57 protein-coding genes (2 of these 57 running past the window's edge) are annotated in these 54,849 nt (G+C 64.5%); 19 read left to right on the forward strand and 38 right to left on the reverse strand.

What is annotated here, in order from left to right; translation table 11 throughout:
- Both DPM33_RS09170 and DPM33_RS09175 read left to right on the forward strand, forming a co-directional pair.
- Positions 1-367 carry the end of a hydantoinase B/oxoprolinase family protein gene (locus DPM33_RS09170; RefSeq protein ID WP_112097076.1) on the forward strand. Its footprint begins 1,331 nt before the window's first position, so 367 of the gene's 1,698 nt are visible here — the last part of the coding sequence; its start codon lies off the left edge, out of view; it ends in the stop codon at positions 365-367.
- A 139-nt stretch (positions 368-506) separates the two neighbouring features.
- Positions 507-1,610 (forward strand): phosphatase PAP2 family protein, encoded by a 1,104-nt coding sequence (locus DPM33_RS09175; protein WP_146770221.1) that lies wholly within the window; start codon positions 507-509, stop codon positions 1,608-1,610.
- A 70-nt stretch (positions 1,611-1,680) separates the two neighbouring features.
- On the opposite strand, the gene DPM33_RS09180 is transcribed toward DPM33_RS09175, so the two are convergent.
- Genes DPM33_RS09180 through DPM33_RS09205 form a run of 6 tightly spaced genes read right to left on the reverse strand, consistent with a single transcriptional unit; the run spans position 1,681 to position 8,745 of the window.
- Positions 1,681-2,142: a MarR family winged helix-turn-helix transcriptional regulator gene (locus DPM33_RS09180; protein WP_112097078.1), complete on the reverse strand. Its 462-nt coding sequence runs from the start codon at positions 2,140-2,142 to the stop codon at positions 1,681-1,683.
- The gene (locus DPM33_RS09185) at positions 2,139-2,723 is read right to left on the reverse strand and encodes an amino acid synthesis family protein (RefSeq protein ID WP_112097079.1); all 585 of its coding nucleotides are present in this window, start codon (positions 2,721-2,723) and stop codon (positions 2,139-2,141) included. Before DPM33_RS09185 ends, DPM33_RS09180 begins: the two co-directional genes overlap by 4 nt.
- Positions 2,716-3,600 (reverse strand): UPF0280 family protein, encoded by an 885-nt coding sequence (locus DPM33_RS09190; protein WP_112097295.1) that lies wholly within the window; start codon positions 3,598-3,600, stop codon positions 2,716-2,718. Before DPM33_RS09190 ends, DPM33_RS09185 begins: the two co-directional genes overlap by 8 nt.
- Positions 3,600-5,141, reverse strand: a complete 1,542-nt coding sequence (locus DPM33_RS09195; RefSeq protein ID WP_112097080.1) for a 6-hydroxynicotinate reductase — start codon at positions 5,139-5,141, stop codon at positions 3,600-3,602. The genes DPM33_RS09190 and DPM33_RS09195 overlap by 1 nt, the downstream gene beginning before the upstream one ends.
- A complete protein-coding gene (locus tag DPM33_RS09200) occupies positions 5,138-7,891 on the reverse strand; it encodes a molybdopterin-dependent oxidoreductase (protein WP_112097081.1) in 2,754 nt (917 codons plus the stop codon). The genes DPM33_RS09195 and DPM33_RS09200 overlap by 4 nt, the downstream gene beginning before the upstream one ends.
- Positions 7,888-8,745 (reverse strand): FAD binding domain-containing protein, encoded by an 858-nt coding sequence (locus tag DPM33_RS09205; RefSeq protein WP_112097082.1) that lies wholly within the window; start codon positions 8,743-8,745, stop codon positions 7,888-7,890. The genes DPM33_RS09200 and DPM33_RS09205 overlap by 4 nt, the downstream gene beginning before the upstream one ends.
- 296 nt (positions 8,746-9,041) lie before the next feature.
- Here DPM33_RS09205 and pncA point away from each other — a divergent pair, with 296 nt between their 5' ends.
- Together pncA and DPM33_RS09215 are read left to right on the forward strand one after the other, a co-directional pair.
- A complete protein-coding gene (gene pncA, locus DPM33_RS09210) occupies positions 9,042-9,656 on the forward strand; it encodes a bifunctional nicotinamidase/pyrazinamidase (RefSeq protein ID WP_112097083.1) in 615 nt (204 codons plus the stop codon).
- A gap of 133 nt (positions 9,657-9,789) precedes the next feature.
- Positions 9,790-11,115, forward strand: a complete 1,326-nt coding sequence (locus tag DPM33_RS09215; protein WP_245442057.1) for a sodium:proton antiporter — start codon at positions 9,790-9,792, stop codon at positions 11,113-11,115.
- 219 nt (positions 11,116-11,334) lie between these two features.
- On the opposite strand, the gene DPM33_RS09220 is transcribed toward DPM33_RS09215, so the two are convergent.
- From DPM33_RS09220 to gcvA, 8 genes are all read right to left on the reverse strand, one after another.
- Positions 11,335-12,048: an ABC transporter ATP-binding protein gene (locus DPM33_RS09220; RefSeq protein WP_112097084.1), complete on the reverse strand. Its 714-nt coding sequence runs from the start codon at positions 12,046-12,048 to the stop codon at positions 11,335-11,337.
- Positions 12,041-12,769: an ABC transporter ATP-binding protein gene (locus DPM33_RS09225; RefSeq protein WP_112097085.1), complete on the reverse strand. Its 729-nt coding sequence runs from the start codon at positions 12,767-12,769 to the stop codon at positions 12,041-12,043. Before DPM33_RS09225 ends, DPM33_RS09220 begins: the two co-directional genes overlap by 8 nt.
- On the reverse strand, positions 12,766-13,728 hold the full coding sequence (locus DPM33_RS09230) for a branched-chain amino acid ABC transporter permease (RefSeq protein ID WP_112097086.1): 963 nt from the start codon (positions 13,726-13,728) through the stop codon (positions 12,766-12,768). Before DPM33_RS09230 ends, DPM33_RS09225 begins: the two co-directional genes overlap by 4 nt.
- Entirely contained in the window at positions 13,725-14,606 is an 882-nt protein-coding gene (locus tag DPM33_RS09235) for a branched-chain amino acid ABC transporter permease (protein ID WP_112097087.1), read from the reverse strand. Before DPM33_RS09235 ends, DPM33_RS09230 begins: the two co-directional genes overlap by 4 nt.
- Positions 14,607-14,825: 219 nt before the next feature.
- Positions 14,826-16,130 (reverse strand): ABC transporter substrate-binding protein, encoded by a 1,305-nt coding sequence (locus DPM33_RS09245; protein ID WP_112097088.1) that lies wholly within the window; start codon positions 16,128-16,130, stop codon positions 14,826-14,828.
- Positions 16,131-16,283: 153 nt separating this feature from the next.
- The gene (locus DPM33_RS09250) at positions 16,284-17,720 is read right to left on the reverse strand and encodes a hypothetical protein (RefSeq protein ID WP_112097089.1); all 1,437 of its coding nucleotides are present in this window, start codon (positions 17,718-17,720) and stop codon (positions 16,284-16,286) included.
- Between the two features lie 198 nt (positions 17,721-17,918).
- Positions 17,919-19,223 (reverse strand): nicotinate phosphoribosyltransferase, encoded by a 1,305-nt coding sequence (pncB, locus tag DPM33_RS09260; protein ID WP_112097090.1) that lies wholly within the window; start codon positions 19,221-19,223, stop codon positions 17,919-17,921.
- A 249-nt stretch (positions 19,224-19,472) separates the two neighbouring features.
- Positions 19,473-20,456: a transcriptional regulator GcvA gene (gene gcvA / locus DPM33_RS09265; protein WP_112097091.1), complete on the reverse strand. Its 984-nt coding sequence runs from the start codon at positions 20,454-20,456 to the stop codon at positions 19,473-19,475.
- 195 nt (positions 20,457-20,651) lie between these two features.
- Between gcvA and speB the strand changes: the two genes are divergently transcribed.
- From speB to DPM33_RS09290, 5 genes are all read left to right on the forward strand, one after another.
- The gene (gene speB / locus DPM33_RS09270) at positions 20,652-21,707 is read left to right on the forward strand and encodes an agmatinase (protein ID WP_112097092.1); all 1,056 of its coding nucleotides are present in this window, start codon (positions 20,652-20,654) and stop codon (positions 21,705-21,707) included.
- 119 nt (positions 21,708-21,826) lie between these two features.
- Positions 21,827-22,636 carry a transporter substrate-binding domain-containing protein gene (locus tag DPM33_RS09275; RefSeq protein ID WP_112097093.1) on the forward strand — a complete coding sequence of 270 codons (810 nt, stop codon included), beginning with the start codon at positions 21,827-21,829 and terminating at the stop codon, positions 22,634-22,636.
- Between the two features lie 74 nt (positions 22,637-22,710).
- A complete protein-coding gene (locus tag DPM33_RS09280; protein WP_112097094.1) occupies positions 22,711-23,379 on the forward strand; it encodes an amino acid ABC transporter permease in 669 nt (222 codons plus the stop codon).
- Complete coding sequence (locus tag DPM33_RS09285; RefSeq protein ID WP_112097095.1) at positions 23,376-24,020, forward strand: amino acid ABC transporter permease; 645 nt, start codon at positions 23,376-23,378, stop codon at positions 24,018-24,020. Before DPM33_RS09280 ends, DPM33_RS09285 begins: the two co-directional genes overlap by 4 nt.
- A gap of 90 nt (positions 24,021-24,110) precedes the next feature.
- A complete protein-coding gene (locus DPM33_RS09290; RefSeq protein WP_112097096.1) occupies positions 24,111-24,971 on the forward strand; it encodes a dienelactone hydrolase family protein in 861 nt (286 codons plus the stop codon).
- Positions 24,972-24,977: 6 nt separating this feature from the next.
- Here DPM33_RS09290 and DPM33_RS09295 read toward each other — a convergent pair whose 3' ends face one another.
- Positions 24,978-26,381, reverse strand: coding sequence for an MATE family efflux transporter (locus tag DPM33_RS09295; protein WP_112097097.1), 1,404 nt, complete (start codon positions 26,379-26,381; stop codon positions 24,978-24,980).
- Between the two features lie 243 nt (positions 26,382-26,624).
- Between DPM33_RS09295 and DPM33_RS09300 the strand changes: the two genes are divergently transcribed.
- From DPM33_RS09300 to DPM33_RS09325, 6 genes are all read left to right on the forward strand, one after another.
- The gene (locus DPM33_RS09300) at positions 26,625-27,542 is read left to right on the forward strand and encodes an AraC family transcriptional regulator (RefSeq protein WP_112097098.1); all 918 of its coding nucleotides are present in this window, start codon (positions 26,625-26,627) and stop codon (positions 27,540-27,542) included.
- A gap of 241 nt (positions 27,543-27,783) precedes the next feature.
- The gene (locus tag DPM33_RS09305) at positions 27,784-29,058 is read left to right on the forward strand and encodes an ABC transporter substrate-binding protein (protein ID WP_112097099.1); all 1,275 of its coding nucleotides are present in this window, start codon (positions 27,784-27,786) and stop codon (positions 29,056-29,058) included.
- A 101-nt stretch (positions 29,059-29,159) separates the two neighbouring features.
- A complete protein-coding gene (locus tag DPM33_RS09310; protein WP_112097100.1) occupies positions 29,160-30,026 on the forward strand; it encodes a carbohydrate ABC transporter permease in 867 nt (288 codons plus the stop codon).
- 11 nt (positions 30,027-30,037) lie between these two features.
- Positions 30,038-30,850 (forward strand): carbohydrate ABC transporter permease, encoded by an 813-nt coding sequence (locus DPM33_RS09315; RefSeq protein ID WP_112097297.1) that lies wholly within the window; start codon positions 30,038-30,040, stop codon positions 30,848-30,850.
- A 16-nt stretch (positions 30,851-30,866) separates the two neighbouring features.
- Positions 30,867-31,913, forward strand: coding sequence for an NAD(P)-dependent alcohol dehydrogenase (locus tag DPM33_RS09320; protein WP_112097101.1), 1,047 nt, complete (start codon positions 30,867-30,869; stop codon positions 31,911-31,913).
- 3 nt (positions 31,914-31,916) lie between these two features.
- Positions 31,917-33,002 carry an ABC transporter ATP-binding protein gene (locus DPM33_RS09325; RefSeq protein WP_112097102.1) on the forward strand — a complete coding sequence of 362 codons (1,086 nt, stop codon included), beginning with the start codon at positions 31,917-31,919 and terminating at the stop codon, positions 33,000-33,002.
- Positions 33,003-33,009: 7 nt separating this feature from the next.
- Here the strand turns inward: DPM33_RS09325 and DPM33_RS09330 are convergent, their stop codons facing one another.
- The 9 genes from DPM33_RS09330 to DPM33_RS09370 form a co-directional block, all read right to left on the reverse strand.
- The gene (locus DPM33_RS09330; protein WP_112097103.1) at positions 33,010-34,596 is read right to left on the reverse strand and encodes an FGGY-family carbohydrate kinase; all 1,587 of its coding nucleotides are present in this window, start codon (positions 34,594-34,596) and stop codon (positions 33,010-33,012) included.
- Positions 34,593-35,276, reverse strand: coding sequence for an HAD family hydrolase (locus DPM33_RS09335; RefSeq protein WP_112097104.1), 684 nt, complete (start codon positions 35,274-35,276; stop codon positions 34,593-34,595). Before DPM33_RS09335 ends, DPM33_RS09330 begins: the two co-directional genes overlap by 4 nt.
- A gap of 23 nt (positions 35,277-35,299) precedes the next feature.
- Entirely contained in the window at positions 35,300-36,778 is a 1,479-nt protein-coding gene (locus tag DPM33_RS09340; protein WP_112097105.1) for a mannitol dehydrogenase family protein, read from the reverse strand.
- 158 nt (positions 36,779-36,936) lie between these two features.
- Entirely contained in the window at positions 36,937-37,707 is a 771-nt protein-coding gene (locus DPM33_RS09345) for an L-iditol 2-dehydrogenase (protein WP_112097106.1), read from the reverse strand.
- A 10-nt stretch (positions 37,708-37,717) separates the two neighbouring features.
- On the reverse strand, positions 37,718-38,722 hold the full coding sequence (locus tag DPM33_RS09350) for an ABC transporter ATP-binding protein (protein ID WP_112097107.1): 1,005 nt from the start codon (positions 38,720-38,722) through the stop codon (positions 37,718-37,720).
- Between the two features lie 45 nt (positions 38,723-38,767).
- The gene (locus DPM33_RS09355) at positions 38,768-39,592 is read right to left on the reverse strand and encodes a carbohydrate ABC transporter permease (RefSeq protein WP_112097108.1); all 825 of its coding nucleotides are present in this window, start codon (positions 39,590-39,592) and stop codon (positions 38,768-38,770) included.
- A 10-nt stretch (positions 39,593-39,602) separates the two neighbouring features.
- Positions 39,603-40,475, reverse strand: coding sequence for a carbohydrate ABC transporter permease (locus DPM33_RS09360; protein WP_112097109.1), 873 nt, complete (start codon positions 40,473-40,475; stop codon positions 39,603-39,605).
- 143 nt (positions 40,476-40,618) lie between these two features.
- A complete protein-coding gene (locus DPM33_RS09365; protein ID WP_112097110.1) occupies positions 40,619-41,929 on the reverse strand; it encodes an ABC transporter substrate-binding protein in 1,311 nt (436 codons plus the stop codon).
- Between the two features lie 174 nt (positions 41,930-42,103).
- Entirely contained in the window at positions 42,104-43,012 is a 909-nt protein-coding gene (locus DPM33_RS09370; protein WP_112097111.1) for a LysR substrate-binding domain-containing protein, read from the reverse strand.
- Positions 43,013-43,223: 211 nt separating this feature from the next.
- Here DPM33_RS09370 and DPM33_RS09375 point away from each other — a divergent pair, with 211 nt between their 5' ends.
- Positions 43,224-43,409 carry a hypothetical protein gene (locus DPM33_RS09375; RefSeq protein ID WP_112097112.1) on the forward strand — a complete coding sequence of 62 codons (186 nt, stop codon included), beginning with the start codon at positions 43,224-43,226 and terminating at the stop codon, positions 43,407-43,409.
- 21 nt (positions 43,410-43,430) lie between these two features.
- Here DPM33_RS09375 and DPM33_RS09380 read toward each other — a convergent pair whose 3' ends face one another.
- Positions 43,431-44,387 carry a sugar-binding transcriptional regulator gene (locus tag DPM33_RS09380; RefSeq protein WP_112097113.1) on the reverse strand — a complete coding sequence of 319 codons (957 nt, stop codon included), beginning with the start codon at positions 44,385-44,387 and terminating at the stop codon, positions 43,431-43,433.
- A 208-nt stretch (positions 44,388-44,595) separates the two neighbouring features.
- On the opposite strand from DPM33_RS09380, the gene DPM33_RS09385 reads away from it, so the two are divergent.
- Positions 44,596-45,228, forward strand: a complete 633-nt coding sequence (locus tag DPM33_RS09385; protein ID WP_112097114.1) for an HAD family hydrolase — start codon at positions 44,596-44,598, stop codon at positions 45,226-45,228.
- A 394-nt stretch (positions 45,229-45,622) separates the two neighbouring features.
- On the opposite strand, the gene DPM33_RS09390 is transcribed toward DPM33_RS09385, so the two are convergent.
- The 9 genes from DPM33_RS09390 to ureC all read right to left on the reverse strand — a co-directional run bounded on the left by DPM33_RS09390 (position 45,623) and on the right by ureC (position 52,228).
- Complete coding sequence (locus DPM33_RS09390) at positions 45,623-46,390, reverse strand: class II aldolase and adducin N-terminal domain-containing protein (protein ID WP_112097115.1); 768 nt, start codon at positions 46,388-46,390, stop codon at positions 45,623-45,625.
- 75 nt (positions 46,391-46,465) lie between these two features.
- Positions 46,466-47,098: an urease accessory protein UreG gene (gene ureG, locus DPM33_RS09395; RefSeq protein WP_112097116.1), complete on the reverse strand. Its 633-nt coding sequence runs from the start codon at positions 47,096-47,098 to the stop codon at positions 46,466-46,468.
- The gene (locus DPM33_RS09400; RefSeq protein WP_112097117.1) at positions 47,095-47,535 is read right to left on the reverse strand and encodes a DUF3995 domain-containing protein; all 441 of its coding nucleotides are present in this window, start codon (positions 47,533-47,535) and stop codon (positions 47,095-47,097) included. Before DPM33_RS09400 ends, ureG begins: the two co-directional genes overlap by 4 nt.
- A complete protein-coding gene (locus DPM33_RS09405) occupies positions 47,532-48,248 on the reverse strand; it encodes an urease accessory protein UreF (protein ID WP_208648380.1) in 717 nt (238 codons plus the stop codon). The genes DPM33_RS09400 and DPM33_RS09405 overlap by 4 nt, the downstream gene beginning before the upstream one ends.
- Entirely contained in the window at positions 48,196-48,783 is a 588-nt protein-coding gene (locus DPM33_RS09410) for an urease accessory protein UreE (protein ID WP_112097118.1), read from the reverse strand. Before DPM33_RS09410 ends, DPM33_RS09405 begins: the two co-directional genes overlap by 53 nt.
- Positions 48,780-49,385, reverse strand: a complete 606-nt coding sequence (locus DPM33_RS09415) for a glutathione S-transferase family protein (protein ID WP_112097119.1) — start codon at positions 49,383-49,385, stop codon at positions 48,780-48,782. The genes DPM33_RS09410 and DPM33_RS09415 overlap by 4 nt, the downstream gene beginning before the upstream one ends.
- 43 nt (positions 49,386-49,428) lie before the next feature.
- The gene (locus tag DPM33_RS09420) at positions 49,429-50,022 is read right to left on the reverse strand and encodes a hypothetical protein (RefSeq protein ID WP_112097120.1); all 594 of its coding nucleotides are present in this window, start codon (positions 50,020-50,022) and stop codon (positions 49,429-49,431) included.
- Between the two features lie 25 nt (positions 50,023-50,047).
- The gene (locus tag DPM33_RS09425) at positions 50,048-50,482 is read right to left on the reverse strand and encodes a hypothetical protein (protein ID WP_112097121.1); all 435 of its coding nucleotides are present in this window, start codon (positions 50,480-50,482) and stop codon (positions 50,048-50,050) included.
- 33 nt (positions 50,483-50,515) lie between these two features.
- Positions 50,516-52,228 (reverse strand): urease subunit alpha, encoded by a 1,713-nt coding sequence (gene ureC / locus DPM33_RS09430; RefSeq protein WP_112097122.1) that lies wholly within the window; start codon positions 52,226-52,228, stop codon positions 50,516-50,518.
- 182 nt (positions 52,229-52,410) lie between these two features.
- Between ureC and DPM33_RS09435 the strand changes: the two genes are divergently transcribed.
- Together DPM33_RS09435 and DPM33_RS09440 are read left to right on the forward strand one after the other, a co-directional pair.
- Positions 52,411-52,788, forward strand: a complete 378-nt coding sequence (locus tag DPM33_RS09435; protein ID WP_112097123.1) for a hypothetical protein — start codon at positions 52,411-52,413, stop codon at positions 52,786-52,788.
- A gap of 117 nt (positions 52,789-52,905) precedes the next feature.
- Positions 52,906-53,391: a hypothetical protein gene (locus DPM33_RS09440; protein WP_112097124.1), complete on the forward strand. Its 486-nt coding sequence runs from the start codon at positions 52,906-52,908 to the stop codon at positions 53,389-53,391.
- A gap of 20 nt (positions 53,392-53,411) precedes the next feature.
- Here the strand turns inward: DPM33_RS09440 and DPM33_RS09445 are convergent, their stop codons facing one another.
- The 4 genes in view from DPM33_RS09445 to DPM33_RS09460 are tightly spaced (at most 26 nt apart) and all read right to left on the reverse strand, a layout consistent with a single transcriptional unit that may run on beyond the window.
- Entirely contained in the window at positions 53,412-53,717 is a 306-nt protein-coding gene (locus DPM33_RS09445; RefSeq protein WP_112097125.1) for an urease subunit beta, read from the reverse strand.
- A gap of 7 nt (positions 53,718-53,724) precedes the next feature.
- On the reverse strand, positions 53,725-54,318 hold the full coding sequence (locus DPM33_RS09450; protein ID WP_112097126.1) for a HupE/UreJ family protein: 594 nt from the start codon (positions 54,316-54,318) through the stop codon (positions 53,725-53,727).
- Positions 54,319-54,344: 26 nt separating this feature from the next.
- The gene (locus DPM33_RS09455) at positions 54,345-54,599 is read right to left on the reverse strand and encodes a DUF1272 domain-containing protein (RefSeq protein ID WP_112097127.1); all 255 of its coding nucleotides are present in this window, start codon (positions 54,597-54,599) and stop codon (positions 54,345-54,347) included.
- Positions 54,600-54,604: 5 nt separating this feature from the next.
- A protein-coding gene (locus DPM33_RS09460; RefSeq protein WP_112097128.1) for an urease subunit gamma crosses the window boundary here: on the reverse strand, positions 54,605-54,849 show its 3' portion. The gene runs 58 nt beyond the window's last position; only the last 245 of its 303 coding nucleotides appear in the window; its start codon lies off the right edge, out of view — the gene reads right to left on this strand; it ends in the stop codon at positions 54,605-54,607.

The raw sequence follows: 54,849 nt of genomic DNA on the forward strand, positions 1-54,849 counted from the left end.
GGGAAAACATCGCGGCGGTTTCGGGCTTGCCTATGAGGTCGAGATCCTGCGCGGCGACGCCCGCGCCTCCTTCGTCATGGATCACGGCCGCTTCGGACCGCAGGGCGCGCTCGGCGGCAAGGACGGCGCGCCGAACAGTGTCACCGTGTTCCGGGGCGGCGAAGCGCATGTGCCGCCGCATCTTTCCAAGGAGCAGGACATCGCGCTCAAGGCCGGCGATCGCGTGCGAGTGGGCACGCCAGGCGGCGGCGGTTATGGCGACCCGCGCGAACGTGACCCGAAGCGGGTCGCCGAAGATATTAGACTTGGCTACTATACACTTGAAGAGGCGAAGGAAATGTTCGGGGTTTCTCTTCCAACGGAATGACCGACCCATCGCTTAAAAATATCCACCTGCAATAGGATTTCACTGATACTTCGATCCGCCTAAAACACCACCGGTCCTTATAATTATATATTAATACCACAACTATAGAGAAATCCCGGCGGCGTGAGGGGTGACGTTGGTGGGACTGCAGGACGGTGTAGCTGCGGATGCTGGTTTTTCGCGCCAGCCTCAGGGCGATCTCAGCCAAACGACGGACGACAGAAAAGTCGCCTATGTCTCGCGCAAGCTGCTGCTGCTCTGTCTGATCTATATCGCCTTAGCGGCCCTGTTCTGGCCGTCGGTATACTGGCGGGTGACGCTGCTGTATGTGTTCCAGCTCATCATGTGGGGGCCGTTCTCCTGCCTCGCCGTGATCGTACCCGCGGCTGTGATCGTTTCACCAAGAGCGCCCATAGGCTTCATCAAGACTTCGCTTCGATCGAACGGATTGCGAGCGGCGCTCGTCGTGACGGTTTTCGTCCTGTCGCTGAGCGCCTTCACGACCTACAAGGTCAACATACCGGGCATAATGCCCTTTTATAGCGACAAGGCTTTGGCGGACATCGGCGAATTCCTGCATGGGCAGGCGCCATGGCGAATCGCGCATGCCTTCGATTCCGACACATTGGCAATGCTGGTAGCACTGACCTACTCCAAGGTCTGGTTCGTCGAATGGTTTGGCATGGTGTTTTTCGCGGCGCTCTTCGCCAACCAGCTCGTGCATCTACGTTATCTTACGGCTCTCGCATTCGTGACGATGGCGGTCGGGACATTCCTGGCGACACTATTCTCCTCCGTTGGCCCGATTTTTTACGATCAGTTTTTAGGCGGTCACCGCTATGTCGAACTTCTGGAAATACTGAAACGGCGGCCATCCAACGAGCATGTGCTGCTTTATTCCGACTATCTCCTCGGCAGCTACCAGGCCAACAGGCCGGATCTCGGCACCGGGATATCCGCGATGCCCAGCATGCATGTGGCGGTCGCGACATTGAACGCCTTCTACCTGGCGCGGCTCAGCCGTTGGCTCGGCGCAGCCGGCTGGATGTTCGCGATCTTCATTCTGTTCGGTTCGATCTATACCGGCTGGCACTATGCCGTTGACAGTTACATAGCGATGTTGGTTGTGACCGTGATCTGGCGGCGTACCGCAGCCATCTTCGATGGACTACCCAGAGTTCCCAACCCGACGGCGGGTGCGCTGCACCCCTCGCCGGCGGCGCTGGCAGCCAACCCTGCCTAAAAGGGCTCAGGACGACCAAACTTGGCCGTCTTACTGCCCGAAAACCATCCGGCATTCTTTCCTGGTTCGCTCAGGCAAGCTTCGCCAGCAGCCGCAAAAAGGTCGCGGCTTCCTTGGCCGTCAGTGGTGCCAGCGTTTCCTCGGTGATGGTGCGGGCGAGCGGGATCAGCCGCTCGATTGCCTCGCGGCCTTCCGGCGTCAGATTGACGAGCAGGCGCCTTTTGTCGACCTCGTGCTTAGAGACCTCGACCAGGCCCCGCGCCTTCAGCCGGTCGATGACGCCCTTCACGGTGGCGGCATCCATGGCGATCAGCGTGCCGAGTTGGTTCTGCGAGGTTTCGCCGATATCGTAGAGCTTGGCGAGAGCCGCGAATTGCGGCGGCGTCAGGTCGGCGATATGCGAGGCAAAGAGCGAGACATGGCGCTGATGCGCCTTGCGCAGGATGAAGCCGACCTGATCCTGCAAATGGTAGTTGTTCTCGTCGCCGTCCTCGGCCTCGACCAGCCGCAGCAGATTGTCCTCGCCGCTCATCTCAGGCCGTCCCACGCCTTGATGTCCGCGGCCGCCAGGCCGCCCATGCGGTTGTGGACGCGCGGGCCGCAGGTCATGGCGAGGCAGAACAGGATTTCGTCGGGACGCGGGCCGTCGCTGATGCCGACCTCCATGGCGTCGAAATGGCTGCGCACATAGGCGGCGTTGATGTGGCCGAGCGGCACATCGAGCCGCGAGCCGAAAGCGCCGACCTTCTTGGCCGACGGCACGATGGCCTTGGCGTCGCCGAGCCGCTCGCGCATGGCGTAGCCGCCGGGCACATGCCACAGCGCGCCATGCTCAAGCTCACCCGCGGAACCGACGATGGCGCCCTTGCCGTAGCCGTCGATCTTCTTGACGTCGCCGCCGAGCGCCGCGATCAGCCTGTCGGAAAGCAGAAGCCCGAGCGGCTTCAAATCTTCCATCGCGCTCTGCAGATCCTCGAAATAGCGGCCGGCGAAGGGGTTCTTGACCACGGCGAGCGCGGCGGCGCGCAGGCGTGGCTTTTTCGCCACGGGGCCGCCGTCATGGAAAATCTCCTCGGTCAGGACCGCGACCTTGCGGATCGGAAAGTCAGGCATGGGCAGTTTCCTTCGCTTGATGCTTGTTGGGCGCGGCGAGCGCCACGGAACCACTGATGCGGGTTTCACCCGCCAGAAACAGCGCCGAGGCGGCGATCAGGCCGCGCCGGCGAAAATCTTCGGCGACCGCGAGGCCCTTGTCCAGCGCCCGGGCAACCTCGACCGGCGAAAGCGCGCCGACGCTTTGCGTCACCATCTGCTCGCCGAGATCGCTATCGGGCGCCAGGTCGCGCGCCGCAACGCGCGTGATGGCAGGGTGACCGGGCAGGTCGACCGCGTTGGCAATGAGCGTTGCCGCCGCGTCGGCCTCGGCGCCGGTCGGCGCCAGAACGGTGACGGCGTCGGCGACGCCTAAGGAAAACGACCGGCCCCGCCAGCCGCTGGTGGCAATGCCACGCACGCCATCCTCGGCGCGTATGGTGACACGGTCGGCCATGCCGTGGCCGGTGCCGGCAATGGCCGATGTCATCGACTGGCCCTTGCCGAGATGAAGCGCGCAGTCGCCGCCATTGTTGACATAGGCGCGATCGAGCCGGCGGCCGGCGAGCAGGGCGTCGAGAATCTCGTCGGCTACCGAGCCGGCAACGGCGGCCATCGGGGTGATGAAACATTCCGCCAACCGCATGACGGCCGCCTCCATGCGGCGCGCCGTCGGGCCCGCGAAATCGCGCGGCGCCAGGAAGAAGGCCGGGAGGCGCAATTCCGGAAGCTCTTCGACCAGTTCGATCAGGATCGTCTGGAAACGCGTGACAGCCTGCTCGTAGGCGGGGCGGCATTCATCCGCGGAGCCAAACGCCTCGACGATAAGGTCGATCGGCCCATGGTTGAGATGGAGCCGCCTGCCGTCGGGCAGCCAATGCGCCTGCGGGCCGTTCATCATCCGGCCCCGTTCGCCGCCGCCCGCCGCAGTTGCGCCAATGGCGGCCAGGGGTTGTCGACCGGCGCGCCGGTGCTGCTGCGCGGGTTGAGATACTCGCCGCCCCTGGCGAGGATGTCCTCGACGCCGCGGATCTCGTTTTCATAGCCGCCCAGCCGGACATAGTCGTCGCGGCGCATGGTGAATTCGATCGGCGCGACCAGCGCCGGCGTCGGCACATAGCCGAAGGCGCCTTCAGGCACGCGGGTGACGTCGACCATCAGCGTGATGCCGCCGCCCGGCCAGACATAGACCGGCGCGCCGCCGACCGTCACATAGGTCTTCAGGCCCTGAACCGAGCGGGTGAGGTTGACCGGGTTTTCGGTGACGCCGGCGCGCAGCGAGCCGCCGGCGCCGCCTATGAACAGCACCGTGCACAGCGCCGGCTCACAATTGTCCTCGATCAGGCCGACGGACTTTTGCAACCGCTCGGGGAACGGCCTTTGGACCGGCTTCAGCTCGTCGTCGAGCTCGTAGTAGGCGAACTGCTCGCCGGTGGTCGAAACCATCAGCAGCGACAGGCCCGGACGGGCGCCCTTCTTGGCGTTCCAGTCGCCCAGGATCGACAGCGGATCGTCGATCCTGGTGCCGCCCCAACCGAGGCCGGGCTCGGACACCTTGAAGTAGCGGCCGGGCGTCGAACGGCGGCCGATGATCTTTATCCCCGTGTCCTCCCAGCCCAGGACCTTGCCGGCCTGGTGCTCGGAGACGACGCCGGTGATGTGGTCGTCGACCACCACCACCTCGTCGACGAGGCCGCGCCATTGCGTGGCGAACATGCCGATGGTGGCCGAGCCGCAGCCGACGCGCATGCGGTGCTCGACCTTGCCGTCGATGACCGGCGCCTTGCCGGCCTCGACGACGACCGTCGCGCCGCCGTCGATGGTGAGTTCGACCGGCTTGCGGTTGCACAGATTGAGCAGCGCATCGCAGGTGGCGCGGCCTTCCTGCTTGGAGCCGCCTGTCAGATGGTGGACACCGCCGAGCGACAGCATCTGCGAACCGTATTCGCCGGTCGTGACATGGCCAATCGCCTCGCCTTCGGCGCGCACTGTCGCCGTCTCGTCGCCGATATGGCGGTCGGTATCGATCTTCACCTTCACGCCGCAATAGGAGAAGATCCCCTCGGTGACGACGGTAACGAGGTCGACGCCATCGACTTCCTGGCTGACGATAAAGGGCGCCGGCTTGTAATCCGGATAGGTGGTGCCGGCGCCGATCGCGGTGACGAAACGCCGGCCGGTGTTGACCAGTTCGCCATTCCAGGCCTCGCCCTCGGCGACGAAGGGCACCACCGTGCCGCCGGTCTCGGCCGCGTGGTCGAGGATGGTCAGCGGGTCCATGCGCACGATGCGGCCGCCAATATTGCCGTAGCGGTCACAGGCGCCGGTGCGGCCGTCGGCGATGTAGCACATGACCGGACAGGCATCGCAGCGGATCTTTTCGGCCACCTGCTTCTCGCCGGGATCGTGGGTTTCGAAACGTTCGGCAAGCTCGCTCATCGGCGCGCCTCCTTCTCGCGGATCGCCGCCAGGATGCGGCTAGGCGTCGCCGGCACCTTGGTGACCAGCACGCCTGTTGCATGGCGGATGGCGTTGAGGATCGCCGGCGCCGTCGGGATCAGCACATGCTCGCCCAGGCCCTTGGCGCCGAACGGCCCCTCGGGGTCGGGAACTTCGACCAGAATATGCTCGACCGGGGGCACGTCGCCGATGGTGGGGATGAGGTAGTCGTGCAGGTTCTCGGTACGGCCGGGAATGTATTCCTCCATCAGCGCCATGCCGATGCCCTGCGCGATGCCACCCTCGATCTGGCCTTCGACCAGCACAGGATTGATCGCCTTGCCGACATCATGCGCGGCGGTGATCTTGAGCAGCTTGACGGTGCCGAGCTTCAAGTCGACCTCGAGCTCGGCGATCTGCGCGCCATAGCCATAGACGGCGTAAGGCTTGCCCTGGCCCTTGGCGTCGAGCGGCAGCGTCGGCGGGTCGTAGGTTTCTTTCGCGACAAACACTAGGCCGTCGGCATCGGGCTTCAACGCCGCGAGGTCGATGCGCCGCGCCGCGTCGCCTTCGCGGATCGAAAGGCTCGATCCTTCGAGTGCAATGGTCGCCTCGCCGGAGACATTGGCAAAACGCAGGATTTTCTCGCGCAGCGCTCGGCCAGCCTTCTCCGCCGCCTTGCCGGTGACAAAAGTCTGGCGCGAGGCGGATGTTTTGCCGGCGTCGGGTGTGATGGCGGTGTCGGCGCTCTTCAGCCGAAATTTGTCCAGCGGCAGGCCGAGCGCGTCGGCGCAGATCTGGGCGATGACGGTGTTGGAGCCTTGGCCGATATCGACCGCGCCCTGGTGCAGGACCACCTCGCCGGAAGGAGAGATGCCTACCTTGATGGTCGAGGGATTGGGCAGCGATGTGTTGCCGCAGCCATACCAGCAGGAGGCAATGCCGACGCCGCGCCTGCTTGCCGTGTTGGTGGCGTTGAAGGCTTCCGCCTCTGCCAGCGCCCGCGCCCAATGCGGCTGGAGCTGTTCCAGGCATTCGCCAATGCCGACGCCCGTTTCCAGCTGCTGGCCGGTGACCGTCTCGCAGCCGTCGCGCAGGCAGTTCTTAAGACGGAAGTCGAGCCGATCCATGCCGAGCTTGTCGGCGAGCTCGTCATAAAGCGTCTCCTGCATGATGGTGGCCTGCGGCACGCCGAAGCCGCGGAAGGCGCCGGCGATCGGGCCGTTGGTGTGGATGGCATAGCCGGTGGCGCGATAGTTCGGCGTGGCGTAAGGGCCGGAGGCGTGCACCGGGACACGATTGGCGACCGTCGGGCCCCAACTGGCATAGGCGCCGGTGTTGAAGTCGCCCGCGAAGATCATGCCGCTGACGCGGCCCTCGGCATCGGCGCCGATGGTCGCCTTCATCTCGGCGGGGTGGCGTTTGGTGGTCGACATCATCGATTCATTGCGGGTGTAGGCGAGCGCTGCCGGCCGCCCCGTCTTCATTGCCACCAGACCGATCAGGGGCTGCAGCGAGACGTCGAGTTTCGAGCCAAAGCCGCCGCCGGTGGCGGTCGGCACGATGCGCACCTTTTCGACGGCAAGCCCGAGCACCTTGGCCGTGTCGTCGCGGTCCATATAGGGCGCCTGGGTGCAGGCGACGACGACGAGGGTGTCGCCATCCATATATGCGTAGCCGGCTTCCGGCTCGATATAGGCATGCTCGACAAAGGAGGTCTCGATGATACCTGTCGCTGTGACGGCTGCGCCGGCAAGCGCGCCCTCGGGATCGCCGCGTTCGACATAGCCTGAGGTCAGCAGGTTCGCCGGGCGTTGACTGTGGATCAGCGCCGCGCCGTCAGCCTTCGCCTCACGCGGCTGCAGCAGATGAGGCAGTTCCTCCCAGGTAACCGGGAAATCCGTCAGGTCGAGATCGAGGATCGCCTCGCGCTCACCCGCCACCAGCGCCACCGCCTCGCCGCGCAGGCGGACAAAACCTTCGGCCAGAGCCGGCTGGTCGGCAAAGGGACCGATGACGCCAAAACAGTTCTTGCCGGCGATGTCGGCGGCGGTGAAGACGTCGGCGATGCCGGGATGCGCTTTCGTCCAGGCGTCGAGATCGCCGAAGCTGAAACCAGCATGATAATGCGGCGAGCGGACCACGAGCACCGACAGCGCATCGGCCGGAAAAGAGTCGCCACCGAATTTCTCGCCGCCGGTGACCTTCGGCACGCCGTCGAGGCGAATCGGCGAGGCGCCGACGGCGTGGCCGGCTTCCGGCAGGCGGAGGTCGACGCCGTTCACGTGCCTCGACGCATGCATGACCGCCGCGACGATCTTGCGATAGCCGGTGCAGCGGCAGAGCACGCCGCCCAGCGCATCCTGCGTTTCCGCCTCGCTGGGCGTCGGGCTGCGCTCCAGAAGCGCGGTGGCCGCGACCAGCAGGCCGGGCGTGCAGATGCCGCATTGCGCGGCGCCATGTTCGAGGAAGGAGGCCTGCAAGGCCGAAAGCCGGCCATTGGCGAGGCCTTCGACGGTGGTGACGGAAGCGCCAGTCACGGAAGCCGCCGGCACAAGGCAGGCGCAGACCGGACTACCATCGACCAGCACGGTGCAGGCGCCGCAATCGCCGGCGTCGCAGCCGACCTTGGTGCCGGTCAGCCGCAACTCGTCGCGCAACACCTGCGACAGACGCCGAACCGGCGGCACCGAAACGCTGACGGCGGCGCCGTTGACCTCGAAGGCGATTGCGGAGCGCTCCATGGTCATGCGGCCACCTTGCCTTCGTCCAATCCGGCTGCAGCGCGAACCGCGCGGACGACGATCTCGCGCGCCGCCTGCTCTCGGTATTCGGCGCTGCCGCGTACATCGGCGATCGGCGACAGTTCATCGATCGGCGTGGTGAGCACCGCATCGACAAGCGCAGGGGTGGCCGGCTGGCCACGCAGAGCCGCCTCGACGCCGGCGAGGCGACGCGCGACGGCGGAACACGCACCGACAGCAACAGCGGCATCGGCGACCATGCCGTCCTCGATCACGAGCCGCGCCGCCGCCATGGCGATCGAGATGACGAGGTAGCGCCGCGCGCCGAGCTTGACGAAGGCCGAGGTACCGACGGCGGAACGCTTCGGGACACGAATGGCGGTGACCATTTCGCCCGGGTCAAGCGCCGTGCGGCGATTGCCGAGGATGAATTCGCCGAGCGGCAGATGACGTGTGACCTTCGCCGACCGCAGTTCGACATCGGCATCGAGCGCCAGCAAGGCCGGCACGCCGTCGGCGGCGGGCGAGGCGTTGCAGAGATTGCCAGCAACCGAGGCGACGTTCTGGATCTGGATGGCGCCCACCTCGCGCGCGGCCGCTTTGAGCGCGTCGAACGCGGCCGGCAGAGGGTGATGAACCATGTCGGTCCACGTCGTGCGGGCGCCGATGCGCCAGTGCCCGTCCGTCTCTTCGATGCCGCGCAGCGTAGCCAGGCCGTTGATGTCGAGAATGTTGTCGCGGAACGGTTTCGCGCCCTGCGCCGGATAAAAATCCGTGCCGCCGGCGAGAATGCGCCAGCGGTCCTCGCCGAGCAGAGCGAGCGCCTCGTCGACCATGGTGGGTTTCGCGTAACGGATCACGCTCTGCCTTCCAGAACCTTCCCAGAAACGGACCATTCCCCACTTGGCCCCCCAAAGCACCTGGCTTCGGGCTTTCTGCCGGTTTCGCACCGGTCAAAATCATTCGTATGCAAATGATATCAGGCGAGCCGGAATTGTCAAAGCAAGAGTTCGTGCCGTCACTGCGCCGCGCCGGCCTGAACGTATTTGTTATAGCTTCGGAGGTTGACGCCGCGGGCCATCTGGTCAAGGTTCCGTGTCCGGTCGCGTCAGCGGCTTTTGGACGGCTGCCCCAAGCCGAAACGAGAGGGAACCGCATGGCCGAAGAAGCGCTCATCGTCATCGACCTGCAGAACGATTTTTGCCCCGGCGGCGCACTTGCCGTGGCCGGCGGCGACGAGATCGTGCCGTTGGTCAACGACCTGATCCGGCGCAGCGAGCATGTGATCCTGACGCAGGACTGGCACCCCGCCGGACATTCGAGCTTCGCCTCCAGCCATCCGGGCAAGCAGGCCTTCGAGACGATCGAGATGCCTTACGGGCCGCAGACGCTGTGGCCGGATCACTGCATCCAGGGGAGCCTCGGTTCCGATTTCCATTCCGGGCTTGCCTGGACCAAGGCCGAGTTGGTCATCCGCAAGGGATTCCGCAACGCGATCGATTCCTATTCGGCCTTCTTCGAGAACGATCATTCGACGCAAACCGGCCTTGCCGGGTACCTCAAGGAACGCGGCATCGACACCGTCACCCTGGTCGGTCTCGCCACCGATTTCTGCGTAGCCTTCTCGGCGCTCGACGCCGTGAAGCAGGGTTTCAGGACGACCGTGCGGCTCGATGCCTGCCGCGGCATCGACCTCAACGGCTCGGTCGAGGCGATGCTGAAGCGGATGCACGAAGCCGGCGTGACGCTCGAAGACCATTCGGCGGATTGACGCCACGGTGAGGCAGCGAGGGGGCTTCACGACATTTGCGAAAGTGTTTGCGGCGGGCATAACTGCCGCACTCATTCTTGCGCTTCCGCAACCTGCTTTCGCCGCCGAAATCCACGAATTACCCGGCGCCGCCATGTCGCTCTGGTGGGGGCTGCCCTTTGCCGGCCTGCTGTTGTCAATCGCGACCGGGCCGCTGCTCTTCCCGCATGTGTGGGAACATCACTACGGCAAAATCGCTGCTGCCTGGGCCGTGCTGGTGGTCGCCCCGCTGGCGATCGCCTTCGGGCTTCCGGCGGCAGGGGAAGCGGTACTGCACACGCTGCTCACCGAATATCTGTCCTTCATCATCCTGTTGTTCGCGCTCTACACGATCTCGGGCGGCATCCTGCTCGCCGGCAACATCCACGGCACGCCGCTCACCAATGCCGGGCTGCTGCTGATCGGCGCCCTGCTTGCCTCGGTCATCGGCACGACCGGCGCCTCGATGATCCTGATCCGGCCGATGCTGCGCGCCAACGACAACCGGCCGTTCAACGCGCATGTCGTGATCTTCTTCATCTTCCTGGTCTCCAACATCGGCGGCTCGCTGACGCCGCTCGGCGACCCGCCTTTGTTCGTCGGCTTCCTGCGCGGCGTGGACTTCTTCTGGACGACCGCGAACCTGTGGCGCGAGACGCTCTTCACCGGCGGGCTGGTGCTCGTCGTCTTCCTGACGCTCGATATCGTGCTGCACCGCCGCGAAGCCGGCATGCCGAAGATCAAGGACCCGACGCCCGATTCCAAAGTGCGCCTGCGCGGCCTCGCCAACCTGCCGCTGCTCGCCGGCGTGATCGGCGCGATCCTGCTTTCGGCGAGCTGGAAACCAGGCATCAGCCTTTCCGTGCCGGGCGTCAGCCTGGAGCTGCAGAACCTGGTGCGCGATGCGATCATCCTGGCGCTGGCCTTCCTGTCGCTCCGCGTCTCCTACAAAAGCCATCGCGAGGCGAACGGCTTCACCTGGGGACCCATCGCCGAGGTGGCGAAATTGTTTGCCGGCATCTTCATCTGCATCGTGCCGGTCATCGCCATCCTGCGAGCCGGCCATGACGGCGCGCTGGCGCCGCTCGTGGCATTGGTCACCTCCGCCGACGGCCGACCTAACGAGCTTGCCTATTTCTGGCTGACCGGAGCGCTCTCGTCCTTCCTCGACAACGCGCCGACCTATCTGGTGTTCTTCGAGCTGGCCGGCGGCGATGCCAGGCACCTGATGACCGAGGCCGCCTCGACGCTCGCCGCGATCTCGGCCGGCGCGGTGTTCATGGGCGCCAACACCTATATCGGCAACGCGCCCAACTTCATGGTCTACGCCATCGCCCGGCATCGCGGCGTGAAGATGCCCGGCTTCTTCGGCTATATGGCGTGGTCGGGCGTTGTGCTGATTCCGACGTTTTTGATCGCCGGGTTTTTGTTTTTCGGGTGAGCCGAAAGACATTGGCGCTGTTCCTATTGTCCTGGGTTCCTCGCCCCCGCAAAGCGGGGGAGAGGTGGCCGCGAAGCGGCCGGAGCGGGGGCTTTCGTAGGGCGCTCCCCTCTCCGTCTCGGCTTCGCCGAGCCACCTCTCCCCACTTACGTGGGGCGAGGAACAACCTGACGCGGCGCCACGCCCGCCAATTTCGAGGCTGCGGCAATTTCAGGGGCCTCAGCCCACACCAACATACCTTCGCACCGCCGACGGGTCCGCCCGCAGTGCTTCGACATCGACCGTCTCGCGGTTGCGGCCGTTCTCGATGAAGCAAACCCTATCCGCGACCGAGAGCACGGCGTCGACACGCTGCTCGACCAGGATGGTCGAGACGCCGAGCTCGCGCAGCTTCGTCACCGTCTCGCGGATTTTCGCGATCATCGAGGGCATCAGCCCTTCGGTCGGTTCGTCGAGCAACAGCACTTGCGGTTCCAGACAGAGCGCACGCGCCATGGCCAGCATCTGCTGCTCGCCGCCGGACAGCGTGCCCGAACGCTGCTTCAATCGCTGACGCAGCAGCGGGAAGAGGTCCAGCACGTTTTCCCGCACGGCTTTGCCCTTGCCGCGGGCCATCAGGCCGATCTCGATGTTTTCCGCCACGCTCATTTCGGCGAACAGCCGCCGGCCCTGCGGTACGTATGCGACGCCGGCCTTCGGCACGTCATGCGCGGCGAGCCCGGTCAGTTCCTTGCCATCCAATTTGATCGAGCCGGCTGCTGCCGGGACCAGGCCCATGATCGCCATCAGCGTCGTCGTCTTGCCGGCGCCGTTGCGGCCAAACAGGCACAGCACCTCCCCTTTGTTCAGGACGAGGTCGAGGCCGTGAAGCACCTGGACCTCGCCGTAGAAGCAGTCGAGTCCGAAAATGGCGAGCAATCCCGTGTCAGTCATGGGTCGCTCCGAGATAGGCGTCCTGGACTTGGCCGTTGGCGCGGATCTGCTCCGGCGTGCCCTCGGCGAGGATCTTCCCGAAATTGAAGACGGTGATGCGGTCGGCGAGTTGCATGACGACCGGCATGTTGTGCTCGATCAAAAGCACGGTTGCGTCCTTGGCGATCTCGCGCACCAAGGTGATGAAATTATCGATCTCGCTGTCGGCCAGGCCTTGCGTCGGCTCGTCGAGGATGAGCAAACGCGGCTTCAGCGCCAGGCCCATCGCCACTTCCAGCAGGCGCTGGTGGCCATAGGACAGTTGCCCGGCCAGCGTGCCGGCGCGATCGGCAAGGCCGGTGCGCTCCAGCGCTGCCATGACGCCGTTCCTCACCTGTCCCTTCGAGCGGCCGTCGGTCAGCGTGCGCTGCACCGGCAGCGCGACATTGTCGAAGGCGGTGAGGTTGGCGAAGACGCTGGTGATCTGGAAAGTGTAGGCAACGCCAAGCCGAACCCTCCTGTAGGCCGGCATGGTTGTGATGTCGGCGCCATCGAAGACGACCATACCGGCGGACGGCCGAATGCGGCCCGAGAGCAGGCTGACGAAGGTGGTCTTGCCGGCGCCGTTGGGGCCGATGATCGCGCGGATCTCACCCGGCATCAGCGCGAAGTCGACGCCGTCGACGGCGCGCAGCCCGCCGAAATTCCGCGACAGGCCCTTGGTGGTGAGCAGCGGCATCATGGCAGCCACCCCAGCCAGCGTTGGCGGATGCTGCCCAGAATGCCCTTCGGGAAGAACAGCACCAGCAGTATGAGCGCGACGCCGACGATCAGCAGATAAGCGGAGGTGAAGCCGCTGGTGATGTCGGTGACATAGTACATGAACAGCGTGCCGACGAGCGGCCCGAGCGTCGTCGCGGCGCCCCCAAGCAGCACCCAGAGCAGCGGCAGGATTGAATACTGCACGCCAGCGAAGCTCGAGCCGACATAGCCGAACAGCAGAGCATAGGCAGCGCCGGACGCCGCGCAGATGGCGCCTGAGGCAACGACCGCCGCAAGCTTGTTGGCGCCCGTGTCGTAGCCCAGCATTTTTGTGCGCTCCTCGTTCTCGCGGATGGCGACCAGCACGCGGCCGAAGCGGGAGCGCACAATCGCAAGCGTGATGAGCAGCACGATCGCGAACATCGCCAGCGCGCTCATGTAGCGCACGGTGGGATTGGTCAGGTCGAGCGAGGCGCCGCCGATCGAGACCACCCTCGCCGCCTGCTGGATGACCAGGCCCTGATCGCCGCCAGTCCAGGCGGCGAAATAGAGGATGAGCAAATAAAAGACCTGCGCGAACATCATCGTGACGATCAAGAACGCCACACCGGTGGTGCGCAGCGCCAGCAGGCCGATGACCAAGGCCAGCAGCGCGCCGCAGGCGACCCCGGCAATGAAGGCTTCCGGCACGCCCCAGCCGAGGTGATGGACGGTCAAGCCCGCACCATAGAGGCCGGCCGAGAAGAACATGGCGTGACCGAGGCTGAGCAGGCCGACATAGCCGAAGAGCAGATTGTAACCCATGGCGAAGACCGCGAGCGCCATGATGCGGGCGAACAGGCCCTGGTGATAGTCCGGCAGGACGAAGTTCAGCGCGAAGAGAAGCGCGATGACGCCGATATGCAGGGCGTAGGTCTTTGCCGGCGAAGCATCCCTCATCGCTGCGTGGTTCCGAACAGGCCCTGCGGCCGGAACACCAGCACCATGGCGACCACCAGCGTGGCGATGATCTTGGCCAGGGTCGGCGAGAAGAACATCGAGACGATGCCGTCGGAAAGGCCGATCAGGATGGCGGCGACCACGGTGCCGCGCAGCGAGCCGAGGCCGCCGATGATGACGACGATGAAGGACAGGAGCAGCGGGTCCTGTCCCATCAGGTAATGCGCCTGGCTGATCGGCACGATCAGCACCGCGGCGATCGCCGCCAGCATGGCGCCGACGGCGAAGACGCCGGCATAGACGCGCTCGACCGGGATGCCGAAGGCTTGCGCCGTCTCACGGTCATATTGCGTGGCGCGCATGATCAGGCCGATTTTCGTGCGGGTCAGCACCAGCCAGGTGATCACCAGCAGAATGGCGGAGGCTGCAACGACCGACAGCTTGTAGCCGGAGTAGCCGAACCACGGCAAAAGGATGCGGTAGCTGAAAGGCGGTTCGACCGGGCGGGCCTCGGGACCATAGAAGGTCAGCGCCAGCTGCTGGATGATGTAGAGCATGCCGATGGTGGCGACGATGGTGCCTTCCGGATTGTAGTTCAGCCGGCGCAGCACCAGCCGCTCGGCAATCAGCGCGACCAGCCCGACGAGCAGCGGCGCGATCGCCAGCGCCGCGACGAAGCCGACCGCCGGATGACCGGCGATCGCCGTCGAGATCGCCCAGGCAAGCACCGCGCCCAGCATGAAGAACTCGCCATGCGCGACGTTGACGACGCGCATGACGCCGAACACCAGCGACAGGCCAAGCGCCGTCAGCGCCAGCACGGCGGAGGTGACAAGACCTTCGAGGGCGGCGAGGAGGAGATGGGGACCGAAATGCATGGGGCTAGGCACCGAGGGATGCGCGAGGCACCCCCCTCTGCCCTGCCGGGCATATCCCCCGCAAGGGGGAAGATTGGATGTCTCCGCAGGCTTCGCCAATCGCCAAAGTCGCCAGATAGGCGCCGCCGCGTAAACTGCTGATCTCCCCCCTTGCGGGGGAGATGGCCGGCAGGCCAGAGGAGGGTGCCTTGGCACTCACGTTTGCAGGAGCAGCTAAACTCACAGCGCCTGCGTCGTGTAATCCCCCTCAGCCTCGTAGAGGCCATCCTCGATCTTGGTCTTGTGGACGACCTTGAGCTTGCCGCCTTCGACTTTCGAGATGTTCTGGATACCAAAACACTGGTGGATCTTTCCGTTGAACGTCTTGGGACCCTGCGGATGCTCCGGCCCTTCGGCGAATTCCTTCAGCGCCTCGGTCGCCTCGACCAGCTTGGCACGATCCTCGGGTCCCTTGTAGCCAGCATCTTCCATCGCCTTCTTGACGACGTAGAGCGTTTCCCAACAGCCGAACATATGCGAGGCGGTGGAGACGTCCTTGGGATCGCCGACGGCCGCGCCATTGTCGTCGATGCCGACGGCGGCGCGGTAGGCTTTCTGCGCGGCCGAGTCGTCGGCCTGGGCGTAGCGCGGTGAGCCTTCCCAGAAATGGCTGCCGTCGAGGAATTCGAGGCCGGGGCTGTTGATGTCGGTGGCCTCGAGCGAGTCCATGAAGCCGAAGAGCTGCGGCCGCTGCGAACCGTAGAACTCGCCGAGCTCCTTGACGAAGGTGAGCACGGCCGGGCCGACCATGACGTGGTAGATCACTTCGGTCTCGGCCGGGATCTGCGGGAAGTATTTGGTGAAAGAGCTTTCCGTCGGCGGGATGGCGATCTGGGCGATGACGTCGGCGCCCTGCGCCTTCAGCGCCGGCGGCAGGTAGTCGCGATGGTCGTAGCCGAAGGCGAAATCGGGGAAGATCTGCGTCACCTTCTTGCCGGCGTTGGCCGCGATCCACGGCGCCATCGACTGGATCTGGCTCTTCACGTCGGTGATGCCGGGCTGGAAGACGTAGCGGTTGAGCTTGGTCGAGGCGACGTGGTGGCCTTCGCTGACCACGAAATAGGGGATCTTGTTCTCGCCGGCGGCTGGCGCGGAACCGATAACGACATGCGAGAACAAAGTGCCGAAGACGATGTCGGTCTTGTGCTGCTTGGCGAACTTGGCCACCACCTCGGCGCCGCGGGCGGGATCGGTGCCGTCATCCTCGATGACGAGCTCGACCTGGCGGCCGCTGATGCCGCCGGCCCCGTTGATCGCCTTGACGGCGGCGGCGCTCGTCTTCTCGTACCAGCGGCCATAGGCGGCGCCGATGCCGGTGCGGTGCGACTGGAAGCCGATCTTGATCGGCGCCGAGCTTTGCGCCTGGCTGTAGCGGACGAAGCCGGGCGCGAGCGCAAGGCCGGCGCCGGCCGCGATGCCCTTCAGCGCGGTGCGGCGCGACAGCGTGGTCTTGGAGAGGTCGAAAAATCCGTTCTTGTCAGCCATGTCGGTTCCCCTGTTTTTTCAGTTTTGACCAGCGATAAGGCGGCTCGATCCCCCTCGATCGGAGGATGCGAAAATTGGATGTGTACAAACTAAATCACCAAAGATTGGGCTTGGCAAGCAAGCTTTACCCGACGGCATCGGAGGCGGCCCGTGTCATCCCGCGGCCGGTGTGGCAAGCAACCAAAGGCCGAAGATCGTGTAGGCGATCATCAACAGGGTTAGCGGCAGCTGGCTGAGGGCGGCGCGCGCCGGCTGCTGGTGCAGACGCCAGGCAAGGCCATGCGCGACGAGCACCGCCAGCACATGACCGGCGATGATGACACCGGCCTGGATGTTCCACAGCCACCAGGCCGACTGGGCGCCGGCGACGACGCCCGCTTCGACCATCCTATTGGCGGTGCCGAACAGGTTCCAGCCCTGCGCGAAGGGATCGGAGAGGGCCACCAGCGCGTACTGGCCGTCGACCAGCAGAACGGTGAGGTAATGCGCGATGTGATAGGCAAGCGCGATCGGCACGATCGACCAGACCAGAAGGCCGGCCGCCTCGCCGAAAGAATGTTTATCGTCGGCGAGGCGCTGGCCAAGAACGACGGTCAAACCGAACACGGCCGCGAGCAGGACGAAAGTCAGCACGAGACCAAAACTGCCGATGCCGATCAGCGCGGTACGGCCGGGATATTCCAGCGGATTGACGCCGAAGAGGCCGAGCCAGAAGAAGGTTTTCGACAGCCCGTCGAAGGATACCGATGACAGGGCCAGCAAGAGGAAAACCGTGCCACCAGGCGGCAGCGGCTTGGCCGCAAGCAGTTTGGCGCCAGGCCAGCAGAGGCTCAATCGCCCGCCGAGGCGCTCGACGGGCGCGAAGCGCGCGACCATCGAGAAGAAGACCGTGAGGAATTCACCGCGCTTGCTCCAGTCGTCGCAGCCGAAGATGAGCATCGTGATGAAGCTCGCCAGCCAATAGATGCCGGCCGCGAAAGCCAGGCGAGCGGGATCGTCGGGCGCCGGATCGATCAGCTCGAACCAGGCGAAGGCGAAGAACAGCGCGAAGGCCGGCCAGTAGCCGAGCCACGAGAGCAGACTTGACGGTTGGTTCTCGCTCCGCCGTTCACCGACAAGCCGGATAACGACGCGCCAAGGTCCGTACCACGGGTTGAGCCATGACCAGAGATCGCCGAAGACGCCCTGCAGCAGGGTGAAGCCGGCCCAGAGCAGCGTCCAGATCACCAGCGGGAGAGGGTTCGAGAGCGGGTCGCGGCTGCCGAAGAGGCCGGCGGCGATGAGGATCGCAAAGCCGGCAAAGGAAAGCAGGCTGACGATGGTGCGTGGGTGGTCGCTGAGGGTTAGGAGCGGCAGGCGCTTGCGCCAGAAATTGTCGAGGGCGGCGGGCGGTAGCAGCGCGAGGACAAGGAAGCTGGCGGCCACGGCAAGCGCGCCGCCGGCGAGGTAGTAGCCGGTGGGGAGAAGGAGCACGTGGCCGCGATCGGAGGCGTGGGCTAAGGCGAGGGTGGGGAGAGCACACGTAGCAGCTGCCAAGGCCAATCCGGCAAGTTGGCGCTCTACGGCGCCCCCCTCTGTCCTGCCGGACATCTCCCCCACAAGGGGGGAGATCGGCGGTTTCGGCGCCGGCGCTTTTCTTGCAACGCTGGAGATTGGCGAAAGCGGGGATGACAGCTCAATCTCCCCCGTTGTGGGGGAGATGTCCGGCAGGACAGAGGGGGGCGCGAAGGAACTCGACCTATCCAACTTTGCTGTCCTGCGTGGCGATGCCAGGCTAGATGTCGCCCCTCACACCTTCACCAGCTGCTCCACCCGCCCCTTCTCGCCAAAGATCCGCAGATACCGCTTGATCTCTCTGGCATCCCCCGTCGCCTTGGCGGGGTTGTCCGAGAGCTTCACCGCCGGCCGGCCGTTGGCCTCCGTCACCTTGCAGACCAGCGAAATCGCGTCGAGGCTGTCGGTTTCGGTCGGGGCGCAGCCTTCGAAATCATTGGTCAGGTTGGTGCCCCAGCCGAAGGACATGCGCACCTTGCCGCGGAAATGCCGGTAGGTTTCCTCGATGGTCTCGACCTCCAGACCATCGGAGAAGATGAGCAGCTTCTGCTTGGGGTCCTTGCCCTTCTTGCGCCACCAGTCGATGATTTTCTCGCCGCCCTCGATCGGCGGGGCGCTGTCGGGACGGAAGCCGGTCCAGTCGGCGACCCAGTCCGGCGCATCGCGCAGGAAGGAATCCGTGCCGAAGGCATCGGGCAGCACGATCAAGAGATTGCCGCCATAGTAGCGCTGCCAGTCCTGCAGCACCTTGTAGGGCGCCTCGCGCAATTCCTCCTCTGAATTGGCAAGCGCCGCGAACACCATCGGCAGCTCATGCGCGTTGGTGCCCAAAGCTTCGAGGTCGTTGTCCATGGCCAGAAGCACGTTGGAGGTGCCGGTGAAGGCCTCGCCGATGCCTTCCTTCAGCGCCTCGACACACCAGCGTTGCCACAAGAACGAGTGGCGGCGCCTGGTGCCGAAGTCCGAAATGCGGATGCCGGGCAGCGCCTTCAGCCGCTCGGTCTTGGCCCACATCTTGGCCTTGGCGCGGGCATAGAGCACGTCGAGCGCGAACGGCCCGTAGGAGCGCATCGCGGCCCGCGAGCGCAGCTCGTTGATGATGGCCAAGGCCGGAATTTCCCAAAGCGTGGTGTACATCCAGGGGCCGGGAAAGGAGAGTTCGTACTGGCCGTCGCGCCTGAAAAGCTCGTAGGCGGGCAAGCGGAAATCCTCCAGCCAAGCCAGGAATTCCGGCTCGAAAATCTGCTTGCGGCCATAGAAGTTGTTGCCGCCGAGCCAGATCATTTCCTTCTTGGAGAAGCGCAAGGTGCGGGCGTGGTCGAGCTGCTCGCGCAATTCACCCTCGTCGATGTCGTCGGCCAGACGCACCGAAGTCGTGCGGTTGATCAGCGAGAAGGTGGCGTCGACCTTGGGATACATGCCCCAGATCATCTGCAGCATCAGAAGCTTGTAGAAGTCGGTGTCCAGCAGGCTGCGGACGATCGGGTCCAGCTTCCAGGTGTGGTTATAGACGCGCCGCGCTATATCGGTCTTTGCCATGCTCGCTCATCCATAAGGCACAACGCACGGAAACGCGGGCGTCACGCCTCAAGTTCTTGTTTCTGGCAATTCCGGACGGAAGACCGCCGCACGGTTTTCCTGGAATTGCCTCAGCCAACTGCCTCTTAGCACCGTATTTCCGAACGCGCCTGCTGCTTTGCAAGCTGGCCCGACAAAAAGCAGCTACGCAAGTCCAGCCATCAAGACGCTGCTTTTTTGTTTTGACGCAATTCCAGACGGAAAACCGCTTCACACTTTTCCTGGAATTGCTTTGGCCCCTATCACCTTGAGCGCCGGACGTTTCCTGCGGCTGGGCACACGGCCGGCCACCGGCGCGTCGGCGCGCCCCTCGTCCTGCTCCTTCTCGGCGAACAGCCAGTCGATGAAGAGCTGGACGATCGGCGCCGAGCGCATCTCGTTGCGGCAGACGACGTAGAAGTCGTCGACCGCCGGCACCGACAAAGTGAAGGGCGCGACGAGCATGCCCCTGGCAAGCAGCGCGCGCGCCGTCACGGAATCGCCGAGCGCCACGCCATGGCCGTGCACGGCGGCCTCCGTCGCCATCCGCGCGTCGCCCAGATGATGGCGGCGGCCCCGCTCCAGATCGAGCGCGTCGGCGGCGGCCAGCCAGGTGTGCCATTCGCGGCCGTCGTCGCCATGCAGGAAGACGTGATCGGCAAGGTCGCGCACGCCGCGGATCGGGCGGTTGTTGATCAGCGTCGGGCTGACCACGGGAAAGAGCTCCAGTCCTGACCATTTGCGCATCCAGCAATCGGTCCAGCTGCCGTCGCCATAGTGCACGCAGACATCGATCTCCGGGGCGCGGATATCGCGGGCCTCGTTGGACGGGATCAGGGTCAGCTGGATGTCGGGATATTGCGCGGTGAAGGAGCCGAGCCGCGGCGTCATCCAGAGCAGCAGCAGTGCCGGCACGCAAGATACCGAGAGCGCGCCGGCGCTCGCCGGCCTGGTCATGCGCTGGGTAGCGGCGGCGATGCCGTCGAAGGCGGCCGAGACCGCCGGCAGGAATTCCGCGCCATGCGGCGTCAGCTTGACGCGCTGACCGGTGCGCTCGAAGAGTTTCACGCCGAGCGACTGCTCCAGCGCCTTGATCTGGTGGCTGATGGCGCCGTGGGTGACGTTCAGCTCACCCGCCGCCTTGGTCAGCGAGGCATGTCGCGCCGTGGCCTCGAAGGCGCGCAGCGGGTTCAACGGCGGCAGGCGCTTGGCCATGGCGAGCTCCTACTTTGTGAGATTTTCTCACAGCAAAGACCCTAACAATATCAATTGATTTTTCAATGCGGCTGCCCGACACTTTTACCCGGAACAGCTTTCAAGAGACGTGAAATCCGCAGGGAACGATCCGGCCGGACAACAGGCTGGCTTGGCAAACCGTCCGTGCGGGCAGCAAGCAGAGGAGGATCGGACATGGGTTACGATCGCGGCAAGCTCGAAGCGTTGCGCCGCAAATATGGCGAGAGCCATGGCGGCGAGATGTTCGACCCCAAATTCCGCAAGGTCGCCGACAAGATCTTCAACAAGTCGGGCACGCGCCTTGCGCCCTATTCGGGCATCCCGACCTTCCTCGCCGCGCCCTACCGCGAAATCGCCGCCGAGAACCCGGATTTCGGCGACCTGCAGGTGGCGATGATCGGCGTGCCGATGGATCTCGGCGTCACCAATCGCCCGGGCTCGCGCTTCGGGCCACGCGCGTTGCGCACCATCGAACGCATCGGCCCCTACAACCATGTGCTGGAATGCGCGCCGACGCATGAGCTTCGTGTCGCCGACATCGGCGACACGCCGTTCCGCAGCCGCTACCGGCTGGAGATCAGCCATGAGGACATTGAAAAGCGCACCAACCAGATCGTCGATGCCGGCGTGCTGCCGCTCTCGGTCGGCGGCGACCATTCGATCAGCCATCCGATCCTGAAGGCGGTCGGCAAGAAGGCTCCGGTCGGCATGATCCATATCGATGCCCATTGCGACACCAGCGGGCTGTTCGACCTGACCAAGTTCCACCATGGCGGCCCGTTCCGCAACGCGGTGCTGGACGGCGTGCTCGATCCGACCCGCACCATCCAGATCGGCATTCGCGGCGCGGCCGAGTATCTGTGGGAATTCACCTACGAGTCCGGCATGACCGTCGTGCATGCCGAGGAGGTGACCGGCCTCGGCATCCCGGCCATCATCGAGAAGGCTCGGAAAATCGTCGGCGACGGCCCGACCTACATCTCCTTCGACGTCGACAGCATCGATCCGGCCTTCGCGCCGGGCACCGGCACGCCGGAAGTCGGCGGTCTGACGACGCGCGAGGTGCTCGAATTGCTGCGCGGCCTTAAGGGCCTCAACATCGTCGGCGGCGACGTCGTCGAGGTAGCGCCGCAATATGACGCGACCACCAACACCGCCCATGTCGGCGCCCAGGTTCTGTTCGAGATCCTGAGCCTGATGGTGTTCAGCCCAGCGATCAAGAGGGGCTGACACCAAGCAAGCGATTCCGGACGGAAAACCACTTTGCCTGGAATTGCTCTCGCCATTGCGGCCGCCGCGCTGGAGCCGGCGGCCGGTTTCAACAACAAGCTTCCAGCAGGGGAACCACAATGACACTTCATGCCAAGTTCAAGTCATCCATCGCCGCGGCGATGATGCTCGCCACGGCGGGCTTCGGTCTCGCCACCCAGGCCGCGAAGGCCGACGCCGTCGACGACATCACCAAGGCCGGCGCCATCAATGTCGGTATCTTCTCGGATTTCCCCCCCTTCTCCTCGGCCAGCGCCGACATGAGCATCAAGGGTTATGACATCGACGTGGCGCAGGCGATCGCCGATTCCTTGAAGGTGAAGCTCAACCTGGTCAGCGTCACCGGCCAGAACCGCATCCCTTATCTCACCGACAAGCGCGTCGATATCCTGATGAGCGTCGGCTACTCCAAGGAGCGTGAGCAGGTGATCGATTTCGCAGCCGCCTACGCGCCCTATTACATCGCCGTCATCGGCCCGAAGGCGACGGCTGTCAAAGGCAAGGAAGACCTCGCCGACAAGTCGATCGCCGTCAACCGCGGCACGCTGGAGGACACCTCGCTGACCGCGGCGGCGCCCGCTTCGGCCGACATACGCCGCTTCGACAACTACAACTCCGTCATCCAGGCCTTCATCTCCGGCCAGACGCAGCTGATGGTGGTCGGCAACGATGTCGGCGCCCAGGTGCTGGCCAAGCAGGACGCGCTGCAGCCGGAGCAGAAGTTCCAGCTTTTGACCTCGCCTTCGCATATCGGCCTCAACAAGAACGAGGACCGGCTGAAGAAGGCGGTCAACGATGCGGTCGCCAAGATGCTGGCCGACGGCAAGCTCGACGAGAGCTCCAAGGCCTGGCTGAAGACGCCGCTCAATCCCGACAACCTCAAGGATTGATGCCGATCGGTTCGGCGCCGTAACAGGCGCCGAACCGACTTCTAGGTGGGGCACCTCCAACAAGGTTAATCGCCATGGGCTACAGCCTCGACTTCGGCTGGCTTGCGGGTGCCGTGGGCGCGATCGCGCGCGGCGCGGCGACGACGGTCCTTTTGATCGCCGTCACGACGCTCGCGGGAACCTTTCTCAGCATCCTCGGAGCGGCGGGAAAGAGAAACGGCCCCAAGCCGCTTCAGCTGGCGATCGGCATATATGTCGAGGTGATGCGCAACACGCCGTTCCTGGTGCAGCTGTTCTTCATCTTCTTCGGCCTGCCCAGCCTCGGCATCCGGCTCGATCCGATCCTGGCCGCGATGCTGGCAATGACGCTCAACATGGCTGCCTATACGATCGAGATCGTCGGCGCCGGGCTCGACGCCGTGCCGCGCGGCCAGACGGAAGCCGCACTGGCGCTTGGGCTGAGGCCACGCCAGGTGTTCGTCAAGATCGTGCTGCCGCAGGCGCTGAAGGTGATCTACCCGGCGCTGACCAGCCAGATCGTCATCATGATGCTGGAATCGGCCGTGGTGTCGCAGATCGCGGTGCGCGAATTGACCTATGAGGCCGACATGCTGCAGGCCCGCACGTTCCGCGCCTTCGAAACCTATTTCGTGGTGACCATGGTCTATCTCGGCCTGTCGATGGGGCTGCGCCGGCTGCTCGTCGCCGGCGGCCGCCGGGCGCTTGGAGCAGGCGTGTCATGATCGAATTCACCTTCTGGGATATCGTCCGCAACCTTTTGCTCGCCGCGCGCTGGACGGTCCTGTTGTCGCTCGCCGCCTTTGTCGGCGGCGCGCTGGTCGGGCTGATCGTCCTCTTCTTCCGCATCGCCAAGAACAAATGGGCGAAGCGGATCGCCTCGGGCTATATCGCGCTGTTCCAGGGCACGCCGCTGTTGATGCAGCTCTTCCTGATGTTCTTCGGCCTGCCGATGCTCGGCCTGCGAATCGACCCGTGGATGGCGGCGGTGCTGGGCTTGACCTTCTTCGCCAGCGCCTATCTCGCCGAGATCTGGCGCAGCGGCGTCGACGCGCTGCCGCGCGGCCAGTGGGACGCCGGCGCCAGCCTCGGCCTGCATTATCTGCAGGAGCTCAGGCTGATCATCCTGCCGCAGGCCTTCGCGATCACGCGCGCGCCGACCGTCGGTTTCCTGGTGCAGCTGATCAAGTCGACGGCGCTGACCTCGATCATCGGCTTCGAGGAACTGGTGCGCACATCCAACGCCATCAACAACGCAACCTTCGAGCCGTTCAAGGTCTACGGGCTGGTGGCGCTGATCTTCTTCGTCATGTGTTTTCCGCTGACGCAGTATGCGCGACGGCTTAAGCGCACGGCAGGCCGCTAGGCGTCATCGCTCGCCACGCAACTGTGATTTGCAGGAGGTCGGGGCAAGCCCCACTCTGCGCGTCGCGGCTTCAGAGGAGGGTGACCGGCGATGCAGGCGAAACATCTTCTCGCTCTCGCAGGCCTGTTCGCCCTTTGGCTGGCTCAGCCGGTCATGGCCGCCGGGCAGGAGCCGGAAAGCGTCAGCATTCCGGCCGATGGCGAGAACCAGCCGGGGAAGCTGGACGCAAGGCTTTTCAAGCCGCAGGGACAAGGGCCTTTTCCGGCGATCGTCGCCATGCATGGCTGCAGCGGACTGTGGAGCAGCAAGACCATAGGGCTCAGCCCGCGCCATGCCGATTGGGGGCAGCGGCTCGCCGCTCTCGGCTATGTCGTGCTCTTTCCCGACAGCTACGGCTCGCGTGATCTCGGCCCGCAATGCAAAAACGACGACCGGCGGGTCGAGCCTTATCGAGAGCGGGTCGAGGATGCGAACGCCGCCCGCCGCTATCTGCAGACGCTGCCCTATGTGAAGCCGGACGCCATCGGCCTGCTCGGCTGGTCGAACGGCGGCTCGAGCGTGCTCTACACGGTCCGCCCCAAGGACAGGCCAAAGGCCGGTTCGCCGGACTTTCGCGCGGCAGTCGCCTTCTATCCGGGCTGCACGGCAATCGCCAACAAGGGCGACTGGGCGACTCGCGTGCCGCTGCTCATCGTGATGGGCGACGCGGACGACTGGACGCCGGCCGCGCCGTGCAAGACGCTCGCCGCCGCCAATCCCGACAAGGTGAAGCTCATCCTCTATCCCGGCGCCTATCATGACTTCGACAATGAGGCGCAGAAGCTGCACGAACTGCATGGCCTGGCCTACACGGCCAATGACAACGGTGTCGCGCATGCGGGATTAAATCCGGCCGCGCGCGCGGCTGCGCTCAAGGACGTGCCGGATTTTCTCGCGGTGCTGAAGCAGTAAGCCGCCTCAATGCCCGAACGACAGCGCTGGCGTGATGCGGTCGCGCCTGAGCCAGCGCGCCAGGAGCAGCGCCGCCACCACGGCCAGCCCAGACGCCAGGCCGATCCAGATGCCGACGCCGTTCAGCCCGAAATGGAAGGCGAGCAGCACGCCGAGCGGCAGGCCAATGCCCCAATAGCCGATCGCGGCATAGATCATCGGCACCTTGGTGTCGTGCAGGCCGCGCAGCATGCCGGCGGCCACCGCCTGGGCACCGTCGAAAATCTGGAACAGGGCCGCGAACACCAGGAAGGACACGGCAAGCGTGATCACCCTGGCGTTGGCCGGGTCGGCGAGATCGATGAAGGCGCTGATCAGCACATGCGGCCACAGGATCATCACCAGTCCCATCAGCGCCATGAAGGAGACGCCGATGACAAAGGCGGTCCAGCCGGCACGCGAAACGCCTTCCGGATTGCCGGCGCCATGCGCCAGGCCGACGCGCACGGTGACCGCCTGGTTGAGGCCGAGCGGCACCATGAAGGAGATCGACGCGATCTGGATGGCGATCGCATGCGCGGCCAGCGAATCCGCATCGATCAGCCCCATCAGCAGTGCCGCCGCGTTGAAGATCGTCACCTCGAAGGCGAGGATGCCGGCGATCGGCAGGCCGAGCCGGAGCAGGCCGCGAAAGCGCGGCCAGTCGGAGCGCCAGAAGCGGCCGAACAGGCGATAGCGGCGGAATTTCTTCTCCAGCATCACCACTGCGGCCAGGCCGACGAACATCAGCGTGCTGGACAAAGAGGTGGCGAGGCCCGAACCGGCGATGCCCATCGGGCGAACGCCGAGATTGCCGAACATGAACACCCAGTTGAAGAAGGCGTTGCAGGCCACCGCGACGAACACGATGATCAGCGCCCAGCCCGGCCGCTCCAGCGCCGAGATGAAGGAGCGCAGCACGATATAACCGTAGAAGGGCAGCACCGCCCATTGCAGCCAGTGCAGATAGATGCCGGCCTCATGCGCAAGCTCCGGCTTCTGGCCCATGGCCAAAAGCACTTCTTCGCCATGCGAGAGGAAGAGCCAGATCGGGATCGAGATCAGGATCGCCAGCCACAAGCCCTGGCGCACGGTGCGGCGCAGGTCGCGCACCGAATGGCGGCGGCGGCCGAGCTCGGTCGCCATCATCGGCGATGTCGCCAGCATCAGGCCGAGGCCGAAGATCAGCGGCATGAAATAGAGGTTGGAGCCGAGCGCGCCGGCGGCCAGCGTATCGGCGCCAAGGCGGCCCATCATCATGACGTCGGTCGCGGTCATGGCGGTCTGGCCGAGATTGGTCAGCACCATCGGCCAGGCGAGCGCGATCGTCGCCCTGATTTCCTGACGCCAAAGGTTTTCCGGCGCAAGGGCGCCGGTTTCGATCGCAGACATTGTTCCGCTCTTTCAGAACACGGCGCATCGGCAAAAAGGCCGGAAGCCGCACGCAACGGCGCAAAATGGCGCCATTTGCGTCGCCTTGTGGACGAAAAGCGACATGTTGGCAAGGGACGAGGGCCGGCTAGCGATTGATCCAGGCGGAGCCCGGAATCAGCGACGCCTCTTTCATTTGCCGCCCGCGGGCTGCTACGGATGCCTTGGCATGCAGGGCCGGCGCGCCATGCCGGGAGGAAGTGGATGCCGTTCAGGCGCAGAAAGAACACGGCAGCGATCCCGCGCACGGTGCCCGCCTTCGAGCACATCGTGACGGAGGCGAGCGACAGTTTCCTGTGGCGGCTGGACGACTATCCGTGGGAGCGCAATGTCTGGAATTTCCACCCCGAATACGAAATCCATCTCTTGCGGAAATCGTCGGGCGTGGTGCTGGTCGGCGACCATATCGGCGAGTTCGGTCCGGGCTATCTGACGATCGTCGGCGGCGGCCTGCCGCATGACTGGGTGACCGCGGTGCAGCCCGGCGAGCTGATCGAGGGCCGCGATATCGTTCTGCAGTTCGATCCCGAGCGGCTGCGCGGCTCGTCCGGGCTGCTGCCGGAACTGCGCGAGCTGGAGCCGTTCCTGGAACGCTCGCTGCGCGGCATGGTTTTTCACGGCCAGACGGCACTCGACGGCGCCGAGCTGATGGAACGGATGGGAGAGGTGCAAGGGCTGGCGAGGTTCCGCCTGTTCCTCGAGCTGCTCGACCTCCTGGCCGCCACCGACGAATACGAGCTTCTGTCGTCGCCGGATTTTTCGCCGCTGCTCGACGCGGAATCACTCGATATCATCCAGCGCTCGCTGACCTATCTGTTCCAGCATTTCGCCGAGGATCTGAAGCTGCCGGACGTGGCAGAACTGGCCGGCATGAGCGAGAGCACCTTCTCGCGGTTCTTCCAGAAGAACACCGGCAATTCGTTCAGCGACCATGTCGCCAAGCTCAGGCTCTGGCAGGCCTGCAAGCTGCTCGCCGACACCGATATCCCGATCACCGACATCTGCTTCCAGGTCGGCTACATGAACATCTCGAACTTCAACCGCGCCTTCCTGCGCAAGCACAGAATGACGCCGTCCTCCTACCGCAAACTGTCGCGGCAGCGGCTGACGCTGCGGGCTTGATCGAGGCCGACCGGTGGTTTTCCAAACGGTACTGATACTCGTGTGACGAGCAGACTCTGCCGGCGCAGTTTTTTGCGTCGCACAATGCATAAAAGTACAGGTCTGCTGCAACGGGGCTTCTAGTCTCGCTCTTCCCGACTGCTCATTTTGGCGACGGGTGGCAGGTCACGAGGGCGACGGTGAGGGTCGCTTAGCCCGAGGATCCGCCGCTTCCGCGAGTGTTCCTGGAGGAGAAAAACCAATGAATTCAAATCGGCTCGCTGCCAGCCTCGGCGCAGCGTTCGTGCTTACCGCTTCCGTTTCAACCGCAGCGCTTGCCCAGGCGCCAGTCTGCTCCGCGCCGGTCAAGGTGCTGGCGCAGCCGCGCGACGGCCTGACGCTTCTGGAGGACTCCAAGGACGAGTTCAAGAAGCTCTCCGGGGCCTCGTTCCAGATCGATTACCTCAACGAGAACGACCGTCGCGCCAAGTCGCGCGCCGATGCTTCCACCGTCGGCAACTACAACGTCTACTATGTCGACGAGGCCAATGTGGCGCTGTTCGCTTCCTCGGGCTGGATCGCCCCGCTGACAGATTATTATCCGGCTGACTACGACTTCGCCGATTTCGATCCGGGCCGGCAGAAGGTCGCCACCTATGACGGCAAGGTCTGGTTCGCGCCGCTGACCGGCGGAGGCGACCTGATGGTCTATCGCAAGGATGTGCTGGAAGCCGCCGGCATCCAGCCGCCGAAGACGCTGGACGAGCTGATGGCCGACGTGCCGAAGCTGACCAATGCCGACAAGGGCATGTATGGCATCGCGCTGCGCGGCGCGCGCGGCTCGGGCGCCAATGTCTGGCGCTGGATGCCGTTCTTCAAGGCCTATGGCGGCAAGTGGTTCGACGGCGACAAGCCGGCTTTCAACTCGGACGCGGCCGTCAAGGCGACGGAAGCCTATCTCAAGCTGTTCAAGGACTCGGCCCCTGGCACGCAGACCGGCAGCTGGGATGAATCGACCGGCGCCTTCCTCTCCGGCCAGGTCGCCATCCTGGTCGAATCGACGCCGCTGTCGGGCATGGCGGTGGACCCGAAGACCTCGCAGGTGGTCGGCAAGGTCGGCTTCTTGCCGCCGCCCTCGCCGCTGCCGGGTGGCGGCTACGGCCATGGGCTCGCCATCGGCACCAAGGCCAATGCGGATGATGCTTCGAAGAAATGCGCCGGCCTGTTCATCGCCTGGGCGACATCCAAAGAGAATGAGAAGCGCCGGCTCGATGCGCATCAGTTCGGCGAACTGAACCGCACCAGCGTGCTGTCCAGCAAGGAATTCGCCGATATCTATGGCGCCGACCTCGGCAAGGCGCTGGCCGATACCGGCAAGGTGACGGCGGTGAACTTCTGGCAGGATCCGCGCTGGCCCGATCTCGGCGACCGCTGGGGCATCATCCTCGAAGAGCTGGTCACCGGCACGCGCACCGACATCAAGGGTGGCCTCAACGAGCTCGATGCCTATGCCAACGAGCTGGTGAAGAAGAAGTAATCCTCCCGCCCGCGGCGCGCGGTCCACGGCATTCGAAGGAATGCCGGGATCCGCGCCGCGGGTTTTCATACCCGGAAGCCAACCCAAGCAAGGACAGGCCGATGCGCCGCCGCTCTTCCCTGCCCGCCACCTTTCTCGTGCCGACGCTCGCGATCCTGCTCGTGCTGTCGATGGTGCCGACGCTCTATGCCATCGTCATCGCGCTGCAGAACCGCGAACTGAGCACACCCGGCTATTCCTGGGTCTGGTTCTCGAACTTCGCCGATCTCTTTACCGATCGCCGCTTCCTCAATGCCGTCTGGGTTTCGGTGAAATGGGAGATCGTCACCGTCGTGGCGACCATGGTGGTGGCGATCGGGCTCGGCGTTTTGATGTTCGAGGTCGCCTCGTCGCGCATGCGCAATGTCTATTGCCTGCTGTTCATCATCCCCGTGCTGCTGCCGCGCGTCTCGGCCGCCTTCGTCTGGAAGTTCGCCTATCACCCGCTCTACGGCATCGCCACCTATCCTTATCGCCTCATCACCGGCGGGCTGATCTTCGATCCGCTGTCCAAGCCCGGCACCGCGCTGTTCGCCGTCGCTTCGGTCGATGTCTGGCAATGGGGGCTGTTCTTCGCCGTCATCGTGCTGAAGCTGCTCGAGACCTTGCCGCCGCAGCCGATCGAGGCGGCGCGGCTCGACCACGCCAAGCGCTGGCAGATCCACGCCTATGTCACCCTGCCGATGCTGAAGGCGCCGCTGATCAGCCTGATGTTCGTCAAGATGATCGAGTCGCTGCGTTCCTTCGACCTGATCTATGTGATGACGCGCGGAGGTCCGGGCGTCGCGACCGAGACGCTCGACATGTACGCCTTCTCGCAGGGCTTCATCGAATCCGGCAAGGTCTCCTACGCTTCGGCCATGGCGGTGCTGATGATGATCGCCACCGTCATCACCTTCACCATGCTGTGGAAGCGGGTGCAGGCATGAAGCAGTATCGGATGAGACCGGGCCGCCTGATCGCCAAGGCCGTCCTGGCGCTGGCCGGGTTCCTTGCCGTGTTCCCGCTGGTGTGGACGGCGCTCAACGCGCTGAAGAACAATGTCGACATCATCACGCGCGTGCCGAAGGTAATCTTCACGCCGACGCTCGCCAATATCGGCTACATTCTCGGCCGCGACAGCGTGCTGACCGGGCTCTACAATTCGATCGTGGCCTGCGGCTCGGCGGTGCTGATCGGCATCGTGCTCGGCCTGCCGGCGGCCTATGCGGTGGCGCGCTATCCGAACCGCTTTGCCGGCGACATCCAGTTCTTCGTCCTGTCGTTGCGCTTCCTGCCGCCGGTGGCGGTGGCCATTCCATTGATGGTGATCTGGCTGCAGGTCGGTCTCTACGACACGCTTCCCGCGCTGATCGTCACTTATTCGCTGCTCACCATCTCGGTGATCATGTGGCTCGCGATTCCCGCCTTCCAGGGCGTACCGAAGGAGATCGAGGAAGCGGCTTTCGTCGACGGCTACGGCGCCTATTCGGTGTTCTGGCGGATCGCGCTCCCCGTCGCGGCGCGCTCGCTCATCGGTGCCATCGCCTTCAGCTTCGTGCTGGTGTGGAACGAGTTCCTGATCGCGCTGATGCTGTCGAGCTCCAACGCCAAGACGCTGCCGATCGTCGCGTCCGAACTCTCCCAGCAAGGCATGAACGTGCCCTGGGGCATCCTCAACGCCTCGGTCGTGCTCCTGTCGCTGCCGCCGCTGCTCTTCCTCGGGATCTTGAGCGGCTTCCTGAATTCCGTTTTCCGGCAAAAGAACAATTGAAGTGAGGCCTACCCCGATGCGAGCACTGGTGCTTGAGAAAAAAGGCGAACTGTCGCTGCGCGAGATCGCGCTGCCGCAAGACGTCGGACCGGACGACGTCAGGATCGCCATCCACACGGTCGGCGTCTGCGGCAGCGACGTGCACTACTACACGCATGGCGCCATCGGCAGCTACATCGTGCGCCAGCCGATGGTGCTCGGCCATGAGGCCTCGGGCACGATCGTCGAGGTCGGCGCCAATGTCGCGAGCCTGAAGGTCGGCGACCGCGTCTGCATGGAGCCCGGCGTGCCGAACCTGTCGTCGCGCGCGGCCAAGCTCGGCATCTACAATGTCGACCCCGACGTCAGTTTCTGGGCGACGCCGCCGGTGCATGGCGTGCTCGCGCCCTACGCCGTGCATCCCGCGGCCTTCACCTACAAACTGCCGGACAACGTGTCCTTCGCCGAAGGCGCGATGGTTGAACCCTTCGCCATCGGCATGCAGGCGGCGACGCGGGCCAGGATCGTGCCGGGCGATGTCGCCGTGGTCGTCGGCTGCGGCCCGATCGGCATCATGATCGCGCTGGCCGCTTTGGCCGGTGGCTGTTCAAAAGTGCTGATTTCGGACTTCTCCGCGCCGAAGCTTGCGATTGCCGCCCAGTATCCGGGAATCGTGCCCGTGAATATCGGCGAGGAGCCGCTGGTCGACGCCGTGATGACCGCCACCGACAATTGGGGCGCCGATATCGTGTTCGAGGCAAGCGGCAGCCCAAAGGCCATCGCCAATCTGTTCGACATCGTGCGGCCGGGCGGCGCGGTGGTGCTGGTCGGGCTGCCGGTGGAGCCGGTCGCGCTCAATGTGCCGGCGGCGATCTCGAAGGAAGTGCGCATCGAGACCGTGTTCCGCTACGCCAACATCTTCGACCGCGCCTTGCAGCTGATCGCCTCCGGCAAGGTCGACCTCAAGCCGCTGATCACCGGCACTTATGATTTCTCCGACAGCATCAAGGCGTTCGAGCGCGCCGCGCAAGGCCAGCCGCAGGACGTCAAGCTGCAGATCCTGCTGACCGGCGAGAAGGGATAAGGGATGTCCGCGATCGTCTGCTCCCATGTCGACAAGGCCTATGGCGCCACTTCCGTCATCCGCGATCTCAACCTGGCGATCGAGGAGCACGAATTCGTCGTGTTCCTTGGCCCGTCCGGCTGCGGCAAGTCCACGCTGCTCAGGATGCTGGCGGGGCTGGAGGATATCAGCGGCGGCGAGGTGTCGATCGGCGGCAAGGTGGTAAACGATCTCGACCCAGGCGACCGCGGCATCGCCATGGTGTTCCAGAATTATGCGCTCTATCCGCATATGACGATCTTCGACAACGTCGCCTTCGGACTGAAGCGGCAGAAGGTGCCGGCGGCGGAGATCAAGAAGCGCGTCGAGGCCGTCGCGAAAACGCTCGGGCTCGAACCCTATCTCGGCCGCAAGCCGACCGAGCTTTCCGGCGGCCAGCAGCAGCGCGTCGCGATCGCGCGCGCCATGATCAAGACGCCGAAAGTGTTCCTGTTCGACGAGCCGCTCTCCAATCTCGACGCCAAGCTGCGCAACCATATGCGCGTCGAGATCGCCAGGCTGCACCAGTCGCTCAAGACCACCACCGTCTATGTCACGCATGACCAGCTCGAGGCGATGACGCTTGCCGACCGCATCGTGCTTCTGAAGGACGGCGTGATCGAGCAGATCGGCTCGCCGGCGGAAATCTATCGCCGCCCCGGCAACCAGTTCGTAGCCGGCTTCATCGGCACGCCGAACATGAATTTCATCGACGCCATGGTCGCCCGGAAGGGCGACGGCTGGACGCTGACCGGCGCCGGAACGCTGCTATCGCTGGAGGGCAGCGACTTTTACCTGCAGCACGGCGACCGCGTCGTGCTCGGCATCCGGCCTCCGGACCTGAAGACGGCGGAAGCCGGCGCGGCAAACCTGCTGCAAGGCACGGCCGATCTCATCGAGTTCCATGGCAATGACGCGCTGGTGACGTTCGGCTCGGGCGGCAAGGAAATCAGCGCGCTGGTGCCGGCCCGCGAATGCCCGGAGCAGAGCGCGCCGGTGCGCTACAGCTTCGAGGAGCAGAGCATCCATCTGTTCGATGCGGAAAGCGGCAGGTCGCTGCGCAAGCAATAGGAAACGGCTAGCGAATCGCGTCGAGCATCTGCCGCTGGCGGTGCATTTCGAGGAAGATGCGGTAGTCGCGGTCGAAGCGGTCGCCCGCTTCCTTGTTGGGGGCGCGCGTCCTGCCGCCCTGCTGCATGGCGACGCAGGCAGCAGTGAGATCGGGAAAGAGCCCGGCGGCGGTCGCCGCCACCATGCCGGTGCCGAGCAGCACCGCCTCGTCGGCCAGCGGCTCGACCACCGTGCAGCCGGTGGCGTCGGCGTAGAGCTCCATCAAAAGCGGGTTCTTGGTGTGGCCGCCGGTGACGTGCAGCGTGTCGATCAGATAGCCGTTCTCGTTCAGCGCCTCAAGCACATGGCGCACACCGAGCGCGATGCCGACGGCGGTGCGCCAATAGAGCTTGCACAGGCTGTCGAAAGAGGCATCGAGCGTCAGGCCGCTGATGACACCGACCGCGTGCGGGTCGGCGAGCGGCGAGCGGTTGCCGTGGAAATCCGGCAGCACGTGCAGTCTTGCCGCCAGTTCATCGCCGTCCTCGGCGCGCAACTCGGCGACCCGTCCGGCGATCTTCATATGCATGGCCGCGTCCGGCTCGCCGCCGGCGCCGTGCCAGCGGATGATGTGGTCGAGCAGCGCGCCGGTGGCCGACTGGCCGCCTTCCGAGAGCCACAGCGTCGGCAAGGCGGCGCCGTAATAGGGGCCCCAGACGCCGGCGAAGGGTTGCGGGTCGAGCGACATCGCCATGACGCAGGACGATGTGCCGGCAATCAGCGCCAGATGCCGGCTGATGTCTTTCTCGTCCCCGGCAAAGCCGCCCAGCACGCCGAGCGCCCCGGCATAGGCGTCGATGACGCCGGCGCCCACCCGGCATTTTTCGGTCAAGCCGAGCTCGGCGGCCGCTTCGGCCGTCAGCGGACCGATATCGGTACCGACGGGGCTCGCCTTCTCCGGCAGATGGCCGTGCTCGAAGAGATCATCCAGGCCGACGAGCTCGAAGAAGTCGCGGCGCCAGCTTTTTTCCTCGTGGGCGAGATAGGTCCATTTCGCAGTCAGGGTGCATTGCGAGCGGGCCAGCGAGCCCGATGCCTTCCAGGTGAGGAAATCGGCGAGGTCGAATAGATAGCCGGCTTCATTCCATGTCTTCGGCAGGTGGCGCTTCAACCACATCAGCTTCGGCGTTTCCATCTCCGGCGACATCACGCCGCCGATATAGTCGAGCACGGCGTGGCCGCTCGTCGTGCATTCATCGGCTTCGGCGATGGCGCGATGATCGAGCCAGACTATCGTGTCCCAGCGCTTCTCGCCGGTGACCGAGACGCTGATCTGACTGCCCTGCCTGTCGCGCGCGACCAGCGAGCAGGTGGCGTCGAAAGAGATGCCGGCGATGTCGCCGGCAGCGACCCCGGATTTCTGCAGGGCGGCCCGCACCGCCTTGCACACGGCCGACCAGATATCTTCCGAATCATGCTCGGCATGATCGGGCTTGGGCTGATGCATGGCGATCGGGTGATCGGCGCGGCCGAGCAGGTTGCCTTCAGAGTCGAGAATGCCCGCGCGAGCGCTCCCGGTGCCGACATCGACCGCGCAAACGAAACTCTTGGTCAAGATGCTTTTTCTCTCGCTCCCAGGCCTGCAATCAGATCGGGCAATTGCAGCATGTCAGCGAATATAAAGTCCGGTTCCGTCGACGCAAGCCGCGCCTTGAGCGCGGGATTGGAGGCATGCGAGCCACCGGTGAAAGCAAGGACGCGCATGCCGGCCGCGCGCGCCGCGGCGACGCCGGCGGGGCTGTCCTCGATGACCAGGCAATTGCGCGGATGCGCCCGCATCGAGGCGGCGGCGTGGAGGAAAAGGTCGGGCGCCGGCTTGCCGCGCTTGACCATGGTGGCGCTGAAGAGATGCGGCTCCAGCAAGGGCAGCAGGCCGGTGACTTCGAGCGCGTAGCGGATGCGTTCCAGCGTGCCGGACGAAGCGACGCAGCAAGGCAGGCCGAGCCTCGGCAGCACGTCCTTGACGCCCGGGATCGGCTTCAATTCCTCGCGGAATTTGCGCATCAGGTCGACGCGCATGGCGGTCAGATGCTGGTCGTTGATCTCCAGCCCGAAGTCGCGGCCGAGGATCTCGCGCACGCTCTTCATGCTCTTGCCGAGGAAATGCTCGTAGGCGGCGTCCTCGCTCACCGTGCCGCCGGCGAGCTCGATCATGCCGAGCAGCGCGGTGACCGAAAGCGCCTCGCTGTCGACCAGCACGCCGTCACAGTCGAAGATGACCAGTTCCGGCGTCATCGCGACATGCTTCCAGTCGAGCGTCAGAGCTTGCCGGCGAGATAGCGCGTCAGGGTTTCGCGCGCGCCGTTCGCCCACAGGACCTTCAAGGCGTGGGCGAAGGCCTCGGCGAAAACGGGCGAGCGGCCGACATCGCCATAGATATCCTCCATCGCCAGCCAGGCTTTCGGATCGGTTTTCGCCGCTTTCGCGGTCGCCTGCATGCGGTCCCAGCTCGGGTCGTTGGGCTCGATGACGGCGCCGCTGTCGGTGGTGCCGAAGCAATAGCGGCACCACAAGGCCGATTCCAGCGCGAGACCGGCGGCGCCCTTGCCCGCCTTCAGCCGGTCGGCGATCGTCGGGATGATGAATTTCGGCTGGCGATTGGAGCCATCGAGGCAAAGCCGGCGGATGGTGTCGCCGATCTTGGGATTGGAGAAGCGGCGCTCGATGAGCTGGTAGTAGTCCTCCAGATCGGTGTTCGGCACCGGCGGCACGGTCGGGATGATCTCGTCATGCTCGAGCTTGGACAGGAAGGCGCGCACCAGCGGCTCCTGCATGCCTTCATGCACGAAGTGGATGTCCATCAACCCGGCCGGATAGGCGATGGTGGCGTGACCGCCATTGAGGATGCGGATCTTCATCAGCTCGTAAGGCGAGACATCCTTGACGAACTGCACGCCGACCTTTTCCAGCGCCGGGCGACCGGCGGTGAAACGATCCTCCAGCACCCATTGCTTGAACGGCTCGCAGAACACCGGCCAATTGTCCTCCAGGCCGAAATCGTCGGCGAGGATCTTGCGCTCGCGGTCGGTGGTGGCCGGGGTGATGCGGTCGACCATGCCATTCGGGAACGCGACCTTGTCCTCCACCCATTTGGCCAGGTCCTCGTCGATCAGCCGGGCGAGGCCAATGACGCCGTCGGAGGTGACGTGGCCGTTATGAGGGATGTTGTCGCAGGACATGACGGTGAACGGCACGATGCCGTCGGCGCGCCGGCGCAACAGGCCGGCCAGGATGATGCCGAACACGGTCTTCGGCGTGGCACCCGGCTGCGCGTCGGCAACGATGTCGGGATGGGCCGGGTTGAACTTGCCCGAAGCCGGGTCGATGAAATAGCCGCCTTCGGTGATGGTCAAAGAGACGATCTTGATCGCAGGATCGGCCAGCTGGTCGATGAGCGCGGCGGCATCGCCGGGCATCAGGAAATCGATCATGGCGCCGGTGACGCGGGCGCTCATATGGCCCTGGTCCTGCTCGACGACCGTGGTCAGCCAGTCCTGTTCCTGCAGCTTGGAGCGGCCGATCTTCTCGCCTTCGAACACGCCGGCGCCGATCAGCGCCCAGTCATGCCCCTCGCCGGCGCCGAACAGGTCGTCGAGATAGACCGCCTGGTGCGAGCGGTGGAAATTGCCGACGCCGAAATGGACGATGCCTGCCTTTAGCTTCGAGCGGTCGTATTTCGGGCCGGCGACGTTGGCCGGCAGCTTGGCGAGGTTGGAGGAAGAGAGTTTCACGGTCATCTCAGTTTACCCTTTGGCCGATCCGCAGCCCGACTGTTCCGCCTCCTTGGGAGAGCGAGGATGAGGGGCAGCATCTGGTGTTCCGGCATGCTGCCCCTCACCTGCCCCATGGCGTCTTCTCCGGAGGAAAGAGAGAAGCGCCTTCCCCCCTCAACCGTTCAACTCATCCATTGCCCGCCATCGACATTGTAGGTCTGGGCGACAATGTATTCGGCCTCGTCGCTGGCGAGGAAAACCGCCATGCCGGCGAGGTCCTCCGGCCTGCCCATGCGACCATAGGGAACGCCCTCGCCGACCAGCCGCTTCTTCTCGCCTCTAGGCCGGTTCTCGTATTTAGCGAACAGCGCGTCGACCTCATCCCACATATCGCTGTCGACGACGCCCGGCGCGATGCCGTTGACGTTGATGCGGTGCTTGATCAGGTCGAGCCCCGCCGACTGGGTGAGCGAAATGACTGCCGCCTTGGTGGCGCAGTAGACCGCGACCAGCGGCTCGCCGCGGCGGCCGGCCTGGCTCGCCATGTTGATGATCCTGCCGCCCTTGCCACGTGCGATCATCGAGCGCGCCGCGGCCTGCAGCATGAACAGCGTGCCGGCGACATTGACCGAAAACAGCTTTTCGTAGCTCGCCCTGCTTATCTCGACGATCGGCGCCAGGTCGAAGATCGCGGCGTTGTTGACCAGGATGTCGAGGCTTCCGGTCTTCGCCTCGACCGCCTTCACCGCCGCCTCGATCGAGGACTGATCGGTGACGTCGAGCCGGACCGCGTAAGCCGCGGAACCGATCGCCTTGGCCGTCGCTTCCGCCGCTTCGAGATTGATATCGGCAATCGCGACCGTCGCACCTTCGCGCGCATAGGCTTCGGCGAAGGCCCTGCCGATGCCGCGCGCCGATCCGCTGATCAGCGCCGATTTGCCTTTCAACCTCACTTTGCCGTCCTCACTGGGCCAGCGCCTTGCCGTCGGCGCCGAAGCGATGCAGCTTGGCCTTGTCCGGGGTCAGGTAGATGGTGTCGCCATGCTTGACCGCGACCTCGCCATCAGCGCGCACATTGACGGTGCCGATGCCGTCGGCCTGGGCGTGCAGGAAGGTGTCGGAGCCGAGATGCTCGGCAACGCCGACCGTCGCCTTCCAGTCGCCGGCCGTGGTCGAGATGTTGAGATGCTCGGGCCGGATGCCGATCGTCTTGGCGCCGTATTTGTCGGCCGGCGCGCCTTCGATCAGGTTCATCTTGGGCGAGCCTATGAAGCCGGCGACGAAGAGGTTCTTCGGCGTCTTGTAAAGCTCCATCGGCGAGCCGACCTGCTCGATGTTGCCAGCGTTGAGCACGACGATCTTGTCGGCCATGGTCATGGCTTCGACCTGGTCGTGGGTGACGTAGATCATCGTCGTCTTCAGCTGATGGTGCAGCTCGCTGATCTCCAGCCGCATGGTGCCGCGAAGTGCCGCGTCGAGGTTGGACAGCGGCTCGTCGAACAGGAAGGCCGAAGGCTGGCGCACGATAGCGCGGCCGATGGCGACGCGCTGGCGCTGACCGCCCGAGAGCTGGCCCGGACGGCGCTCGAGGTAGTTGGTGAGGTTGAGCACGCGGGCGGCGTCCTTCACCTTCCTGTCGATGGTCGCCTGGTCCTCGCCGGCCATCTTCAACGGGAAGGCGATGTTCTTGGCGACCGTCATATGCGGGTAGAGCGCGTAGGACTGGAACACCATGGCAAGCTTGCGCTTGGCCGGCGCCTCGCCGGTAACGTCGCGGCCGTCGATGCTGATGGTGCCACCGCTGGTGTCCTCGAGCCCGGCGATCAGCCTGAGCAGCGTGGACTTGCCGCAGCCCGACGGGCCGACGAACACGACGAACTCGCCGTCCTCGATATTGAGGTCGATGTTCGGAATGATCGACGTCGACCCAAAGGACTTGGAGACGTTCTTGAGCGTGATATTTCCCATGGTTTCCTCCCGGGGATAGTCTTCGTCGTCCGCCGCGTGGCGTTCTTACTTCACGGCACCAAAGGTGAGGCCGCGCACCAGCTGCTTCTGGCTGAACCAGCCCATGATCAGGATCGGCGCGATCGCCAGCGTCGAGGCCGCCGAGAGCTTGGCCCAGAACAGACCTTGCGGACTGGAAAAGGAGCTGATGAAGGCGGTGAGCGGCGCTGCGTTGGTGGTGGTGAGACGGATCGTCCAGAACGCCTCGTTCCAGGCCAGGATGATGTTCAAAAGCATGGTCGAGGCAATGCCTGGAACGGCCATCGGCGTCAGCACATAGATGATCTCGTTCCATAGCGAGGCGCCATCCATGCGCGCCGCTTCCAGGATCTCGCCCGGGATCTCGCGGAAGTAAGTGTAGAGCATCCAGACCACGATCGGCAGGTTGATCAGCATCAGCATCACGGTGAGGCCGATGCGGCTGTCGAGCAGGCCGCTATCGCGGAAGATCAGGTAGATCGGGAACAGCACCGCGACGGCCGGCATCATCTTGGTGGAGAGCATCCACATCAGGATGTCCTTGGTCCGCTTGGTCGGCGAGAAGGCCATCGACCAGGCCGCCGGAACCGCGATCAGGATCGCGAGCAGCGTCGAGCCGACCGACAGGATCACCGAGTTCAGGAAGAACTTGAAGTAGCCGCTCTGCGCCTGCACCTCGGCGTAGCTCTCCGTAGTGCCCGACGGGATCAGGTTGAAGCCCTGGATCGCCTCCTGCTCGGATTTGAACGAGGTGATGATCGTATAAAGGATCGGAAAGAAGATCAGCAGGGCGACGATCCAGGCCGCGGCCGTGGCGATGGTCTTGTGCTGGGTGGTGACTGCGCGGGCCATCTTGTCCTCCCTATTTGTCGAGGTTCTTGCCGACGGCGCGCATGGCGAAGAAGGCAACGATGTTGGCGAGAATGACGGCGATCACGCCACCGGCGGATGCCTGACCGATTTTGAACTCCAGCAGCGCCTTCTGGTAGACGAGGAAAGGCAGGTTGGTGGAGGCATAGCCCGGGCCGCCATTGGTGGTGACCAGGATCTCGGCATAGACCGAGAGCAGGAAGATCGTCTGGATCAGGATGACGACGGTGATGGCGCGCGACATATGCGGCAGCGTCAGGTAGATGAAGCGGCTGAGGAAACCGGCGCCATCCATCTCGGCCGCTTCCTTCTGCTCGCCGTCGAGCGACTGCAGCGAAGTGAGCAGGATCAGCGTGGCGAAGGGCAGCCACTGCCAGGCGACGATGAGGATGACGGCGGTCAGCGGATGCTGCCCGAACCAGTCTATCGGCTCGGCGCCGAAGAAGCGCGCTATGTCGGCGAAGACGCCATATTGCGGGTGCATGATCATGTTCTTCCAGACCAGTGCCGCGACCGGCGGCATGACGAAGAACGGCGAGATGACCAGGATGCGCACGATGCCCTGGCCCCAGATCGGCTGATCGAGCAGCATCGCAAGAAGGATGCCGCCGACCACGGTGATGACCAGCACGCTGACGACGATGGTGAGCGTGTTGAGGATGGCGGCGAAGAACGCCGGATTGGAGTAGAAGAGCTTGTAGTTGGCGAACCAGACGAAGCCGTCGCGGATCGGGTTCAGCGGATTGTACTGCAGGAGCGAAAAGTAGATCGTGAAGACGAGCGGCACGATCATCCAGACGAACAGCAGGACCACCGATGGCGCCATCATGAAACGGGCAAGCGAACGGGTTTGCTGAGTAGCCATGACGGTCACCCTTCCAAGGTCAGCCGGATTTTCAGAGTTGTGCCAGAATATTCCCGGTTTTGAAAAGTGGCCGCCCGAACTGGGTTTCGGGCGGCCACCTGCCGGTCATGATGCGCGACCGGCATTCGGCACCGGGAGGAGCCTTACTTGATGTAGCCGCCTTCGGTCATTGCCGCGGTGGCCGCGTCCTGGGCCTGCTTCAGCGCATCGTCGACGCTCGACTGGCCGGCAAGAGCCGCCGAGAAGAGCTGGCCGACGGTGGTGCCGAGGCCCTGGAATTCAGGAATGGCGACGAACTGCACGCCGACATAAGGCACCGCCTTGACGGTCGGGTGCGTCGGATCGGCGGCATTGATGGAGTCCAGCGTCATCTTGGCGAAGGGCGCTGCCTTCTGGTACTCGGCATTGGCGTAGAGCGAGGAGCGCGTGCCCGGAGGAACGTTGGCCCAGCCTTCCTTCGCCGCAACCAGTTCGGCGTAGTGCTTGCTGGTAGCCCAGGAGACGAACTTCTCGGCGGCATCGGCCTTCTGGGTGCCGGCTGGGATCGCCAGCGACCATGCCCACAGCCAGTTGCCGCGCTTGCCGAGGCCGTTGTCCGGCGCCAGCGCATAGCCGACCTTGTCTGCGACCTTCGAGGCCTTCGGATCGGAGACGAAGGAAGCGGCGACGGTGGCGTCGATCCACATGCCGCACTTGCCCTGCTGGAAGAGCGCCAGGTTCTCGTTGAAGCCGTTGGACGAAGCGCCTTCCGGACCGTCGGCCTTCATCAGGTCGACATAGAACTGCAGCGTCTTCTTCCATTCCGGCTGGTCGAATTGCGGCTTCCAGTTCTCGTCGAACCAGCGGGCGCCGAAGGAGTTCGACATGGCGGTGAGGAAGGCCATGTTCTCGCCCCAGCCGGCCTTGCCGCGCAGGCAGACGCCGTTCACGCCGTTGGCGCGGTCGGTCATCTTGTCGGCGGCCTGCTTGATGAAGTCCCAGGTCGGGGCGTCGGGCATCTTGAGGCCGGCCTTCTCCATCAGGTCCTTGCGGTACATGACGAAGGAGCTTTCGCCGTAGAAGGGCGCGGCATAGAGCTTGCCGTCGACCGAAAGGCCACCGGCGATGGCCGGGATGATGTCCTTGACGTCGTAGTCGTCGCCGAGCTTGTCGAGCGGCAGGAGCCAGCTCTGCTTGGCCCAGATCGGAACTTCGTAGGTGCCGATGGTCATGACGTCGTACTGGCCACCCTTGGTGGCGATGTCGGTGGTGACGCGCTCGCGCAGCACATTCTCTTCAAGCGTGACCCAGTTGAGCTGGATGTCGGGGTTAGCCTTGGTGAAGTCGTCGGTCAGCTTCTGCATGCGGACCATATCGCCATTGTTGACGGTGGCGATGGTGATGGATTCGGCATGCGCGGCGAAAGCAAGGGCGCTGGCCGACAACAGGCCCAGGGTGAGCGTGCGAAGTTTCATCAAATTCCTCCCATAAACCAAGTTGAGCATTTGCCTTGGCTTTGGGCAATTACTCACTTACCGTGATTTATGTCAAGGCGGAATCGATGCTGCAGCGCAGCAGAAATGACGCAACGTGACCCGATCCGGCGACGCCGGTCGGTAACATCGAGAAAGTAGCTAGAGACGGTTAGCCTAGGGGCAAGCGATTTCGGCCAATATCCAGTCGCGGAAGGCGCGGATCTTCGGCACGTTGCGGCGCGCCGTCGGGTAGACCAGCCAATAGGCATGGCCGTCGTCGCCTACGAGGTCGAAAGGCTGGACCAGGCGGCCGTCGGCGATCTCGTTCTTGAACAAGGCCCTGGTCAGGATCGCGACGCCGTGGCCGGCCATCGCCGCGTTCGCCTCATAAGCCTGCGCGCCCATGCTGGAGCCGGGCCGTTTGGCGAGGTCGTGTCCGGCGACGCCGGCGGCCTCGAACCATTGCGTCCACCAGATGTCGCCGGGATCGAGGATCGGCAAGCGCAACAGATCGGCCGGCTCGCTGACGCCGCCGATGCTCGCCGCGAGCTTCGGGCTCAGCATCGGCGTGAAATCGGCGTCGAGCAGTTTGTGCGACTCCAGGCCCGGCCACTTGCCGCCGCCGGAGCGAATGGCGAGATCGACGTCCTCGCGCGCGAAATCGGTGAGCCGGCTCGACGTGTCGAGCCGCACGGCAAGTGCCGGATGGGCGAGCTGGAACGAGCCCAGATGCTGCGCCAGCCAGTTCGAGGCGAAGGTCAGCACGGTGGTGACACACAGCAGCCCGTCGGCGCCGCCGCGCGCCGCGGCATAGGCCTGCCCCAGGATGGCGAAAGCCTCGCTGACGGCCGGCGCCAGGCGCTGGCCGGGCTCGGTCAGTTCGATCTGCTTTGGACGGCGCAGGAACAGCGGCGCGCCGATGCGTTCCTCGAGCACCTTGATCTGGTAGCTCGCCGCCGCCTGGGTCATGCCCAGTTCCTGCGCCGCCTTGGTGAAGGACAGGTGCCTCGCAACCGCCTCGAACACCCGGATCGCCTGCAGCGGCGGCAGCGGCGCAAGCTGCGGAGAGCTCAGATCGGGCATAAAACCTCCTTATGGGTCATGATCGAGGTTTAATTGGAAGCGCAAAGCCGCCAACCCGATATTTGGGGTCGACGATCAATCCAGTTCAAGCACCAAGCGCTTCGCCGTTTCACGGAAACGGCAAAACGCTCTAACTCTTTGATTTTATGCAATTCCGGACGGATAACCGCTCACACTTTTCCTGGAATTGCTTTAGCGAAGGCTGACGATCATGACCACGGTGCAGGAAAAGCTCGTTTCCACGCCGGCGCAAGGCTGGTTTTACCTGCTGGCGCGCGAATTTTCACGGCTTGCCCGCCGGCGGCGCGGCTATGTCGATGTTCGGGACCTGTCGCCGCATCTGCAGCGCGACATGGGTTTCCTCGACGGCAACGACCCGCGCGGACCGTCCCAATAGCCAGCTCTTTTTTATCGGCAGTCAGCCTGCGAGCAGCGCCGCGGCCGTGCGTTCATCGGTGATGAGGCCGTTGACCAGCCGGCGGTTGACCGCCGCCAGGATGCCCGGCAGCTTGCGCTCGCCCATCGCCAAGGCGATGACCAGCGACTTCTCGCGCGACGGCAAGGCGGCGGATGAGACGCGGTCGTTGGTGATGCCTTCGATCATGCGGCCTTCGCGGTCGAACACCCAACCGACGATCTCCGCGATGCCGCCCGCCTTCTGCAGCGCCTTCAACTCGCTTTCCGAGATGAAACCGTCCTCATAGAGCGGCGCCTTCGGACCGAGATCGCCGATGCCGATGAAGGTGACGTCGGCCTCGGCAGCCAATGCCAGGGTCGGCTGGATCATCGGCTGGTTGAGCAGCATGTCGCGCTCTTCCGGCGAGGAGGCGATGACCGGCAGCGGCATCGGAAAGGACCGCGCCTTGACACGGTCGGCCATGGTGAAGATGACGTTGTAGAAGGCGGCCGAGCCGTCGGGCGAGATGTTGCCGGTCAAGGACACCACCTTGTGCTGCGGGCATTCCATCGGCGGCAGCTGCTCGATCGCCGCCTTCAGCGTGCGTCCGGTGCCGATCGCCATGACGATGGGGGAGTCCGAGCGCAGCCGGCGTTCGATCTCGGCCGCTGCGGCCTCGGCGATGCCGATCGTCGTCGAGCTCGAGGTCGGATCGCTCGGCACCACTTCGACGAGGTCGAGCGCGAAGCGCGAGCGCAGCCGGGCGGCGAGGTCGAGGCAATTGGCGATCGGATGGTCGACCCGCACCTTGATCAGTCCCTCCGACATGGCGAGCGACACCAGCCGCTGCGCCGTCTGCCTGGAGATGCCGAGCTTGGCGGCGATCTGGTCCTGTGTGTTGCCGGCAACATAGTAAAGCCAGCCGGCGCGCGCGGCGTCGTCCAACCTGGTGTTGCCGGTTTCCTGTCGCGAATTCACGTCCTGCCTCCCAGCCCGCGCGATGCTGAAACGGGCGCCATAGCTTACAGCGATTACGCCAACGCGCAATTGTCTATCGAAAGAGCAATTGCTTGGGCGCGTTCCTGCCTCCTCAAGGATCAAGACGTCGCTTGTCCAACCATTTGCCAGCGGGACGGTTTATCTCGACCGGGAAACGCATTAAGGGGAGCGGCGAAGGGAGCCGCGCATGACGCCGAAAGCCGTTTTCTGGGATATGGACGGAACGCTGGTCGACAGCGAGCCGCTGCATGAGGCAGCACTTGCGGCCGCCTTGCGCAGCGTCGGCATCGCCCCGCCGCACGACCTGCATGAACGGGTGCTGGGTATCGCCGCGTGGCCGGTCTACGAGATGCTGCGCGACCAGTTCGGCCTGTCATTGCCGTTCGACGACTGGATCGTGCGCAAATACGATCACTATTTGCCGATGGCCGAGACGCTGAAGCCGCGCCCCGGCGCGATCGAGGTGTTCGACGAATTGCGCGCGCTCGGCGTCGAGCAGGCGGTGGTGTCGAATTCCGATCGGCTGATCGTCGACGCCAATCTGACCGCCGTCGGCCTCACTTATCCCGGTATGCTAACGGTCAGCCGCAACGACGTGATCGACGGCAAGCCGCTTCCCGAGCCCTTCCTGCGCGCCGCCTATCTCGCCGGCGTCGATCCGGCGGACGCATTCGCCGTCGACGACAGCCTCACCGGCGCCATGGCCGGGCTGGCCGCCGGCATGAAGACGATCTTCTGGCCGGAAGCGCCGATGGCAGGACCGCCCGGCGCCATCGTCATCAACAGCGCCGAGGAATTACGGGCGCAATTGGGGCTCTGAGCAAGCTTTCAGAGGTCGGCGCCGCCCCTCATCCGCCCTTCGGGCACCTTCTCCCCGTGAAACGCCACGGCATACACGCATTTCCAAGCGGCTGGTCCTTGGCGATAGCGTGCGTGGCAGCTTGGCGCATGCATTGTCTAATGTAGCGCTGGTCGACCCCCACTCCGTCTCGGCTTCGCCGAGCCACCTCTCCCCCGATCGACGGGGTAGAGGAAAGCGCCAAGCTTTCTTGTGGTCAACGCGCGTCCAGCAACGCTACTTCCTTTCCCTCCGGAGAGGGGAAAGGTGGCGCTGCGAAGCAGCGACGGATTGGGGGAACCACGTGGCAATCAAGCTTCGGGCCGATCAGTCACGCCAGTCACACAAGATATATGCATAGCGTAGTGAAAACGCCTCAATTCCGGTAGACCGGCTCTTCCTCGTCGAGGATTGCCTTCAGCTCGGCCAGATGGCGTTCGGCCTGGCCGGGATAGTCGTCCATCTCGCTCGCGGTCTTTTCGGCGATCTCGTCGGAGAGCGTGCGCAGCGGCCGGCCGGTCCACAGCGCCTTGATGTAGGTCTCGGCGGCGCGCTCGAAATAGAACATGCGGTTGAAGGTGTCCGCGACACTGTCGCCGATGACCATGACGCCGTGATTGCCCATGACCATCACCTTGACCTTGGGATCGGTCAGAAGCTGCGAGCAGCGCTCTCCCTCCTCCTCGAAAGCCAGCCCGCCGTAGTTGGCGTCGACGACATGGCGGTTGAAGAACATGGCTGAGTTCTGGTCGACAGGCGGTAAGGTCGAATCGGCCAGCGAGGCAAGCACCGTGGCGTGGATCGAATGGACATGCATGGCGCAGCGCGCATGCCGGACGTTGCGATGGATGGCGCCATGCAGGCCCCAGGCGGTCGGGTCGGGCGCATTGGGGCCGGAGAGCGTTTCGGGGTCGTTGGCGTCGATCAAAAGCAGGTCGCTCGCCTTGATGCGCGAGAAATGCACCTGGTTCGGGTTCATCAGGAACTTCGTACCGTCCTCGTTGACCGACAGCGAGAAGTGGTTGGCCACCGCCTCATGCATGTTGAGCCGGGCGGTCCAGCGGAAGGCGGCGGCGAGGTCGACCCGCTCCTTGTAATAGGGCAGGTTGCTCAGCGGCTCCTTGTGCAGGCGGGCAAGGCTCATCGAAAATCCTCCGGGTTTTCCAAACAATGCCGAACCCAGCCCCGACCAGCAACCGCAAACTGGTAGGTCAGAGAGTCAGGCCGCCGGGCGCGCCGATTGCAGCCCGCCCTGCTCGACGATGAAATCGATCACCTCCTGCAACCCCTTGCCGCGCGAGAGGTCGGTGAAGCCGAAGGGGCGCTTGCCGCGCATGCGGCCGGCATCGCTCTCCATCACGTCGAGGTTGACGTTCACATAGGGCGCCAGATCGCTCTTGTTGATGATGAGGAAATCCGACCGGGTGATGGCCGGTCCGCCCTTGCGCGGGATTTCCTCGCCCTGGCAGACCGAGATGACATAAAGTGTCAGGTCGGCAAGGTCCGGCGAGAAGGTGGCGGCGAGATTGTCACCGCCGGACTCGATGAAGATGATGTCGAGATCCGGGAATTTCCGGTTCAGCTCGGCGATCGCCCGCAGATTGATCGAGGCGTCCTCGCGAATCGCCGTGTGCGGGCAGCCGCCGGTCTCGACGCCGACGATACGCTCCTCCGGCAGCGCCTGCAGGCGGGCCAACATCATCGCATCCTCTTTGGTGTAGATGTCGTTGGTGACGACGGCGATGGAGAAGTCGTCGCGCAGCGCCTTGCAGAGCTTTTCGGTGAGCGTCGTCTTGCCCGAGCCGACCGGGCCGCCGATGCCGATGCGAAGAGGACCGTTTTTCGACGTCATGCCGGAAACTCCGAAATAGCAAGGATGGCGAAGCTGAGCCCAATCACCAGGCAGAGCGGCGAATAGAGGCGCTGGTCGAGCCGCGCGAAAGGCTGTTCGGAGGCGAGCCGGCGCCACCAGGGCGTGAAGCCGGCAATGCCGCGGCCGAGAAAGACGAGGCCGATCATCAACGCCGTGACGGCCAGGCCCTCCCTTGGAAAGGGCGTGGCAAAAACGCCGGCCAGCGCCAGCGGCCAGAGCGTCGCCAATACTAGGCAGGCCGCGACGGCGAAGCTCGCGACTGCCGACGGCATCTCATCGACGCCGCGGAAGCCGACGACGGCGCGCGCGCAGGATGCCTTGTCGGTGCCCGGCCAGATGCCGCCTATGCCCCAATATACGTGCAGCGAGGTGATCAGAAGCAGGACGAAGGAGAGGATGATGGCGAGGGCGGTCATGAGCGGAACAGCCGCGAGTATTGCGTTTCGTGCTGCATCGCCATGATCTCTGACATGAAAGCCGCGCCGCCGAGATCGTCGAGCGTCGAAGCCGCGGCGCGAGCGGAAGTCGTCAAGGCCAAAGGCTCAAAGCCGGCTAACAATGCGACGGCATCGGTTTGGCCAACGACACCGAGCCTGATCGCCGCCTGGACGAGATTGGAGAAGAAGGCCTGCAGGAAGGCGGACAGCGCTTCTGGGAGACCGACACCGCCGCTGCCGGCAACAGCACCGACTGCGATGCAATAGGGGCAATCGGCCGGCAGACGCTGCAGCGCCGGCGACGGCCAGGCGGACGCCGCCTGGAGGAAGGCCGAGCCCTGCAGCATGGTTTCGGTATGACGCTCCTGTGAGCCGGCGAGCGCCTCGGCCAGAGCTGCAACCTCGTTGACGTCGCCGCCGTCGCGCGCGCGACGCCAGCTTTCAGCGAAGAGCACGGCGTCGTTCCAGCCCGAACCCATCTCGACCAGCGTCTCCAGCCAGCCGGCCAGATCCTGGCGATCGGCGATCAGCCCGTCATGTACCGCGCGCTCGAGCCCATGGCTGTAGGAGAAGCCACCGACCGGAAAGGCCGGCGACAGCCAGGCCATCAGCCGCAAAAGCGCGACGCTGGAAGACCGCTCAGTCATGGTGATGGTGGTGACCATGGTCGTGGTGGTGATGGTCGTGATCATGATGGTCGTGCGCGTGATCATGGTCGTGATGATCGTGACCATGATGATCATGCGCATGATCGTGGCCGTGCCCGGAATAGGCGCCGCGCACCGGGCTGAACGGTTGCAGAACCTCGCTCACTTTGGCGCCGAGGCCTTCGAGCATTGCCTTGATGACATGGTCGCGGAGGATGAGGATGCGGCTCGGCTCGATCGCCGCCGCGAGATGGCGGTTGCCGATGTGCCAGGCGAGCTCGGCAAGGTGCACGGCATCGCGGGCACGGATATCGTAGACCTCCTGCGGCGCCGCGACGATTTCGAGCTGGCGGCCGTCTTCCAGCACCAGCCGGTCACCATTCGCGAGTGCGACGGGTTCGGGCAGGTCGACCAGCACCTTGTCACCGGCCGTCGTCTCGATGGCGCGGCGGCGCAGATGCCGCTCGTCATGCGGCAGCATGGCCTTGTCATAGGGCGCAGCCGAGCCGGCTTCGCCGGCAGGAAGAACCGAAACGGCGCGCGGGAACTTGGTGAAATCGGTGGTGATGTTGAGTTTCATTTCATGGCTCCGCCATTGGCTTGCGCGCGGCCGCGAGCAGGTCGCGACAGCACGCGGTCGAAATAGGCGCCGACCCGGTCAGAGTCGATCGGGAATCTTCCGGCACGCGCCCAGGCGCCCATGTCGCCGAGCAGCACGTCGACAGCTGAGAACCGATCGCCCAACGCAAAGGGCTTATCGCCAAGCCGGCGGTCCAGCGCCTTTATTTCGGATGCGAAATCATAGATCGTGGCCGGGCCGACATCGACCCGGATGTCCTTGGGCAAGAGGAAGCGGTGGCGCAGCTTGTTCCACAATGGCGCTTCCAGCTCGCTCTGGGCGAAATGCATCCAGGAATCCATCTCGGCGCGGCCGGCAAGACCGGAATTGGCGCCCATGCCTTTGTCGGCATGCTTGTCCGCCAGATAGACGCAGATCGCCGCCGAATCCGTGATTTTCAGATCGCCGTCGATCAGGATCGGCACCTTGCCCGACGGGTTGAGCGCATAGGCCTCGGGTGAGCGCAGCGTGACCTCGGCGAACTCATAGGGCTCCCCGAGTTCCTCGAGCATCCAGAGAACGCGGCTGACCCGGGATCCGCGTGATCCGACGGCCTTGTACATGGTTGAACCCTCTTTCCTCGCGACCCTAGACGATTGCTCCCGATCAGACGATGGTGTCGAAGAGCCGCAGGATGAACGAAATCTGATAGATCAGCGCAACCGCCACGAAGGCGATATGGAAGCGGCGGTCGCGCACCAGGATCGCCACGAGGCAGAGCGCCACGAAGACCGGGGTGCGGATCAGATATTCGTTGCCGAAGCGGGCGAAATGCTCCGGGCCCTTGAGCAGCGTGTCGACGACATCGAGCAGGTAGGTCGCGCCAAGCAGCCCGAAGAACCAGGCGCGGCGCGAATAAAAATAGTCCTCGTAGCCGGTGTAATCGAGCATCGAATCCGGAAACAGTAGCGCGCAGAGCAGGAACAGGGTGATGGCGTAGAAGATGATGAAGAGATATTTGCCGAAGGTCCAGTTCTCGATGGCGTAGAGCCCGAACTCCCACCACCAGAAATGCACCAGCATCAACAGCACCGAGGCGACCCAGGCAAGGTGCACCGCATAGAGCCGGTACTGGCCGGGATGCTGGACGATGTGGGCGGTTCCCGAAAGCAGCCGGGTGACGCCAAGGCCGATCACCATGCCCATGACGATGCGGATATGCGGGAAGATGTCGTGGGGAGAAGCGATTTCGGTGGCCATCTACGAGCAGACCCGATCATTGAAGTCAGTCATACCACAGCCATAGCTTTCGGTAGCCCGCAGGAACTTCAACCTGCTCGGCCGGTAGATGATCCACATCGCCTTCCCAAGTTTCGTCCGGTTCAAACCCTGACGGCAACCAGCCGACGACATCTTCTTCACCGGCGCGCGTTGTGACGACGACCTTGTCGGAGAACGGCCATTCTCCATCATCACACTGCACAATTGCTATCCGAACGTCGTGAACTTCGGGCCTTTTGCGTATCGACTGAAATGTTGCCAGAATCGTATCATTGTCCGGCGCCTCCGCACTGTTGCAGAGCAATCCGGCTTCACCTTCAGCCCCATCAAAATATTCTTCCAGCGTAACAAGCGGCATGGTGAGCGGGGTAACGCCGCCATTGTATTTTCGCAGCGCGCCCATCTTGGAAATCACCGCCAGCTTCTTTTGCTCATTCATGGATGCGTCCGATATTCTGTGGGCGCACCGATCCTAAAACAGAAAATACCGCTGCGCCATCGGCAGCACCGTCGCCGGCTCACAGGTCAGGAGCTCGCCGTCGGCGCGCACCTCGTAGGTTTCCGGATCGACTTCGACATGAGGGGTGGCGTCGTTGAGCACCATCGAGTGCTTGCCGATGCCGCCGCGCGTGTTCTCGACCGCGATCATCGCCTTATCGACACCCAGCCTGCCCTGCAGGCCGGCATCGAAGGCGGCCTTCGAGACGAAGGTGACCGAAGAATTGGTCAGCGCCTTGCCATAGGCGCCGAACATCGGCCGGTAGTGCATCGGCTGCGGCGTCGGGATCGAGGCGTTGGGATCGCCCATGGGTGCGGCGGCGATCGTGCCGCCGACCAGCACCATCTCCGGCTTCACGCCGAAGAAGGCCGGGTTCCAGAGCACCAGATCGGCGCGTTTGCCGACCGTTATCGAGCCGATCTCCTTCGACAGGCCGTGCGCGATCGCCGGGTTGATCGTGTATTTGGCGATGTAGCGGCGGACGCGGAAATTGTCATTGTCGCCGGTCTCGCCGGGCAGCGCGCCACGCTGGCGCTTCATCTTGTCGGCGGTCTGCCAGCAGCGGATCGCCACCTCGCCGACACGGCCCATGGCCTGGCTGTCGGAAGAGATGATCGAGAAGGCGCCGATGTCGTGCAGGATGTCCTCGGCCGCGATCGTCTCCTTGCGGATGCGGCTTTCGGCAAAGGCGATGTCCTCGGGGATCGACGGCGAAAGATGATGGCAGACCATCAGCATGTCGAGATGCTCGGCGAGCGTGTTGACGGTGTATGGCCGGGTCGGATTGGTCGAGGACGGGATGACGTTGGGCAGGCCGCAGACCTTGATGATGTCGGGCGCGTGGCCGCCGCCGGCGCCCTCGGTGTGGAAGGCATGGATGGTGCGGCCCTTGATCGCCGCCACCGTGTTCTCGACGAAGCCGGACTCGTTCAGCGTGTCGGTGTGGATCATCACCTGCACGTCGTAATCGTCGGCGACCGACAGGCAGCAGTCGATCGCCGCCGGCGTCGTGCCCCAGTCCTCATGCAGCTTCAGCGAGCAGGCGCCGGCCAGCACCATCTCCTCGAGCGCCGCCGGCTTTGAGGCATTGCCCTTGCCGGACAGGCCGATATTCATCGGGAAGGCGTCGAAGGACTGGATCATGCGCGCCATGTGCCATGGCCCCGGCGTGCAGGTGGTGGCCAGGGTGCCGTGCGCCGGACCGGTGCCGCCGCCCAGCATCGTCGTGATGCCGCTCATCAGCGCTTCCTCGATCTGCTGCGGGCAGATGAAATGGATATGCGCGTCGAAGCCGCCGGCCGTCAGGATCTTACCTTCGCCGGCGATGATCTCGGTGCCCGGGCCGATGATGATGGTGACGCCATCCTGCGTATCGGGATTACCGGCCTTGCCGATTGCCGCGATGCGGCCATCCTTCAGGCCGATATCGGCCTTTACGATGCCGGCTAGCGCGTCGACGACCAGCGCGTTGGTGATGACGGTGTCGACGGCGCCGCCCGCCCGCGTGACCTGGCTCTGGCCCATGCCGTCGCGGATGACCTTGCCGCCGCCGAATTTCACTTCCTCGCCGTAAACGGTGAGATCCTTCTCGACCTCGATGAACAGCTCGGTGTCGGCAAGCCGCACCTTGTCGCCGACCGTCGGGCCATACATCTGCGCATAGGAAGCGCGGGTTATCCTGGCCATCAGCGATTGCTCCCGAAATTCAGGTTGCCAAAAATACGGTTGTTTGAGCGTGGGCTGCACATTGTCGCCATCCAATGGTCACGCAATGACCCGTTCGGCGACACCTTGCGCTCCCATTTGGCGGTTGAGGTGCGCGAGTCAGCCCAAAACGACCGTTTGCCCAACCGATGGAAGGAACATCCATGCGTAAAACGATAGTCATCGCCGCAGCCGCCACTCTGATGATGGCGGGCGCCGCGAGCGCCCAGCAGCAGCCAACGCCGCAGCCCAGTCCGGCGCCGACCGCACCAGCCGCGCCGAAGGGACAGCCCGCCGTGCCGACGATCCAGAGCGTCAACATCGTCGACATCACAGAACTGCCCAAGGACACGCAGACGCAGGTCAACCAGATCGTGGCACAGCGCGGCGATGCCGGCCTGCAGACCTTGCGCAAGTCGATCGACGCGACGCCCAAGGTGAAATCCGCGCTCGAAGCCAAGGGCGTCAGCTCGGCGCAGGTGATCGCCGCCAGCATGCAGCCCAATGGCGCGCTGACGCTGATCACCAAGAAGGCAAGCTGACTGCATGCCAGGGCGGGCCGCCTTGCGGTCCGCCGTCCGGCTTTTGAAGGGAACCTCCGGCCTGGGAGGACCGTTTCGCTTCTTTCGCCCCGCCACGAGTTCAGTCAGGAGCGAGCGATGGCGAATGCTCCGCGCCTTCGAAGATACATCCCAGTGGTCGTCGCTGCGCTTGTTCTGGCCACGCCACACGCCGCCTTCCCGGCGCAGCCTCTGACCAATGACAAGTCCGTCTCGGCCATCGTCGATTCGAACATCCGGCAGGAAGAGACCTCCTCGCAAACCGAGGCCGGAAAGGTCATCACGGCCATCGACCGCACCCGCGAGAATATTGGCACGGTGCGCAAGACCACCAAGCTCGACACGGTCGACATCGTGTTCCTGACCGATGCGGCGCGCAGCGAAGGCGGGCCGCCGCCGGTGATCGAAAACAAGGTGAAGCAGCATAAGGACGACGTGGCCGAGCTGCGCCAGGAGATCGAGGCGAATGCGCTGCTCTTCAACGCGATCGATTCGCGGCGCGTGCTGGCCGAGGACGTGCTTGCGGTGGAGTTCGACAATCCCGGCAAGATCGTCATCTACGCCGCCGCCAAGCCGCCGAAATGATTTGAGGCCGCCGGCGGACGTCACAGCTTGCCCATCACCTTCTGCTGAAAACCATAGACCTCGCGCTTGCCGCCGAGCGGCACCAGCGTGACATCGCGCTCCTGCCCTGGCTCGAAGCGCATGGCGGTGCCGGCGGCGATATCGAGCCGCATGCCGCGCGCCTGCTCACGGTCGAATTTCAGGCCCTCATTGGTCTCGAAGAAGTGATAGTGGCTGCCGACCTGGACCGGACGGTCGCCACTGTTGGCGACCTTGAGCGTGACGGTCGGCCGCCCCTTGTTGAGTTCGATCTCGCCTTTGGCCGGGATGACTTCGCCGGGGATCATCGCGCCCTCACAAAACGCCGAAGGCAAGGCCGACACCGACCGCCGCGCAAGCGGCGCCGGCGGTGCGCGCCAGGCTGCGGTAGCGCAGGCCAAACCCGAGACCGGCCGCCATGCCGACGCCGTGGAGCAGCACTGTCGCAACGGCAAAACCGGCCATGTATTCCAGTCCGCCGGCATTTTCGGGCACTTCCGTGCCATGCGCGTGACCGTGGAACAGCGCGAACAGACCGATGACGACGACACCGGCCGAGACCGGCAGGTCGATCGCCAGCGCCACCAGAAGGCCGAGCGCCACGACGGAAGCGAGGATGGCCGGCTCGACGAAAGGCAGCGGCACATGCAGCATGCCGAGGCCGCCGCCGACCAGCATCACGCCGAGAAAGGTGAGCGGCCACGCCGAGACCGCCTTGCCGCCCTTCATCGCCGCCCACAGGCCAACGGCGAGCATGACCGTCATATGGTCGAGGCCGGACAGCGGATGCGCGAAACCCGCGGCGAAGGAAGAGGCCGTGCCGACGCTGACATGGGCTTCAGCGGGCATTGCCGCGGCCAGCAGCAGAACGGCGCCGAGCGCGCTGCGTTTCGTCGAAGCGGAGATCATGTTTCTACCCTTCCCCTTTAACCTGATCAGGCGGCCTTGCGCGGGCCGCAGCCTTCGGCCTTGAGCACGCGTTTGGTCGACGGCGGATATTTCGAGAGCTTGGCCGCCGGCCTGATCGGCCGCGGCGCGAAATTGCCGCCGCAATTGGGGCAGACGCCGCCCAGCACATTGTCGACGCAGTCGGCGCAGAAGGTGCATTCGAAGGTGCAGATCAGCGCATCGGTCGCCCCCGGCGGCAGGTCCTTGTCGCAGCATTCGCAATTGGGTCGCAATTCCAGCATCGGTCTCACCTTATGGGTTCATGCACGGTGACTAGTTTGGTGCCGTCGGGAAACGTCGCCTCGACCTGGACGTCGTGGATCATCTCGGCGATGCCGTCCATGACCTGGGCGCGGGTGATGACATGGGCGCCGGCTTCCATCAGTTCCGCGACCGGACGGCCGTCGCGCGCGCCTTCGACGACGAAGTCGGTGATCAAGGCGATGGCTTCCGGGTGGTTGAGCTTGACGCCACGCTCCAGCCGCTTGCGTG

The sequence above is a fragment of the Mesorhizobium hawassense genome, from assembly GCF_003289945.1.
Taxonomy (GTDB): Bacteria; Pseudomonadota; Alphaproteobacteria; order Rhizobiales; family Rhizobiaceae; genus Mesorhizobium; species Mesorhizobium hawassense.

Coding starts and splice junctions, on each gene's coding strand:
- DPM33_RS09180 (WP_112097078.1), bottom strand. CDS start 2,142: ATGAGCGGCGAGGACAATCTGCTGCGGCTGGTCGAGGCCGAGGACGGC.
- DPM33_RS09185 (WP_112097079.1), bottom strand. CDS start 2,723: ATGCCTGACTTTCCGATCCGCAAGGTCGCGGTCCTGACCGAGGAGATT.
- DPM33_RS09190 (WP_112097295.1), bottom strand. CDS start 3,600: ATGAACGGCCCGCAGGCGCATTGGCTGCCCGACGGCAGGCGGCTCCAT.
- DPM33_RS09195 (WP_112097080.1), bottom strand. CDS start 5,141: ATGAGCGAGCTTGCCGAACGTTTCGAAACCCACGATCCCGGCGAGAAG.
- DPM33_RS09200 (WP_112097081.1), bottom strand. CDS start 7,891: ATGACCATGGAGCGCTCCGCAATCGCCTTCGAGGTCAACGGCGCCGCC.
- pncA (WP_112097083.1), top strand. CDS start 9,042: ATGGCCGAAGAAGCGCTCATCGTCATCGACCTGCAGAACGATTTTTGC.
- DPM33_RS09215 (WP_245442057.1), top strand. CDS start 9,790: ATGTCGCTCTGGTGGGGGCTGCCCTTTGCCGGCCTGCTGTTGTCAATC.
- DPM33_RS09220 (WP_112097084.1), bottom strand. CDS start 12,048: ATGACTGACACGGGATTGCTCGCCATTTTCGGACTCGACTGCTTCTAC.
- DPM33_RS09225 (WP_112097085.1), bottom strand. CDS start 12,769: ATGATGCCGCTGCTCACCACCAAGGGCCTGTCGCGGAATTTCGGCGGG.
- DPM33_RS09230 (WP_112097086.1), bottom strand. CDS start 13,728: ATGAGGGATGCTTCGCCGGCAAAGACCTACGCCCTGCATATCGGCGTC.
- DPM33_RS09235 (WP_112097087.1), bottom strand. CDS start 14,606: ATGCATTTCGGTCCCCATCTCCTCCTCGCCGCCCTCGAAGGTCTTGTC.
- DPM33_RS09245 (WP_112097088.1), bottom strand. CDS start 16,130: ATGGCTGACAAGAACGGATTTTTCGACCTCTCCAAGACCACGCTGTCG.
- DPM33_RS09250 (WP_112097089.1), bottom strand. CDS start 17,720: ATGTCCGGCAGGACAGAGGGGGGCGCCGTAGAGCGCCAACTTGCCGGA.
- pncB (WP_112097090.1), bottom strand. CDS start 19,223: ATGGCAAAGACCGATATAGCGCGGCGCGTCTATAACCACACCTGGAAG.
- gcvA (WP_112097091.1), bottom strand. CDS start 20,456: ATGGCCAAGCGCCTGCCGCCGTTGAACCCGCTGCGCGCCTTCGAGGCC.
- speB (WP_112097092.1), top strand. CDS start 20,652: ATGGGTTACGATCGCGGCAAGCTCGAAGCGTTGCGCCGCAAATATGGC.
- DPM33_RS09275 (WP_112097093.1), top strand. CDS start 21,827: ATGACACTTCATGCCAAGTTCAAGTCATCCATCGCCGCGGCGATGATG.
- DPM33_RS09280 (WP_112097094.1), top strand. CDS start 22,711: ATGGGCTACAGCCTCGACTTCGGCTGGCTTGCGGGTGCCGTGGGCGCG.
- DPM33_RS09285 (WP_112097095.1), top strand. CDS start 23,376: ATGATCGAATTCACCTTCTGGGATATCGTCCGCAACCTTTTGCTCGCC.
- DPM33_RS09290 (WP_112097096.1), top strand. CDS start 24,111: ATGCAGGCGAAACATCTTCTCGCTCTCGCAGGCCTGTTCGCCCTTTGG.
- DPM33_RS09295 (WP_112097097.1), bottom strand. CDS start 26,381: ATGTCTGCGATCGAAACCGGCGCCCTTGCGCCGGAAAACCTTTGGCGT.
- DPM33_RS09300 (WP_112097098.1), top strand. CDS start 26,625: ATGCCGTTCAGGCGCAGAAAGAACACGGCAGCGATCCCGCGCACGGTG.
- DPM33_RS09305 (WP_112097099.1), top strand. CDS start 27,784: ATGAATTCAAATCGGCTCGCTGCCAGCCTCGGCGCAGCGTTCGTGCTT.
- DPM33_RS09310 (WP_112097100.1), top strand. CDS start 29,160: ATGCGCCGCCGCTCTTCCCTGCCCGCCACCTTTCTCGTGCCGACGCTC.
- DPM33_RS09315 (WP_112097297.1), top strand. CDS start 30,038: ATGAGACCGGGCCGCCTGATCGCCAAGGCCGTCCTGGCGCTGGCCGGG.
- DPM33_RS09320 (WP_112097101.1), top strand. CDS start 30,867: ATGCGAGCACTGGTGCTTGAGAAAAAAGGCGAACTGTCGCTGCGCGAG.
- DPM33_RS09325 (WP_112097102.1), top strand. CDS start 31,917: ATGTCCGCGATCGTCTGCTCCCATGTCGACAAGGCCTATGGCGCCACT.
- DPM33_RS09335 (WP_112097104.1), bottom strand. CDS start 35,276: ATGACGCCGGAACTGGTCATCTTCGACTGTGACGGCGTGCTGGTCGAC.
- DPM33_RS09340 (WP_112097105.1), bottom strand. CDS start 36,778: ATGACCGTGAAACTCTCTTCCTCCAACCTCGCCAAGCTGCCGGCCAAC.
- DPM33_RS09350 (WP_112097107.1), bottom strand. CDS start 38,722: ATGGGAAATATCACGCTCAAGAACGTCTCCAAGTCCTTTGGGTCGACG.
- DPM33_RS09355 (WP_112097108.1), bottom strand. CDS start 39,592: ATGGCCCGCGCAGTCACCACCCAGCACAAGACCATCGCCACGGCCGCG.
- DPM33_RS09360 (WP_112097109.1), bottom strand. CDS start 40,475: ATGGCTACTCAGCAAACCCGTTCGCTTGCCCGTTTCATGATGGCGCCA.
- DPM33_RS09365 (WP_112097110.1), bottom strand. CDS start 41,929: ATGAAACTTCGCACGCTCACCCTGGGCCTGTTGTCGGCCAGCGCCCTT.
- DPM33_RS09370 (WP_112097111.1), bottom strand. CDS start 43,012: ATGCCCGATCTGAGCTCTCCGCAGCTTGCGCCGCTGCCGCCGCTGCAG.
- DPM33_RS09375 (WP_112097112.1), top strand. CDS start 43,224: ATGACCACGGTGCAGGAAAAGCTCGTTTCCACGCCGGCGCAAGGCTGG.
- DPM33_RS09385 (WP_112097114.1), top strand. CDS start 44,596: ATGACGCCGAAAGCCGTTTTCTGGGATATGGACGGAACGCTGGTCGAC.
- DPM33_RS09390 (WP_112097115.1), bottom strand. CDS start 46,390: ATGAGCCTTGCCCGCCTGCACAAGGAGCCGCTGAGCAACCTGCCCTAT.
- ureG (WP_112097116.1), bottom strand. CDS start 47,098: ATGACGTCGAAAAACGGTCCTCTTCGCATCGGCATCGGCGGCCCGGTC.
- DPM33_RS09400 (WP_112097117.1), bottom strand. CDS start 47,535: ATGACCGCCCTCGCCATCATCCTCTCCTTCGTCCTGCTTCTGATCACC.
- DPM33_RS09405 (WP_208648380.1), bottom strand. CDS start 48,248: ATGATCACGACCATCACCACCACGACCATGGTCACCACCATCACCATG.
- DPM33_RS09410 (WP_112097118.1), bottom strand. CDS start 48,783: ATGAAACTCAACATCACCACCGATTTCACCAAGTTCCCGCGCGCCGTT.
- DPM33_RS09415 (WP_112097119.1), bottom strand. CDS start 49,385: ATGTACAAGGCCGTCGGATCACGCGGATCCCGGGTCAGCCGCGTTCTC.
- DPM33_RS09420 (WP_112097120.1), bottom strand. CDS start 50,022: ATGGCCACCGAAATCGCTTCTCCCCACGACATCTTCCCGCATATCCGC.
- DPM33_RS09425 (WP_112097121.1), bottom strand. CDS start 50,482: ATGAATGAGCAAAAGAAGCTGGCGGTGATTTCCAAGATGGGCGCGCTG.
- ureC (WP_112097122.1), bottom strand. CDS start 52,228: ATGGCCAGGATAACCCGCGCTTCCTATGCGCAGATGTATGGCCCGACG.
- DPM33_RS09435 (WP_112097123.1), top strand. CDS start 52,411: ATGCGTAAAACGATAGTCATCGCCGCAGCCGCCACTCTGATGATGGCG.
- DPM33_RS09440 (WP_112097124.1), top strand. CDS start 52,906: ATGGCGAATGCTCCGCGCCTTCGAAGATACATCCCAGTGGTCGTCGCT.
- DPM33_RS09445 (WP_112097125.1), bottom strand. CDS start 53,717: ATGATCCCCGGCGAAGTCATCCCGGCCAAAGGCGAGATCGAACTCAAC.
- DPM33_RS09450 (WP_112097126.1), bottom strand. CDS start 54,318: ATGATCTCCGCTTCGACGAAACGCAGCGCGCTCGGCGCCGTTCTGCTG.
- DPM33_RS09455 (WP_112097127.1), bottom strand. CDS start 54,599: ATGCTGGAATTGCGACCCAATTGCGAATGCTGCGACAAGGACCTGCCG.